The sequence below is a fragment of the Flintibacter sp. genome, from assembly GCF_046973065.1.
On sequence record NZ_JBKVXZ010000002.1, the window covers coordinates 18,593 to 75,420 of the forward strand.

A 56,828-nucleotide genomic window follows, 5' to 3' on the forward strand; every position below is an offset into this window, starting at 1 on the left:
TGAAGTCCTTGGCGCCGGCGCTGACGGTGACCAGAGACATGGTCATCACCAGAGCAAGCACCAGAGAAAGGAACTTCTTCATTTGGGATTTCTCCTCCTTTAAAATATTTGCGGTCCGCCGGTATGCCTGCCGCCGGGTCTGAGATTCGTGTGGGGGCTAGCCAACCAACTTGTGTCGGCCTACACCAACCACAGAGCCGGCCGCCAGTGACACTCCCGCCGTCCGCAACGCCAATGTAAGGGAAATTTTGGCCGCTGTCCAGCGTTTGGCGACTCTTTTAACTTAATTGAAAAACGGGGTGCCACTTGCCGGGAGATGTTTGTTTCCCTGCTGTAACATATCCAGAGTTTGTAAGTTTTGGTGAAAACGAAGGTGGGCCGACAGACCCACCTCTCGCCACTTATAAAACCTCCTCCTGCTCGGGGAGATAGTACTGTTGCCCCACACGCACCAGACGGCCGTCCTCTACCATGTGCCGCAGAATCAGGGCGCATTGGCGGTTCCCGATGTGCAGCAGGGCAGCCAGGTCCTGACGGTAGGCACTGCCGCATCGCTCCAGAAATACTCGGATTACATCGTATTGCCGGTCCGGCGGCACCACCTGGCCGGCAGGGTAGTACTTCCGCCCCACACGCACCAGACGGCCTTGGACTGTTAGCTGCCGCAGCCGCTCATAGGCCGCCGCCTCAGAGAGATTCAACAGGCTCATAGCGTCCCGCCGGGTGATGGCGTCCTGGCTTTCGGCCAGTTCCAGCAGACGGGCATTGTCGACTTCCCGGCGTTCCTGGCGGCACAGATCCCCCAGGCCCACGTGCTCAATGCCGCCTCGAATCAGGGCCGTCCGGACCAGCTTGGAAAGGCGCGGCTGGTCTACCGGGCGCCTGGAGTTGGGAGAAAGCAACACATGGGGATCGTCGTCGAGACAACGCCGGTTCCATGTCTCTCGCAGCAGCCGCCGCAGGGTTACGCCCAGAGACAGGTCCCGATCCGGCAGATGGATGACACCCTGGTCCAGGTCCACCTGGGACCATGTAAGAGCTAAGATCTCCCGGGCTTGCATCCCCAGTTTCCAGCCCAGCCACAGGGCCAGTCCCACCAGGGAGCTCCCCTGGGACTGGAGAACCTTCCACAGGAGAAAGGCATAGGCCTCCGGCGGATCCTCTGCAGGAGCGGGCTGTGTCCGGGGCAGATAATCGGAAAAGGTGGCATAGAGGGTATGTACAGCGATGCCGCTGATCCGGGCCACGTATGGCCAATCGTGCGCCTCCAGCTGGCGGATGATGAAATCGTGGCGAAGATCCATCAGGCTGATGCTGGCGATGCCCGCCCGGTCCAGAGCCTGCCGAGCCAGCCGGGAAATGGACTCTCGCGGCATCTGTTGCCGACGGCGGTCCGATACCACTACATACGGGGTGACACCATCCAGGAAGGCGTATCGATCCAGCAGGCAGGACGCAGTTTCCTCCTCCAGCGGGACAGTCCGATCCGGCAGGTGAATCCCGCCCTCATCCGGGGCGATATCCGCCCAGGTTAAGCGTTGCATCTCCTCTCTGGTCAGCCCTTGCTTCCAGGCCAAGCGGAGGATGATGCCTGCCGCCGTGTGCCGCTCGTCTGCCAGAAGGCGAACCATGGCCGGTTCGTCCGGCCGATTGAAAGTTATCTTTCCCATATGCGTCTCCTCACGGCCGGGCTCAGAAAGTGTTATCATCGTGATACATATGAACGAGTCCTCTTTTCTCCGGCACTCCCCGACAGGAGCGCCACCCGGTCAGATGCGGCGGTGCCCCGCCGCAGACGCGCCTGTTGTTTTCGACTTTTCCAGCGCTTCTCTATGCGCTGTTTGCCGCCATTTTGTGTGTTATGTATTGGCTGCGGACCTTCACTGGACTGTTGTCGAGCCATCCTCATGCATAGGTCCATCAGGCCCTGAAGCACAGCGCTGTACCAGTATTTTCTCTAGACTTCCCCACATAGCGCCTGCCGGTCGGGGTCCTGGACATTCCCCCGTATGCCGCTGGTCTTGAATGGATCTCAACAGGTGGCTCATTCCATTTCGTCACAGAATCAACATTCCATCCCGTGCCCAACTGACTCAGATCGAGAAACCCGGTGGAAAAAGCGCAAAAAAAGAGCCCGTGCGGGGAGCACGGGCATGAAAAATGGCACAAGGATTCAAGCCGGATAAAATTTGACGTTTTTCCGGCTCTGTTCTGCTGCCCAAAGGGGCGAATCCCTCTTGCAGGCAGGTGTCCTTTGTGGTAAAATTTATTTATAAATATGTAGAACAGGTTATTTTTTTGCGATCATCTTGTCGGAATGTTGATTCTGAGATTATGACACAAGCCCCAGCCGGTCCAGTGCTCTCTGGTGCTCCGAGCCGGAGGTCACCAGGTAGATGCGGGTAGTCTCAATGCTGCTGTGCCCCAGCAGGTCCGCCAACTTGACGATGTCCCGACAGACCCGGTAAAAGACTGTGGCGAACAGGTGTCGCAGGTTATGGGGAAACACCTTGCTTGGCTCCACACAAGCGTGCTTGCACAGCCCTTTCAGTTCTGCCCAGATCTGACGGCGGCTCAGCTCTCTTCCGCTTCTGGTGCGAAAGATCGCGCCAGAGGCGATCTTTTGTTTCTGCGCGTATTTCAATAGCTTGCGGCGGAGCTTTCCCGGCAACAGGATGGTGCGGATCTTGCCCTTGAGGGATATCTCCGCCTTGCCCTGACGAATGGCTTCCACTGTGACATATTTTACTTCGCTGACCCGGATACCCGTGGCTCCGATGGTCTCCACCAGCAGCCCCAGTCGGTCCCGCCCAAGCTGATAGGCCGTGTTCAAAAGCCGCTGGTAATCGTCTTTAGTCAGTTCCCGGTCAGCGTCCCGGAATAGCCGACGCTGAACCTTCAGGAATTTTACCCGGCAGTCGTTGAGGCCAAGGAATTCCAGCAGACTGTTTAAAGCGGAGAGCATGGCGTTGATAGAGGTGGGCGCGTAGTGTTGCTCTACCAGGTGGTTTTTCCACTCCGCGGTCAGCTCCTTGCTGATCTTCTGCCCGTTCGCCCAAGCAGCGAACGCCCGAATGTCCCGGAGATACTTTTCCAGGGTGGCTTCGCTCTTCTCCTCCAGCTTGAGGTGCTGGGCATATCCCTGAATCTGATACCCTGTGAGTCTTTGTTCTGACATAACAATGAATCCCCCTCGATTTTGCATATTGATATTGTACAGGAAAGGCGGAAACAACGAAGCCCACAGCGGCTATTACCGCTGTGGGCTTCGTTCCCATTGCGCCGTAAAGATAGGATTGCCACCGGTGCCTAGGAGATATGCGAGCTTTTAGCTTTTCTTTTCATAATTATTCGGTGCGCCCTTGTGTCAGCGCGACTTCGCCTGCGGGAAACGGTGGGGTTCCGCCACGCACTGATCCAGCACCGCCCCGCAGCGCCGACAGATCAGGTATTTCAGCCGGATCTCCAACACTCTATGATATTTGAAGGTCACCAGGGCCTCTCCATGCTGCCAGCCATCTCCGATATCCTGTGACCACCAGTACTGACATCTTGTAACAGGAACTTATGCCATGAATATCTGCTCCTCTCGGCTTCTTATGGCAAACACACAATATCGGAAGCTACCTCATAAGCCGAGTGAACTCTTGTAAAGCGCCGGATGCGGCGTGTAGAAAACCTTTTGCCCGAATTATTTATTATCAACAGGTACTTGGAAAATTTTACCTGCAACACTTTGGTAGCCAAGTTGTGCCGCGATTATAATGACGCAAAATAGAGTGAGAGATGATAGAGATGCTGGAGGAAAAGAATCTGCAGGCGATTTCCCATCTGATGGCCCAGTAGAAGTAGAAAATGGTTCTGGAGATGGCGCAACAGAAAAGAGCTATCAGTGAGACAATGGTACTCATGGAGGCCTATCTTGATCCAAAGTTCAATGCGCTTTCCGAACGGCTGGACAGTATTGAGCGCAAGAGGATGCCATGGACATTATGGAAGATCGCATGGATGATTTGGAAAAGACAGTTGATCCCCACACCTGGCAAATCAGCGAACTGAAGAAACCCAGTAATAGCTTCTGCTCGAAAGCTCTCTCTTGTCTTTGATATAGCGCATATCAACATTTGATTGCCCCCTGTTTGGATAGGGGGACAACAGCATCAGAAAAGCATCAGAATGGCAAAAAGTGAACCGATGCAAACTAGCAAGCGTTTGGGACACTAAGGAGAAGTTTATATAAAGTGCAGATATCCACAGCCACCCAAAACTGCGTGCCGGGGGTTCGAATCCTTCTGCCCCTGCCATTGATTATCCTGAAAACCCCGAGAAATCGGGGGGGGTGTTGTTTTTCCGTAGAAATGATTGCAAACGTCAAGCAAAAAGGCGTAATAAAGGAGCGTGGGCGTGGCCAAGCCACACCCACGCTGGGAGAAGGTGTCAGGACAGTGCATCCAACACCGCATCAAGCAGGTGCAGAAGATTCTCTGCCCAACAACCGCCTTGGCTGCCAGCCCGGGGGCTTCCGTCAGCACATGAATGAAATAGCGGTAGGGAGCAAGGCCGTTTTCCTTTGCGGTTTCAATCAAGCTGTAAATCATTGCGCTGCTCTGGGCCCCACCTTCCGTATTTGCAAACAGCCAGTTTTTCCGTCCCATTACAAAGGGTTTTACACTGCGTTCCACACCGTTATTGGAGATCTCCAGCCGCCCATCTTCCAGAAATCGGATCAGGTATGGCCACTGTTCCCGCAGATAATACAGTGCCCTACCCAGCGCGGACTTCGGCGCAGCAGCGCTCTTCATCTCAGCCCATACCAATAAAGCGTCCATCACCGGCTTGGACGGGGCCAGGGGCTGTTCATATCGTTCTTCCGGCGACTGTCCCGCCAATTCCTGTTCAATTCCAAAGAGGGGGTTGCAGTACTCCGGCTCCTCCAGTGCCGCACAACCTGCGCGTTGGTCCTTCGGCAGGACATTCACCATGCAGATACGCCCAGCAGCCAACTGCCCGGATGTTTTCAGGCAACCGGTGGTAATCAGCGCAGCCATCCGAGTCACCCGGAGAAACCCTCCAGAAAGGCAGCCGCGTTCTCCGCCTTCTGGGTAGGTACAGCACAATGGGGTACTTCGCGTCCCCCGCTGATGTGGTACAGCCACATATAGCATTTGCTCCGGGCTGTTCGGCCCTCCAGCTTCAGCACCTGCAGCGTGGTTTCATCCGCGTGGAGCACCTGCCGTTGGATGAGCCGCCTGTGCAGTTCCTCATATACCAGTTTCAGAGCCAGTCCTCCGCCACCCGCAGCACTCAGTTGCTCATGGTCTGCCGGCTCAACTGCACGCCTGCCCGGTTCCACTCCTGCTCCTGCCGGTACAACGGTGCATACATCACAAATTTCTGCACCATGATGTGGGCGACCGCCTCCGGGGAGGTATAGCTGCCGGGAATCAGGGCGGGGAACCTTTCCGCCTTGTGGATCGGTGTCTCTGTCCCTTCCTACTTGCATTTGGGGCAGGCGTAGGTAAAATAAATGTCTTCCCGGAGCCTTACCTGGGCCGGGATCATCACCAATGTGCGTCGGACGTCCCTTCCAATCTCCATCATGGCTGTGCCACGGACGGGACAGTTCAGTTCGTTTCCCGGGATGCGGTGTTCCACTACCTCCACAGGCACATTGTCCGGCAGACGCTCCTCCAGCCAGGAGGAGCGCCTGGTATGGGCGGCTACCCGCGTCTCTATTAACCCATCAGCTCTTCTTCCAGCCGCTCTGAGGACACCCCATAGAGTTTCTTCCTGTTCAGGAGAGCCCGTTTCAGAAGCCAGTCCAGTTTCTGGTTCAGTTCGTCTCTTTCCGCTTTCGGAGACTCATATTCCGCCCGTGAAATAGTTACCATCTCTGGGGCGCTTGTCCCATAATTTCTTTCATTTTTCACGGGTTAATCATACTATACTTGAACCCAAAATTGAATTTCCAGTGATTCCAGATGTTTTTCTGACTAAATTATATGCAGGTCATCCCCCGGCGGTGGGCCTTTGGCTGCTCTACCTTCAGCCCCTCCATCAGCCAGCGGTACTGCTGCGGCATCAACTGCCGTGCCTCGTTTGTAGAACCCCTTGATCCGATTCCGCCGTCTGTCGCAGAACAGAAACAGCATATTGGTGAACGGGTCCAGTTTAAACTGCCCCCTGCACCATAGCCGCCGACCCATCGATTCCTTTCCGCAGATCCGTATAACCGCAGGCAATACATACCTTGTCTGCTCCGGTGAAGTTACTCAGCATGATTTCAGCACCTGGAAAATCTCCCTCACTACAGCCGTGTCCGCACCTCCTCACCTGAATAGATGTCTGATTTCACTTTTCCAATCTGGATACTGACAACCACTCCACCCATCGTCTGCCGCTCAAGCGGCGATGGGAGTTCTGCAAAGGCTACCGGTGGCTGTGGTACTGAAGTTGCGGACATAAGTTCCGTGGCTGCCGACGAAAGGCTCTTCCTTTTCCCAGCGGTAGTAGGTCCCTGTCGAAATATTGTGTTCCGCATGCCATCCCCTTACGCTCATGCCGCTGCTATGGCAGTCTATGAGCTGTGTCCTCTTTCAAGGCACCTCCCAAAATGAGAATTAGTATCTCACATCTTCTTCAGCTTTTTAATCCGCCCTCAGCCCTTGCCTCAGAGGCCTCAGAGAGCGAATCCTGCCAGGATCCCTGCCAGGCGGGAGGTATCCTTTTTCACGTAGTAGAGTTCTGCGATCTCCGAGGTAGAGCGGCCGAAGAGGTCAGCGACCTGCCGGGGGAGAGCACGCGGATCGTCCCATCCGGTTGTCTGATGCCGTCGACCAGATTGGTGGCGAAGGTGCGGCGGAGGGTATGGAGCCTCCTCTGCTTTAGATTAGCCGCTTCCAGGATGTGGTAGTACCGCTTCCGGAAGTTTACAGGACGGGTATGGCCTCCGTCTTCATCAGAGATGAGTGGATTGTCTTGACCGAAGTACCATTCTGCTCTCAGAGCCGGGATGGCATACTGCTGCCTGGTCGAGAGGTATATCCAGCTTGCTGGAAGAGCTCTTCAGTTTGCCGATTTTGACCTCCCGACCGTTGGTGGATTCGCCCCCCTCCCGCCGGGAGATCTCCTTCACGCCCCGCTGGAGGTGGATGACCTGGTTCTCCAAGTCGATGTCGCTGTTCAGCGGGCCAAGGGCTTCCCCTGTGCGGAGGCCGGTGTTCAGCATCAGCGTGTAGGCGGCCGCCTGCTGGTAAATGCGTGTTCCGTTGCCCCAGATGCGGAGCGCCTCGGCTTTAAACTTTACGATTTCATCTGGGGTGGAGATAGAAACAGTTTCGAAGATTGGCAGATCCTCTTTGCCTTGACTGGCTATGAAGTTTAACTTCTTGATTATGAGAGCCGCAGCCATAGGGCCTTCGGGATGTATTCCTGCTGGGTCAGATAGCGGAAGTAGTCGGTGAGGATGTTGTAGACCTTCTTGACCGTGGTGTAGGCGTAGCCCTCGTTCATCCAGTGGTTCAGCAAGGCTTTGATGTCCGCCGAGGTGATGTCGCCAACCACCTTACCGCCGATGATCGGGTAGATCTGATGTATGGCGGTACACGCCAGCCAGTCGTAGGTACCGCGTTCCGCGAAGGGAAATATTAAATCCTTCATATGCCCAAGAAGCTCTCCTGCGGCGCATTATACCAGCAACTTCCTTTGCGCGATATAGAGCGGCGAATCTCGTTGTATTCAACGAGTTCAATAAATTTGCAGCTGGTATAATGGCAGCCTTGGTCGCTGCGGATCACAGTCTCTGCGCGGAATGAGACGCCATGCTCCCGCATCAAAACATTGACTGCGTCCAACACAAAGTCAACCTCCAGGGATGGACTGAGGGCGTAGGAAAGCACCTACTTTGTGTAGGTGTCCATGATTAGGCAGTAAAGGAAAGATCCGCCCCAGGGGATATAGGTAATGTCTGTGAGGAGTACAAGCCGTGGGCCATAGCTCTCAAATTCACGATCCAGAAGATTGGGCGCGTAGTTGTTCGTTTTCATCGCGTTCTTCATTTTTCGGTAAGGGTTTGCCCTCCGGATCGGACAGCACAGGCCATATTTTTTCATTAGCCGGCGTATCTTTTTAGGTTCATAACCACTGGCGGAGCATTGTGGATTAGGCACATATAGATACCCCACTCCCCTTTGGAATATCCTCGCCGGTTGTATGCCTCCAAAACCAGCTCAAAATCAGCACGATCCTATGTTTCCCGCGTCTTCCTGATCGAAGCGGCTTTTAACCACGCGTAGTAGCCAGTCTGGAAACCCCGGCTGCCCGGCACATCATGGATACGGAAAGTTCATTTTCACTGCTGGATAGTGTCTGGTGAATTAGGGAAAAGATGGTTGAAGCTTCGTTCATGGCCACGGCCCTTGCTTTCGCGTACCTCTGGCAGAGGGTATTTTTTGTAAAATTCTATCTCCTGCTCTAGATATTTCAGCCGGTGCTGCATTTGCCGCAGCTGGGCCTGAGTCGTGTCTCCACATTCAGCTACCCCCTCTCCGCGCTTGCGCTATGGACGCTCTTGGAAACCTTTTGCTGAAACCACCTGATTGCAAACTACATTCTGGATGCCGCTGAGACGGTTCCTTCCGAGCACCTCCGGGTCATAGCCCAAATCGCACATGATTGTTCTGGGCGTATCCCCTTCCTGGTATCTCCGCCAGAATTCTTCCTTGAATGCGTTTGTGAAAGTAATCTGCGTAGTGGACACATGAAGCATGTATGGATTTTCTGCCATAACCCGCACCTGCTCCTGGGCAAACATTTTCCGTGCCATGTGTGATGCCTCTTTCTATTGGCTTCATTTTATCACACAGCCTTGCCCCCAGAACATACCCTTGTGATCTCATCCCCATATTTTCGCCCCACTTCGCAGCCCTATGAAAACCCTTGAAACAGCCCGCACTGCGGACTGCTGTGATCCGACCGGAGGCCGCTTGCGCTCCCCCGGTCTTTATCCTGTTTTTTCTTTCGTCCTCCGCAGAGCCTCAAAACTACCTTGTTTCCGCTCCCAATGGTTCGGTGGGGCTGGGACTATTCCCTGCTTCCGTGGCGGGCACACAGGCCACACACTGTTCGTAGCCGCTTCAGCCGTCCTGGTGCTGCCCTCTCTGCCAAAGCCTCAGACAAACCACTCACAGGCGGCAACGTGTGACTCTCCCGTTCAGGGCCCCAGTTCTCGGTCTTGTCTCTTTGCATTATTCATCGAGAGCCTTCTATATTCTTTAGTGCGGTGCAAATTTTGATAGATCTGTCCCTCAAAATCCTGCACCAGAATATCAAAAGCCACCGCAGAGCGGAATGAATCGCCCTTTGGCTCTTGGGGATTTCAGGAAGCAAAAGGTCCGAAAAGCACTGCGGCACAGCAGTTTGACGGACGGAATGCAGCCGGGGAACCGAAAGTCCTCATGCCTTCAAACCAGCGGTTTCCGTCCGAATACTGTCAGGATCCAAACAGGCCGGACCGTTGCTTATTAATTATTTTTCGAGATATTGGTTAATTTTGCTGCCCAGAATGGGGATGTACTGGACGATCTTCTCCTTGCTGACCGTGTAGAAAAACCTGCCGGGAATGTAGGCGATATTTTAGTATTAAAAACAAAGTCAAATATCCCTATGGTATCCATGCTCTCAGGCAGGTCCGCCCAGAGGAAGATGCCTCTGCCGGAGGACGCGATCCGGGCCATTTTTACCCAGCTGTAATTTTAAGCCGATCAATACATCTCCGTGAGCTTTTGATAGGTTTCCACCCGGCGATCCTGCAGATAGGGAACATCCGTTGCCCGGTGATAGGCCACATCGTCCAGATCCACGGTTTGTACCAACAAAAACTCGTCATCCACAGGCGCTTCTGCCAGAAGATGTCCACGATAGTTATAAATCTTGTTATTGCCAAACATATAACAGTCATCCTCAGTTCCAACGCGGTTGATTCCTGCCACAAAGCAGCAATTTTCTAGGGAGCGGGAGCCGAAATAGGTGTCCCACATATCCTTATCACGGATAGGGAACGCACTGGGGCAGAGAATCAGCTCTGCCCCGGACAGTGCCAGGATCCGGGAGACCTCTGGAAACCCGCCGTCATAACAGATCATGAGACCCACCGTGCCGAAATCCATGTGGAACACAGGGTACCGGTCACCAGCCCTGAACCAAAAGCGCTCTCCCGCCCACAGGTGGGTCTTGTTATAGGTCCCCATAAGCTGACCATTTCTGGAAATCACAATCAGGCCATTGTAGAGCAATCCCGGGATCTCGCTCTTGAGTACAATAGGGGCAACAATATACATGCTGTATTTTTTCGCAAGTTCCGCTAGAAAGCAGAAGGTGGGGCCATCCGGCTCCTCCGCCACATCGATGTATTTGGGCCCGATCAAAGCAGGACTGTAACCGGTTGAGAACATCTCCGGAAAGCAGATCAGGTCGGCATGTTGCTGGGCAGCCTGCTCAATAAAGGTCTTTGCCTTCTGCAGGTTTGCCTCCTTGTCCAGCATGACGCAGTCCATCTGCACCAGTGCGATTGTCGCGTTTCTACTCATAGCATTCACCTTGTATTATAGAGTAGTAGTTATTAGAGCCCCTCTCCAAGGGCTGTGCTACACTATAAGGGATGCTGTGGATTGGTTGCGTTCTCCTACCGCATGACGGTTCACGAAAGGCTCCAACCACAGCCCTTTACCAGTTTGTTAATCAGTTAGATACCGCCAGACGGTTTATGTGAAACAAGGTTACAAGCGTAAAGAGCCCTGTGGAACCAGCATCAAGTAAACATACTGGGGGTATTTTCATGATTTGTGTGGGTATTGACGTTGCTAAGGACAAGCACGACTGCTTCATCCTCAGCTCGGAAGGCGAAGTCCTGGCAGATGTATTCACCATTTCAAACAATGCAGAGGGATTTGACACCCTTCTGCAGACCATTCATCGCTGTGCCCGTCCGGAAGATAAAATAAAAGTAGGACTTGAGGCAACTGGACATTACAGCTACAACATTCTCGGATTTCTGCTTGACAAAGGTCTGCACACCTTTGTTATCAATCCTCTGCACACCAACCTTTACCGAAAGAGCCTCAGCCTCCGCAAAACGAAGACAGACCGTGTCGATGCGCGAACCATTGCAGCTATGCTCATGTCTGATGTGGACCTCAAGTCCTACACAGACACAGCATACCACAACGAAGAACTAAAATCACTCACAAGATACAGGTTCGACAAAGTAAAGGAGCGAGCAAAGCTGAAGCAGTCAGTTTCCCGATTGGTCACCATTCTGTTTCCTGAGTTGGAAAAGCTGGTTCCAACACTTCATATGGCTTCCGTGTATGCCCTTCTCAGCGAGTTTCCTGGGGCCAAACAGATTGCCAGAGCTCATCTAACTCACCTAAAGGCACTCTTAAACGATGCATCCAAAGGCCGCTACGGACGAGATATGGCCACGGAACTTCGGGATGCCGCCAGATGTTCTGTTGGCTCTGTTATGCCTGCCAAGTCTCTTGAATTGCAGCATACGATCCGCCTGATCCGGGAACTGAATACCGAGATCGAGGACATTGAATCCGCCATCCAGACCATAATGGAAGAAATGCAGTCTCCCATTACAACTATCCCCGGAATTGGTTTCCGCATGGGCGCTATGATCCTGGCTGAGATTGGCGATTTCTCGCGTTTCGATTCACCGGATAAGATTCTTGCTTATGCCGGCATGTCGCCGTCTACTTATCAATCTGGGCAGCTTTCGCTGTCTGGCACGTACTCACACATGGAGAAGCGAGGCTCCAAATACTTGCGCTACGCTCTTTACAACGCAACTAAATATGTCTGCCTTTGGGATTCAACCTTCGAGGCCTACCTGGCTAAAAAACGGGCAGAAGGCAAGCATTACAACGTCGCACTTTCCCACGCCGCCAAAAAGTTGGTTCGGTTGATCTATGCCATGGAGAAATCCCGGCAACCGTACAACAGCGTCGCTTAATCTTTTCTCTTGCATAAGTTTAAGCAGGCGTCCAAACGGACGTCAGCTTTGCTATACTCTTTTTGAACCGTCTAAAATTTTTTGCTAATCCATTCATTTCAGGCTTGACTTTTAATAGTTAGTCTTTCTTTCCATTTTCCAAGGGCGCAGAGCCCTCCCCGGTCCCGCCGCAGCGTTCAGAACATACCTCCGCCCAGTCGGGAGACAGGTTTTTCACACGATTGTATAATCCCCATCACCGTTTTCTGCCAGAGAAGACGAAAACAGTTTTCGGGCCAATCCAATCAGCTCCGCTGTATCACCAGTGCCGCAGGTCTCATAGGGCGAGTGCATAGCCAGCTGCGCAATTCCCACATCCGCTGTCTTGACAGGGACATGCTGAACAGAGATGTTCCCCAAAGTGGTCCCGCCGGGAATATCCGAGTGGTTGGTAAACACCTGGAGCTTCACCCCTGCCTTTTTCGCCAAGACACGGACGATTGCCGCAGAGACCGCGTCCGTGGCATACTTCTGATTTCCGCTATATTTTACCACTACGCCGCCGCCTAGTCTGGGTCGGTTGACCGGATCGCACTTGTCTGCATAATTGGGATGCATCCCGTGGGCGTTGTCGGCCGAAAGCAGGAAACTCTGGGGTAGCTTTTCCAGATATTCTCCAAAGGTCAGGCCAAGCGCCTCCGTAATCCGCCGGAGGGTGTCTTCCAGGAAGGGGGAAGCAGCTCCCTGCCTGGTGGACGAGCCGATCTCCTCGTTGTCAAACACCACATGGACCGGAAGGCTTTCCTCCGGGGCGCTCTCCAGAAAGCCGCACAGGGAGGAGAAGGCACACTGCAGATCGTCCAGTCTCGGGCTGGACATAAACTCCCGGTCCGCCCCCCAGATGCTGGGGGCTTGCCGGTTGTATACGAACAGGTCATGTCCAATCACAGACTCCGGGGAAATCCCAGCTGTTTCGGCGACAAGAGCCGTTAGATCCGGGGCCTCTGCCGCTCCATACAATGGGAGCAGATCCCGCTGCACCTTATACGCATAGCCGTCATTGACGCTCCTGTTCATATGGATGGCCAGGCTCGGGATCAGAAGCAGGTCCCTGTCCACATTGACCAACTGCATCCGCACTCCCTCAGATGTCCTCACCAGAAGGCGCCCTGCCACAGACAGCGGGCGATCCAGCCAAGGCGCCAGAAGCGCACCGCCATACAACTCTACATTCAGCTTCTTATACAGTCCCCCTACCGTGATCTCGGGGTTCTCCTTGACCTTCAGAGCGGGGGAATCGCTGTGGCTGGCCATCAACATAAAACCGCGGAAACGCTTTTTGGGGACCTGAAATGCGATGAGCGCCGAGTGGTTTCTGGTGAGGAAATACTTTCCTCCCTCCCGGAGCGTCCAGTGCTGACTCTCCAGCAACTGTTCGTATCCCGCCTCCAGCAAGATCCGCCGCTGGCCTTCGATCACATGGTAGACGCTGGGGTGCTCCTGAATAAAGCGCAGCAGTTTGCCGCTGTAATCTCGTTCCATTTTCTCAATCCTCCTTTAAGCCATATTGATCGGCTGCCCGAAGCCTCCCGGCTGATAACCGGGAGGCTTCGGGCCCACAGAAAAATGTTTATACAATCTCCAACAGGACACGAGCCGCCATCGTGCGGGAGAGAATCACCGGCTTGCCGAGGGCCTGCGCAGCAAAATCACGCATCTTCCTGCTGTATCCGAAGCAATCCATCACCGCCAGATCCACCTGCTCATCTCTCAGCCGAGAAACCGCACTTTCAGACTCGCTTTCGAGATAGGGATTCCACTGAACGGGGATCACTGTCTCCACAATGGGCCTCCACTTTTTTTGAATGTCCTCTATCTGAGCCTCTTCTGGCGTGATGATTCCAATGCGTGAGAGGTTGCCCAGAGCTGCCACGACGTTGCAAATAACCTTGCTGGGATAGATCAAGGGCACCCTCGACACAAAGGTCTCCGGAAACTCTCCCGTGCACATAATCAGGATCGCGCTGACACCCTGCTCCTCCAGATCATGGATCCGCTGTTGTAGCAGAGGAAGAATTTTCTGCTCTTGCAGCATGACGCCTGTACCATCTCGCATTCTGCTGACCAAGGTGTTTCCCGTACCATCGGGCCGCAGCGTTTCCACTTCCTCCAGTGTCAATAAATCCAGTGCACCGGCCTGTATCAGTTCAACATCTCCCCGTAGGATATCGTCAAGATCCTCCATCACATCGGTTCTGGGGGCCTGACCGATGGTAATCGCACCGATCTTTTTCACTGTTCATCCGCCCCCATAGTCTGAAGGCGGCACATGCTTCCGTATCGGGTTACCAGGGCTTGGAATTCCCGCTCATCGTAAAAGCTGCACTTACCGGCACCGTATGCCTTGGCCACTTCCACCGCAAAACGTGCGGTCTCCTCCACATCTACAAAGTGAGACGCTCCCGTGGCACATCCGGCCACAGGCTGCTCGGTGGTGACTGCCACGCCGATCACTGGGGCGGCAGTCGCTGTGGCGGGCTGCAAAATGCTGTTGAGATGGAAAAGTCCGTTGCCGTAAGGGGTGATATCCTGCATGGAAACGCCAAAAGTGTGGGGGGTCTTTCCGGTGGTGCGCTGCATGATATCCAGAATATCGCTGCTGTACCGCAGGATATAGCCTTCCTTGACGGTCTGAGACACTGCAAAACCGTTGACATTGATGACGCTGTTGCCCTTTGTAGTGTCGATGGACAAAACCGCTTCCATTTTGTCGTTCACTTCCTCCCGGTTCATGGTGGCCATGTCTACGGGAGAGCCCATGAACGGAACCGGCTCGTGAGGCTGCGTCGGCGCATGGGGACAGATTTGGGTGCAGATGATTACATCTCCCTCCAGCGCATCACCCCTGTGCTTCATTTCCATTAACTTTGACGCGGTGGCCAGAGCACACAACGCGCCGTCGCCGTCAGAGACGTATCCAGTCACTTCCGGTCTGGCGCCAATCGCACCCAGCCGCCCCACAATGCCCATAGTGGGAGCAGTTCCCCCGGTAAGCCTTCCATTCTTTCCGGCGATGACGATTTTGATAAAATCCGTGGCGTATTTTCCGTCCCGGATAGTCTTGACTGTGATATCGTCCTCCCCCTTGCTCTGTAAATAAGCTTTAACCTCTTCCCCGCAGGCATGGGGGCTGTCCAGCAGATCAAATACTTCTATGATCTGTTTAATTAACATATGCGTTCCTTCTTCCGTTTATCGTTCGCTTTGCAAGCAAGCATAATAGGCAAAGAGTCCCTCTGCCATCACTGGGTCCACCGCTGGAATGCCGCAGCTGTTCTCAATCTCCCGGGCAATCCGAATCGTGCTCATTCCCGTACATGCCAGAGCAATACAGTTCGCGCCCTGGGCTTTCAACTCCCGCGCCTTGCGCAGCACGCTCTCCCGGCCCGCGCCTATCATCAAATCCAGTGTGCACGTCACGCCCTCAGGTCTGCCAAGGTCAATCAGATCATCTCCCAAAATTCTCCGATAGGGCTCAGGCACATATTCTGTAATTCCAATAATTCCCACCCGTTTGCCCAAGCTGCGGGCCACCGCACTCACAGCCGTTCCGGCACCGATGACCGGAACAGAGAGCATCTCCCTCAGTTCTTCTACTGCCGGGTCATCACAGCAGCTGATCACGATGGCGTCTGCGTCCTGATGCTTCTTTGCCAACGCAATGATCTTTGGAACTGCCAGGGTTTTGGTCTTCAGATCGCAGACTCCCCGCGGTTGCTCCCCGATACAGTACGAATCCGTTCGGAGTGCAGGATAATACGCCTCGATCAGGTCTCCGTGCATCCGCAGCAGGGTCTGGTCCTCCAGCGTGACGACACGAATGACGACAATGTTCTTCCTGACCATGGTTCTATCAGGCCGCCTTCTTGGCAGTAAACTGATTGGCGATAAGCACCATCACCACGGAGCAGGCCATCGCCACCAGGGCGGAGGGAACGATCGTAGACAGCCGCACCATAAATGGCACGCCGAATCCTACGGGGGGCTCGTTCATGCACAGGCCCACCAGACAGCCCACAATGGCTCCAATGCTGGTGTCAGGCCGCACGTTGGGGATCTTATCCATCAGTTCAAATCTGTAATTGTCCGCATTTTTCAGGATATAGAAATCTGCTAGCATTGCGCCGGTAATCGGAGGCACTACTACGCAGAGAATATTCAGGAAAGGAACCAGCCAGTCGATCATGCCGATGGCGCCCAAGATGGTGGCAATCACGCCGCAGATGGCTGTGGTGACCCAGCGGGGCAGCTTGATGATGCCGTGGCAGGCATTGGTGAGGCCCAGAACGGACTGATAGAGGTTATTATCATTGGTGGTCCAGGTGGCTATCACGATGATAAAGGCCGCAATGTATCCAAAACCCAGCACATTGATCAGCGTATTGGTCAGATCATTGGACTGGAAGGCGCAGGCAAAGATTGCACCGCAGATCACTACTGCGGGATAACCAATGGTAAAGCCCAAAACGATGCCGATGGAGGAGTCCTTCACAGTCTTGGAGTATCTGGTGAAATCCTGCACAATAGACACGCCTACAATAAAGCTGCCCACCATCAAAGACACGGCGGTAGCGAAGGAGATCGGCTCAACTGGGGGTGCAGAAACGATCTCGCCGGCAGGGACTACTGTAAACGTCTTTATCACACCGCCGATCACCAGCAGGAACAACAGCGGTACACCGAACTGGGACAGAACCTTGATGCCCTTATAACCCACAATGGCCGTTATCATCATAAGTAGGCCGCCGATGACAATGCACGCCGTCAGATTTACCTCGATACCCGCCGCCAGCTTGAACATGCTGGTAATGCTGCTGCCGAAAAATGTGCACTGATAGCCGAACCAGCCGAAGTTGCACAGGGCGTTGATCAGTCCGAAAATAATCGCACCATAAGTACCGAAGGTAAATCTAGAGGAAACAGTCGAGGAAAGTCCGCTCCGGACACCGATGGCACCCACCAGGGCACCCACCACTGTCAAAATGATGCCGCCCACAAGCACTGCCGCGACAGTGGGCCAAAAGCCAAGTCCCAGGGCAATCTGGCCGCCCAGAGTGAATGCCGTCAGGCAGAAGCCAACGCCCAGCCAGACAAAGACCTGGGCCTTCCAGGTGTTTTTCTTCTCGTCGGGCACTGGGGAAAATTCATAGTCGTTGAAGGTCTCCTCTGATTCCACGCTTCTCACAGCTCTGCTTTTCTCTTCCATGTTTCGTCTCCTTTCTCAGTACACACGTTTCAGTTCCTGGAGTTTTCGAAGAACCACCTCTCACAGGAAAACATTTGTTTTCCCATAAAGTACGCCAACGGATTATTGTTTATTATAGAGCTGCCCTTTATTGATGTAAATAGCAAAAATAGCCACCATAAATTGAACAATAATTCAATTAATAGTGGCTGTTTTTATGAGACTTCTTTGTCACATCTATTGCCATCCAACGTTTTTTGAGTTTTTTCACAGTTTTTCAGCCGCAATTGCGTAATTATCGTTGACAATCTTTGGCGTTTTTTTGTAGTATTATTGAAGTGAAATTCAACGGAGGTTGCCATGTCACTCTATTCATGGAACGTTATCGCCACCGTAGCAGAACACCACAGTATTAGTCAGGCCGCAAATATCCTCAATTTGACCCCTTCTGCTGTAAGCCACATGGTAAAAAAGGTTGAAGACGGCGTGGGATACGCCCTTTTTATCCGCGAGCGCAACCACTTTGAGCTGACCAGCAGCGGTAAAGCGCTCCTCCCCTATATACAGAATTATTTGAAATCCGGCAACGCTTTGGTGGAGGAGGCACTACGGCTGAAAAACTCCGTGACGGGTTCCGTCCATATCGCCGCATACAACAATGTGATCCGGGACTGGCTCCCCTCCATTTTGCAGCAGTTCCATCAAAAGTATCCCAACATCAAAGTTTCCATCCGCCAGGCCAATGACATGCAGATCAAACATTGGATGGAGAGTGGAGAGATCGATCTGGCCATTGTGTTCAACTCCTACTACAACGCAGCATCTTTTATTCCCCTCCACAGGACTCCTATGGTCTGCTTTACTCCCAAGGACTATGCCCCTAGGAACGGCGTTAGTATGACTTCCGAAGACCTCCGGGACATGCCCATTATTTTGCGGACTGGGAATTTTGACAAAGAAAGCGACTCCATCCTGTCCGCAGCGGGGATCCCCTTTGATTCTGTTTTTCGAATCGACAATGATGAATCCTGTTACGAGTATATCCGGCAGGGGTTTGGCTTTCGGATCACCGCCTCCATTACCTATCCACCAGACAGTTGTATCAATGTCTATCCGATTGAAAACGCACCTATCCGAACCATCGGACTAGTTACCGTTTTTCCGCAGTACATCTCGCCTACGGTAAACCTTTTTCGAAAAGAAGTGGTCACCTTTTTTTCAGACAACAATCTCATGAATATTTGAAGCGCACTCTCAAAAGAATTGTCAAATTAAGCACGGCGGGAAATAAGTCTGAACTGCTGCAATCTCTAGGGGGAAACAGAACGTCTAACCCTTGCGAAACCCACCCTTACTCAGCAGCTGATCTTATTTTAGGGTGGTAGAGGAAGTCTGAAGTAGTGTTCTGTTAAAAAAGGAGGCTCGCCGCTGAAAGCGGCGGGCCTCTGTTCTATCAGCGGGCCGGGATAGTCCGAAAACTCCGACGGGGCTACCTCCAGCAAAGCGCACACGGTTTCCTGGGAGACGCTTTTCCAGTAGTCCGACCAGCCACACCAGGTCAAAAATCTAGGTCCAGCTCACGGACCGGGTATCGTGCTCGATTGGCTTGGCCTGGGGAGGGCTTTTTTCCGCCTCGCACAGCTGTTCACAGCGGGACTCCGCCGCATTGGTCGCGGAGGCAGAGAGGTTTTCCTTCAACTTTGTCAGGACTGCGTACACCTCCGTGTCCCGGTCCAGGAACGACCAGACCCGGCAGCTGTCCTCCGTTCCTCGCCAGTTTCCGCAGAGCCAAAAGACGAAGCCATTAAGTTTCAAACCTGCGTCCCCTAAATGGACAGATACCGCTCCATGTCCCGCCGGAGCTCCTGATTCAGCCGGATCAGGTCGTTGCAGTCCTTGTCTGTGCAGGCCGGGAACTCCTCATTCATCTCCTTGCTGCAGTAGCACTGGACTAGCCGCCGCTTCTCCTCTTCCAGTCGGGTGACATAGTCCCAGAAGACCACGCCGTTAGTGAGGTCCCCCCAGGGCGGGGCTATGAACTCCGCCGGCCGCTGGGGCTCACACTAGGGTTGGCCCAGGGAGACGCTCTCCACGCGGCTCCGTCCGCTGACTGCACATCTCCCGGATCACCCCTTGGATCCCCACCCTGCGGTAGGACGTTCAGCTGCAGCAGACCTCGTAGGCAGGATAGGTGCATGGCGCCTCCCAGCAGGCTGGACCGACGTTTCTCGCAAATTCCTCCCGGACCAGCCGGACGCCGTTGCGCTGCAGGCCCTCCCGGCTGAATGCCAAGAACACGTGAAAAACGCGCACCCAATTCTCGTGTCGCTCCCTGCTCCTCATCAGTCCCCACGCCTTCCGTCTCTCTTTTTCCGGGCACTCAGATTGCCGGACTTCGCCGGTCCGGCGTCGGGCCGGACTAGCGTATCCAACACGCCCACCTATCTGCTGTGTGCGGGATTCCGCGCCGCCGTGTAGCGGGCCGGCAGGGCGAACCCGCCTCTACTGGGCTGCGGGAGAAAGCGATGTCCTTGATGCGCCCGCTTTTGGGGAACTTGTACACGCCGCTCTCCGATGGACACAGGAGAATGCAGGTAAAGTCCTTATAAGCCGAGAACACCACCCGCAGAGAGGGACTTTTCCCCATGACCGCCTCCAGCAGATGCTGGTTCAGCATCACATGGCTGCTGAGGCTGGCGGTGACGGCCATGCCACTCAGAGGTGGGGCAGGCAGATGGGTTCCAGCAGCGTCACCTCCAGATTGATCTGCATGGGGGCCGAAAAAGTCAGGCAGAGCAATGTGGCCTGTTTTTCATATAAGGTCTTTCCTTTCTCAAAGATTGTGCACATTACAGCAACTCTTTCCGCTACCCGACAGGCTCAAATTCCACAGATTTTCGGGTGAAGGTCCGTCGTTTTCTCTGCTGGTTTTCCGTAGATTTTCCGTCCCAGTTTCTGATATGTCTAGATTTTATGCCTGCTTTTTCTTTCACCCTCCGTAGAGTATCACAACCGGCCCACCTTTGTTCCCAATGGTTCGGTGGAGCTGAGATCACCCTCTGCTCGTAAGGCGGGCATACAGGCCGCACACTCCTCAGTGTCCCCGGCCCCTTCCGGCAAAACCCCACACATCCCCTTACAGATGATAACAATTGGCCGTTTCGCTCGGGTCCCCAGTGCGCAGGCCCCTCTCTCTATAATCTTCTCCGAGGGGTCTATATTCTTTACTGCGACGCAAATTTTGATAATCTATTTCATCCCCTAAATTATTTTTGTGAAACACAGTCTATCTCAAGCTATACCATCCATCTCAAATTGTTAAAACAAAATTCAGGAAGTCACATAAAAACAGCGCCTCCCAATTATGAGCGTGCCGTTTACATCAATACGCTTTTTTAATTTCAATATTCAGGCACCCAGACTCAATTTAACCCGTTTAGTGTAAGCCACTCTCCGTCAAGACGTTCGAAATATCTATTTCCATTTCCTCGCTTCCACCTCCCTCCTCCGCTCTCCTACTCCATGCAGAAAACCAATCCGCCGGGTAATCCTGCCGATCTGGTTTTCTGCTCGCCTTGCTTCACTACGCGCCCTCACCGATCTGCTCATCTATATATTTAATCGCAGAAGAAAACGCTATTGCTTGTTTCCGGTGTAACGCATGCAAGGAAAGAAGCTCAAGTGTGTCTTTCAAAATACGCCCACTGAGAGGTGGCAGCAGGCTCAATTTTTCCCTGCGTAGGAACGGTGGTCCGCGTTCTTGGACGTTGCCGTCCGCTCCTTTGAGTCACTTAGGTCATACAGAGATTTTAGCTCCACCGGCACAAAATGAAACGTCCGCCGCTGAAAAGCGGCGGACGTTCGACCAGGTCTCACCGCCTGGTCATCTGCCCCAAATGCACCTCATCTAATCCCCACTGCTCTGGGTGCCGTCCTGGCAGTGCTGCCCCGCCGGCACGGTCTAGCCCGCGGAAGACATTTCAGGGAAGCGCGCACAGCGCCCAAACAGCGTTGTAATCCGCCAGTTCCGGACGACTAAAACGGCGCAGCACAGACTCTCGGGGCATCTAGATCCAGTCCCACACTTCCGTGGACACAGTACCCCGGTCCAGGCAGGTCAGTCCCCGCAGAAAAATCCACTCCAGATGCATCTACAGTACGCCGTCAGGCAAGGGTTTCCTGCGGGTCCTGGCAACTAGGTCGTTGCAGTCCCAGTAGGAAAAACCCGCCTCTTCCGCCACGGGCAGCAGTAGCTCGCAGGCGGCCACATCCCGGGGCGGCATGCCCAGATGCTGTTCCCTGATGGAATGTCCTGCAGCCTCCAGGCCGACACCGTCATAGGTGTTGGTGTTGAAGTCCCCCATGAATACCGGTATCCCCGGCGGCAAACGGTCCACTGCGTCCAGCAGGGCCCGCATCTGCAATGTCTGGGCAGCTGCATAGGTCTTGTTCTCCAGGTGGACGCAGACAGCGCCCACCTCCCGACCTGCCACATCCAGCACTGCCAGAATGGCCACGCGCTCACCGATGCGCTTTTGCGAGTCGAAATACCAGTTATACCCCTGGGGCACATGCAGCACAGAGACCCGTTTGATGGGCCAGCGGCTGAACAGCGTGTTGTCACTCTAGCCCTTGGGATCCTGCGGCCCCGCCAAGCCGATGAACTCCAGAGCGAAGGCGTAGTTCATCCCGATGGCCCTGGCGATTTCGGCGGGGGGTTCCGGCAGCCGCTGTGACAGCAACCGTCATCCGACTCATTGCTGAAGGTGATGTCCATATCCCGGGCCTGAGGGCATTCCCGAAGGAAAGCCGCCGTTTCCGCAGGGAAACGCCCCAGCGCCATATTGAGCACCATGCCCCGCAGTGTCTTTCCGCCGCCGGTGAGAGGGAAAAAAGAGTTGTCAATCTCCGGTGCGTCGAAGGCGGGGATGCGGGCCATGACCCGGCGCTGCCCCTCCTGAGGGATCTCGTCGCTGAGCTGGAGACGCAGCTTGTAAGGAATCGCTTCCATGGCACGCCCTCAGTGATAATACTTGTCTGCGAACGACGCCACATCCGCCCGGTCGCCCTTAAAGGGCCCCGGTGTCTGCATCTTCAGCGACACCAGCTGGGAGGCGTAGGCCAGGGCCTGGGGGATGTCTGCCCGCTCCCGCTCGGTGATGTAAGCGGAGAAGGTTGTGTCGCCCCGGCCGGTACGGCCGGCCAGCCCCAGAGGTTTCAGGGGGCAGGTGTAGTACTCCTTGCCGTCATAGACCAGAACCTCGGTATTGTGGGTGATGAGCGCTTCCTTGACGCCCCACTCCACCATCAGGCGGGCAGCCTCCCGCCGGTCCGATGTGCCGGTGAGGATCTCCGCCTCGGCGGCATCGGTTTTCAGATAGGTGATGTGGGGAAAATACTCCTGTTTCCGGTCCCAGTCGTGGTACACCATCTCTTTAGTGGAGGGATCTGGAACCCTGAGATAGCCCTGCATATCCAGCGCAACCTTGCCCCGTTGCGCCAGGACCTTGATAATGTCGTCCTCATAGTCGCCCTTCATCAGTCCCGCCAACTGATAGATCTTCGCAGAGATGCCTTCCGGCAGCTCCGCCACAGTGATGGTACTGCCCTGTGCCAGCGCAGTGGTGATCCGGCGCTCGTGCTTGTCATCCAGGAACTGATTGCGGATGGAGGTGGTCTCGGAATCGGATCTCAGCCAATAAATGTCCTCTGTGTGGACAGGCAGGATATATGGGATCATTTTCTCGCGGGGCGCGGATTTGATCAAAATGCCTACGTGGTTGCCGCCGGCCAGGGCGGCATAGGAGGAATAGACCACAGCGCCGCCGATGGAGAATTCTCCTTCCCCGGCGGAGTTCAGGATCTCGTCGATGCACAGATGCCCAATGATAAAGGTATCATACTGTTTCATGAAACTGCCTCCTCTCAGAATTGCCGAACGACTTAGCGCCCCGGAGGTCCGCAGGTATCCCGCCGGACTAAAACGGGCTGAATGGTCTTGCAACTGACCGGAGCAGGCTCGGCTGCATGGATTAGCTCCTCCAGCGTCCGCACGGCGGCGTCGCAGATCTCCTCCTTGGGCTGGGAAATGGTGGTCAGCTGGATCTTGGGAAGCGAAGCGAAGGAGACGTCGTCAAACCCGATCAGGGAGACCTGTCCCGGGATGTCCACACCGGTCTCCACCGCCGCCTGCATGACGCCCAGTGCAAAATGATCGTTGATACACAGGATGCCGGTAGCAATAGGCTGTTTATTCTCAATACAATGGGTGAAATATGCAAGCCCTGTGCGGTATCCATCTTCAATCTTGCTGCCAGACAAAATGGTAAAAATGTCATAGCAGACATTTGCAGCAGCGGCCGCTGCATCCAGAAACCCCTGGTGCCGGCGGCGGTGGGTCACAGAGAAATCCCGCCCGCCCAGAAACATCAGTTCTCGATGGCCCAAGGAGATCAGATACCGAGTGGCCATACGGGTTCCCTCATAATTGTTGACAGTGATTTGGGATACCATCCCCTCCGGGATGTTGTCGCCCAGAAACACAATGGGGACCTTTCCAAGGTGGTTTCGCAGGTGCAGATACGTCTGGTCCCCCACTCCGGACAGGATGATCCCCGACACCCGGTTTTCCATTAGGGCCCGGATGTTTTCATCCTCGATCTCATAGTCATAGAAGGAACTAGAAATAAAGACATTGCGTCCTTTCTGCCGGGTCATCCATTCCAGATGGCGGGTGAGTTCGCAGAAAAAGGCGTTAGAGATATCCGGCACGATAATCCCGATGGCCCCCGAATCGCTGCGTTTGAGCTGCCTAGCCGCCGCATTAGGCGTGTAGCCGGTCGTCCGGCAGAGCTCCATGATCTTGGCATAGGTCTCTGGTCGGATGTTCTGCGCCCCATTCAGCGCCCGGGACACAGTGGTGTGGGATACCCCCGCCATTTTCGCAATGTCCTTGATGGTCAGCCTCTCCATAGCGTTCCCTCTCCGCAGGTTCACAGGGAGATACTCACATCCCCCTGGAAGGTATAATAGCATTGGGAACCGCCCGCGGCGCATAGCGCGTCGACCTGAGCTCCCATCTCTTTAGTATAATGGATTTTGTCAACGCTGACCACTAAAATTTCAGGTTCCACGATCTTTTGTACATATTCCGAGAAATATCGGGCGCAGATCCCATGGTGGGACAGTTTTTGCAGCCGGGGCCGGACCGTTCGGCCGCACAAAGCCGCCCGCATGGTCTCATCGGTACTATCCCCGGCCAGCAGCGCCAGATCAGCACCACCCTTCCGCAGCAGCCAAATGCTGCTGTCCTCATTGCAGGTCTGCTTGTGGGCCTCCAGATTCCACGCCATGGCCTCTTCCGTCAGTTCAGGCGCACACAGGGCCTCCGCATAGGTCACCGACCGCTGCGTACTGTCCCGCATGGGGTAGAGGCAGTCCAGCGCGAAGTCTCCGAAGGTAAAGGTCCTTCCGGCGCACTCTTTCGACCGGATCAGTTCTGTCCCGCTGCGGTTCAGATATTGGAAAAACGTGTGATACTCCCGGTAAAACTCCTGATCTCCAAATACCGGATACACCCGGTCGGCAAACTGAAGATCTCTGCAGGGCGCCACAGCCCGCCGCACCTGCACCTGGTCGACCAGGTGCACAAAGCCGCCGAAGTGATCTTGGTGCAGATGGGTCAGGATGAGCAAGTCGATATCGGAGATATTTCTCTGGGTGAGGAACTCTAACAAGGGGCGGCGGGCCCCGTAATATTTTCCGCCCCCGTCCACTACCACCGTCTGCCGCCCCTGGGGAGTATCCAGAAGAAGCACTGTGCAGTCCGCGCGTCCCGCATCCAGAATGTGCAGCTCGCTCATAGGGTCAGCGTCACCTCATCTCCCACCCGATAGGTCTCGTCGCCTCGGTAGCGGACCTCCAGGATCTCGTTATCCGCCTGATTGTGCAGCATCATACGGACCTCCACGCCCTGGTACTCGATCTCATAAACAGACGCACGGACGCCGTCCCGGCCATCCCGCTTCACTTGCAGGTGCTCCGGCTTGACAGGATAGTGGCCGCTCTCGCGGAACACCGGAGCCACCTGGCTCCCCTCCCAGCAGGCTGTAGAGCCGGCAGGGGTGAATGTATCTGCAGACCAAGTGCCGGCGATCAGGTTGGACCGCCCCACGAATTTGGCTACAAAGGGAGTGGCCGGGTGGCTGTAGATCTCCTGTGGCGTACCCACCTGCTCGATCTGCCCCTGGTTCATCACCACGATCCGATCCGCCAGGGCCAGTGCCTCAGACTGGTCGTGTGTCACATAGACCACGGTCACCTTGGTCTTCTGGTGGAGTTCCTTGATCTCCCGGCGCATCTCCACGCGTAGTTCCGTATCCAGATTGGATAACGGCTCGTCCATCAGCAGCAGATCCGGGTTCACTGCCAGGGCCCGGGCCAGGGCCACTCTCTGCCGCTGGCCACCGGACAACTGGGCAGGCAGCCGCTTTTCCATGCCGGTGAGACCCACCATACCGATCAGCTCCTGGACGCGGCTGTCGCAGTTGGAGCGGATCTCTGGGGACACAAACTTGTTGTTTTTAATGGGAAATTCCACATTTTTACGCACACTCATATGGGGCCACAGCGCATAGGACTGGAACACCATGCTGATAAAGCGCTCATTGGGCGGCAGCACATAGTCCCGGTTGGCCACCACCTGCTCGCCGATACGGATCTCACCGGAGGAGGGGGGGGTGAAGCCGGCCAGCAGCCGTAACAGCGTGGTTTTGCCGCAACCGGACGGCCCCAGGACCGCGATAAACTCTCCGTCCTGAATCTTGAGGCTGATGCCGTTGAGAGCCTTAAAGCCATTGAAGTCCATGACGATGTTTCGAATTTCCGTACTCATTATCCATTCCTCCCCATTTTATGACGCAGGATGGCAGAGACACCCCGGTACAGCAGTACCAGCGTCAGAATCGTGATGCAAACAACTGTGGACAGGGCGCAGGCGTAAGTGGTGTATCCCGCAGAGGTATAGTTGTAGATGACGACGCCCAGCGTCTCGGAGCCGGCGGACCACAGCAGGGAAGAGGTAGTCAGCTCCGTCAGTGCATTCAGAAACACCAGGCCCATGCCGGAGATGGTAGCAGGGAAAATCAGCGGAATAATGACAGAGCTCCACTTTTTGAACCCGCTGGCACCGCAGATCTCCGCGGCCTCCTCCATGGACACGTCTGTTTGCAGCACACCGGTGGTGCTGTTTCGGATTTGTAAAGAGGTGAAACGGACTACATAGGATACCAGCAGCATGAACACCGTGGCGTAGATCGTCCGATTGATGATGGGCAGCGGTCTGGCCCAGGTCAGGATCAGGGCCAGTCCCAGAATGATTCCCGGGATCGAATACGGGACGGAGATGATGCCCTCCACCACCCGGATCAGCACAGAGGGACGGCGGACCATCAGATAGGCCACGATGGTGCCCAGCACCACGCAGATCAGCGCAGTGGTGATTCCAAGGAAGATACTATTCTTGATGGCGTTAAAGCTCTTGGCGTTGCTGAACACAAAGGCGAAGTTCTCCAGAGTCATGTTGTCCAGGCCGTAGCCTCCGCCGATGCCTTTCATGAAGGCGGTCACGATCAGGGTCAGCATGGGCACGAAGTTGATGATGAAAATGACCAGCCACATCAGGCTCTCCACCAGCAGCTTTTTACGCCGCAGGAAAAACCGAGGCGACATGTCCTCCAGGTCCGTTTGCATGGTCTGGAACATCTTGGCTACCTGCCACAGGATCAGGGATGAGAGCACGCCGATCACACCCAGGATAACGGATTCCGCAGCAGCCTCGCCGAAGCTGTTTCCGGAGAAGGAGATGATGGCCTGATAAATATCAGTGGACAGCACGGTGATCCTGGCTGGGATTCCCAGGAAGGCCACAGTGCCGAAATTATCCAGGCAGGAGATAAATACCAGCAGCAGCCCATTGGCCACGCCGGACAGGGACATAGGCAGCGTAACCTTGAAAAAGGTCTTCACCTTATTGCAGCCGGAAATGGCGGCAGCCAGTTCCATATCCGTGGATATCTTGCGGAAGGTACTGAGGGTCAGTGTGTAGATCAAGGGGTACTTCGTCACGGAAAACACAAAGATAATGCCCCAGTAGGAGTAGATATTGGGCATGGCCGCCCCTGGCATGACGCTCTGGACCAGTGAAGCCACAAAGCCGCTCTTGGCAAAAAACTGCATCCAGGCCAGGGTGATGATGTAGCCCGGAATGACCAGGGGCAGCAGCAGCGCGTAATGGATGAACTTCTTGCCGCGGATATCCGCATAAGCTACAAAATAGGCCATGATAACGCCGATGACTGTTGCGAAAAAGGAGGAGAGGATGTTGATGTAGATGGTGTCCCAAATGACCTTGAGGGTCTTGGGGTCCGTTAGCAGCCCCCAGAAGATCCCCAGACTCAGCTGCCCCTCCTCTTGAAAGGCGACCTCCGCCAGTTTCCACAGGGGCAGGAAGAACAGGCCGAAAACCGCCAGCAGGCCGAATATAATGAAAATGTACAGCACCAGAGACCGGAGGGAAAAGCCCCTCCTGCCGAAGGGCATAGGTCCTTTTGCCATATATGCTCCCCACTTTCATGTTGGACTGTTGTTTTGCCGCCGACAGGGCGGATAACGGCGAGACCGCCTCTCTGAAAAGGGTGAAGAGAGGCGGCCCCTGTACAAAAAGGAGAAACTTAGAAGCCGAACATCTCGGAGAACTGCTCCTTCTCCTGCTCACGGGCCTCAAACAGCACCTTAGCATCGGTAACTAGATTCACCCGGTCCTCCACAGCCAGGCTGCCCTCTGGATTTTCCATTCCCTTGCGGATGGGCGCCTTTCCGATGAGTTCACGGCCCAGGGTTTGCACATCCTCGGACAGCATGAAGTCCAGAAATGCCTGTGCGGTGGTCAGGTTGTCCGTGGCGGTGGTAATTCCAATGGGATCGGCCGTGGCGGGCACGCCTTCCTCGGGATACACAAAGGCCAGGGGAGAACCACTGGCAGCTGCCGCCAGCGCGTTGGAGTCACAGACAATGCCGTAAGCGTTTTCGCCGGCAGCCACGGAGTTGATAACACCACCGTTTCCATTGACTACCATAACCTCATTGTCATACAGCCCCTGATAGTAGTCCCAGCCAAGGCCCCCGGCTCTGGTCAACTCCATCAGGGCGTTTGCGGCGGTGCCGGAATAAAGGGGATTGGGCATCACTGTATTAGCCTTGGCATCTTCACTCAGCAAATCCAGCCAGCTGGTCGGCGCTTCCGTTACCAGATTGGTGTTGTATACGATACCCATGGCAGCAGGGAAAGTTCCATAATAATAGTGTTCGGGATCTACGAACTCGGTATAAATATTATCCAGTTCTGGGGAGTCATAGGGCTGCAGGAGGTCGTTGGCCTTCAAGCTCTCAAAGGTGGGAGCATCAGAGACCATGATCAGGTCCGCCTGCAGGCTGTTGGTCATTTTCTCCGCCATGATCTTACTGATCACTTCTTCGGTGCCAGAGCGATAGTATTGGGCATTCGCCTCGGGATATTTCTCGTTGAACATGGCGCACACTTCGGAGATAAAGGCATCCTCAGCGGAGGTATAGATCATGATATCACCGGAAATCTCCGCAGCACCAGACTCCGCAGTCTCCTCTCCGCTCGTCGTGGTATCATCAGCATCGGCAGCAGTATCATCACTGCTGCAGCCAGACAGCATGCTGGCCGCCAGCAGCAGGGCAAACAAGATCGAAAACAATTTTTTCATTTGAAAACTCTCCTTTACAAAAAATCTGCTGAATGAGACGCGGGTCCAGTGTAAGCTTCACATGTAAAATCCGTTATCCAAACTCTGTTAAACCTTTGGGAACTCCCGTGTCCCTGCACGGTTTCTCCTGATTCCTATCCGCCCCCCCACTTTCGTTTGCCAATTATACTCCCTGCTTTTGTTTGATATGAATGTGAATATTTCGATTTATTGCAAATGTTCACGTTCATATATTACATCAATTAAATCTTTTTGTAAATGCAACATATTTTTACAAATGTTACGTCAATTTATTGTGTATTGTTTACAATGATGCTGAATATTTGAATATTTTCATATTTCGAAAAATATGAACGTGCATTTTTAGACTTGGTTCTGCCCTGTATCCGGACCGGCGTAGAATTGAGGCCGCGTCTCTGAAGCATTGGAGGTCGGAGACGCGCCATCGGGATCAGCCGTGATGCTCCGAAGGAACAGAATGGCCCTCAGTTTTTCAGGGGCGGGCCCTAAAATGCCAGGAAAGCACTGGGGCGCAACGGCTTGACAACCGGGACATAGCCCATAACCCGGAGGTTGTTGGTTCAAGTCTGGCCCCACAACCTCAAAACAGTCTGATTTCTTTACTTTTTACATTTAAAGGTCCTGGGAGAATTACGCAATTTTCTAAAATTTGCAGTTGGCCCATACCGCGACCCATGTGGGGCAAAAAATGTGCCCTGGCGTAGCTCTTCCATTCCAAGGCCTTTCTGCTGTTTAGTATGATTTTTTCCCGTTCAGATTGCCGCCGTCAGCACCTTCTCTATGGTTCTGGCCGCCTCCTTCGGGGCCGCTGTCATGATGTGGGCATAGGTGTCCAGGGTGAACCCTGCCGAGAAGGGTCCCAACATCCCGGACACTGCTTTGATGTCACCCCCGTTTTGAAGAACCTGGGTTGCAAAGGCGTGCCGCAGATCGTGGAAGCGGAACTTTGCTAGTCCCGCCCGCTCCAGCACCCGGTGGAGCGTATGCAGGACACTGTCCGGGGAGATGGGCCCGCCAGTGGGAGTGTTCGGTAGGCATTTTTTGTTTTCAGCGGGGCCTCTGCCACCTCTCCGTTGACGCGGGCAATCTGCCGTTTCACCCGAAGGTTGCTCCGCTCCAAATCGATGTCCTCCCATTTAAGACCAAGCAACTTACCTCTTCTCAATCCTGTTACAAGCTTCACGTAGTACATCTCGAAGACGCGGCTGTCCTTTGCTTCCCGCAGGAAGAATGTCTGCTGTTTAACGGGCAGTGTTTTCATTTTCTTGTGTTCCGGCTTCGGCAAGGCACAGCCCTCAGCCTGCTTCTTGCTCTCGAACTTGTCGATCCTCCCACTGGTCAGCAGCTTCTTATAGAGCTTTTGAAACTCCAGAGAGGTAGGCTTTTCCAGCGAAACTTTGCCGATATTTGGCTTGATGTGGTTGTTGATGTACCCCGGTAGGTCTGGTGGGAGGATGGGCGGGCCTTGATCTTTGCATAGTTTTTGAACCACTCGTCCTTTCAGGCCCCCACAGTGTACGTTCTTGTTTTAATCACGTACAAGCTCTTGGTTTCCGCGATGGCCGCTTTCAGCTTAGCCTTAGCTTCCGCCGGTGTTCTGCCCAACACGTTCTTGTAGATGGCCCTGCTGGTCTCCGGATCGTGTCCGGCAGTGTACCGGCCTTCCCATCTGCCATCTTTTCTTTTTCTGATGTGGCTGCCCCGTTGGTTCATTTCTTTGCCATGGCATTGCTTCCTTTTATGACTTACCAGTGTCTCGCTTCGCTCGGTTACTCGCATGCATGGAGCCTGTGGGCTCTCATCAACAACACAACATACCACAGGAAAAGAAAAAGCCAGAGCTTGCGGCCACAATTATCAGAAGGGCTCGATTTCCCCGGTGATCCCCATGCCCAGCGGAAACCCGGTAATGAAGGATGTCAGGGAGGTCTCCTCCCGTAGTTCGTTCTCCAGATCCGCCAGTTGCAACAGAATTTCCTGGTTTTGCTGATCCGATTTCCCTTTAATCACTCTGTGGGCCTGGTCCAGTTCCACCCGGGTACTCCGAAGCTCTGGCTCCCGGCAGGCCCCGCGTGCAGAGCCCTGATGTAGTCGTACATTGTACCGCCTCCCTGTCAGTGACACACCATACCACAACGCTGGCTCAATAGCCAGTGGACCGGGAGGGGATTTTCAGAAAAGTAACAACTTGGCTGTCTGGTTGGGACCCTTAGCTTCATTTTCGGTGCCACAATTCTTGAAGAGGCATATCTGTGCCCACATAACCAGCAATGCCCCTGAGGACCCTTGTTGCTCTATGGAATAAGGGTAATTCAGTGTTAAAAAGGCATCTCCTCTATTTCATATCCAGAACAACACCCTTTCAAAATCCCGCAACTGCCCGCACTGCGGACAGTCGTGAACGAACCGGCGCAGCAAAAGCACCGGTTTGTTCTCCTGCTATACTCTCAATCGATAGGTTCGCCCTCAATTCTGGGGGAAAACGTGTTCCAACAGCCGCCAATGACTTGCGTCACACGGTGCCGGCAAGGGTTGCAAGGTTGCTTTGGCGGGCAAAGGATACCACCTCAGCCCCATTCACCCCGCACAGCGGCCCGCATGGCCAAACAGAGGAGTGCTGTCTTCGTTCTGTTCTTCTGCCCCTCCGGCCGCGCAAAGTGGGTCCGGGCTTCCGCATGGAACTGCCCCCGGCTATAGCCGGGGACGATGCTTTCCCTGCCGAAAGGCGGGGGGCTTTTGGGATCGTCCGCCCCAAATCCTGTAAAAATTCTTTTTATTCCCCTGAAACGATGGTACTCTGAAACACGAATATACCTGTGAAAGGCGGTGAGGCGATGGAGCGGGAACAGACATGGATCAGGGCTATCCAGCGGCGAAACTCCCGGGAGGCGGCGGAGCAGCTGATCCAGACCTACTATGACGAAATCTACCGCTTCGTCTACCGTCAGACCGGCAGCAAGGAGGACGCCATGGACCTGACCCAGTCCGTCTTCATCGCAGTCCTGCGGGCATTGCCCGGCTACCGGGCGGAGCGGGCGTCCTTCCGCACCTGGCTGTACCGCATCGCCGCCAACAAGGTCATCGACACCCGCCGGAAGGCCCGGCCGGTCTCTATTCCTATTCAGGAAATGGAGCTCCCTACAGCAGAGGACTTTGTGGCCCGCGTCCATGACCGGGCCCTGCTGGAGACCATCGAAGGCTATGTCTCCGGCCTGGACCCCGGGGAGCAGGCGGTGTTCCGCCTGCGGATCTACGGGGAAAAGACCTTCCCGGAGATCGCTGCCGCCATGGGAGAGCCGGAGGCGGCAGTGAAATCCAGATACTACCGCCTGATCGGGCGGCTGCGAAAGGAGTTTGGAGCAGATGGATAATCAAAAAATTTCCATGCCCACAGAGGCGGAAAAACAGCGGGCCATTGCCCGGATTCTAGATGCAGGCCTGCCCCGCCGGGTCGCCTTTGGCCGGGAGCTGCGGGAGGTTTTGCAGCGCATCGGCCCCCGCGCGCTGCTGTTTGGCGTGGGGGACTGTTTGGCCTTGTCCCTGCTGATCTGGGCCCTGTGCCTGCTGTCGGCGCTTTTTGTGGCCGGTTCCACCGGCTCTTTGGCACCGGCCCTGTTCCTGTTTTCTCCCCTGCTCTATGCCGCCCTCTCCCTGCTGACTGCCTGGAAGAACCTGCAGACCGGCATTTGGGAGTGGACCTGGACCTTCCAGGTCTCCGCCCGGATGGTGGCGGCCCTGCAGATGCTGTGCTTCGGCGGGGTGTCCGTACTGGTGTGTGTCCCGGCAAATATGCTGTTGTGGACTTTCACCGGGCAGGAGATGCCCCTGGGCTGGATGCTGGCACTGTCTCTGGCCAGCCTGTTTCTGTATGGCGCTCTCTCCCTGCTGTGCCAGCGGCTGCGGGGACCTGCCGGGTGGCTGGCGGCGCCGACCGGCTGGGTTCTGATGGGCCTGATTCCCCTGATCTGGCCCCGGACGGCGGAGTGGCTGACGGCCATCCCCACCGTAGTGTTCTGCCTGCTGGCCGCGGCCGGGATTACTCTGTACCTTTTGGAACTGCGCTGCTTCTGCCGGCGCCCGATGGAAGGAGGCGTCTCCTATGCTCTCCGTTGAGCACGTCACGAAAACCTATGGGAAGTTCACCGCTTTGGAGGACATTTCCCTGACCTTCATTCCCGGCGTCTACGGTCTGCTGGCACCCAACGGGGCGGGCAAGACCACCCTCATCAAGATGCTCACCACCCTGCTGTTCCCCACCAAGGGACAGATCCTGTGGGAGGGAGAAGACATCCGGGCCTTGGGGGCGGAATACCGGGGCCTGCTGGGGTATCTCCCCCAGCAGTTCGGGTACTATCCCAGCTACACGCCCCGGCAATTCCTCCGGTATGCCGCCGCCCTCCAGTGCATCCCGAAGCGGGAGGCGGACGGCCGCATTGACCACCTGCTGGAGACAGTGGGACTTGGGGATGCTGCGGACAAAAAAATGAAGAAGTTCTCCGGCGGGATGCTCCAGCGGGTGGGCATCGCCGTAGCCATGCTGAACGACCCGAAGCTGCTGATCCTGGACGAGCCCACCGCTGGGCTGGACCCCCGGGAGCGGGTGCGGTTCCGCAATTTGATCCACACGCTGGCTGAGGATCGGATCGTGATTCTCTCCACCCACATCGTCTCAGACATTGAGACCATCGCCGGGCAAATCGTCATGTTCAAGGATCACCGCCTCTACTGCTGCGACAGCCCTGCCCGCATCTGCGCCCGGTTCCAGGGCAGGGTATTCCAGCTTCCTGCCGGGATGCCACTGGCCCCGGGACAGTTCCTGCTCAGCGAAGGACAGGGGGCGGATGGCCCGGTGCTCCGGGTGCTCTGCGAGACGCCCCCTGTCAATGGAACGCCGGTAACGCCGGGGTTGGAGGATGCGTTTCTCGCCATCTACCGGGAGGAACAGACATGAATCTGGCGGTCTATGAGTGGCGGAAGCTCTTCCGCCTGCCCGCCCTGTGGGCCTTTCTGGCCCTGTGTCTGGCCTTTAACGGGCTGCTGATCGCCACGCTCTCCCCCTATGACCGGGCGTTCTTCAACGAGACTTCCCAAACGGCAAAGGCCTTGGGCCAGCGGGTTGATGAAGACTTTTTTGCCGGGCTGGACGCTATACCCGCCACAGAGAACCGGGATTTGCTGCGTCAATCTGTCACCGGGATGGAGGACATTTTCGAGACGTATGACACCGGGGAACTCTCGGATTTCTATGCCGGTGTGGTGGAGAAATCCCCTCTGGCAGTTACCTGGATGACCTGGAAATATGATCTGTTGGCGAGCCGGGTGGAGCACCTGGCCCAGACTGACGCGGCGCTGGATTTGTACGCCGGCCCAGCCACCTACGGCAGCCACCAGTTCCTCTTCGGCGCGCTGTTCCGGGCCATTCTCTGTGAGAGCGCCATTCTGGCCATGCTGGGGACGCTGTATCTGCTGGGCTACGAGGGGATGCACCGCGCAGAGGGCCTGGCCTGCGCCTCCCGAACGGGACGGAAACTACGGCGGGTGAAGGTCCTGGCGGCTCTCCAGGCGTCGGCGGCGCTGTACGGCCTGCTGGCGTTCTGCACCCTGGTGCCCTACTTCCTGCTGTACGACTACAGCGGAATCTGGAATGCCAGCGTGTCCAGCCAGTTCAACTATTTCTCGGACATGCTGGTGGTCCGGCCCTTCCTCACCTGGGGGGACTTCACGGTGGGTCAGTACCTGGCCGCTGCCCTAGCCCTGGGCGCGGTGCTGACGGCGGGATTCTCCCTGCTGGCGTCGGTGTGCGGCACGCTGGTGCGAAGCCCCTATCTGGCGGCCCTGGCGCTGTGCCTGGTGTGCTTCGGCGGACTGGGACTGGTCTCCGTTCTGGGGGAGCTGGGCTGGTGGGCGGCCTATTTGATTGCCTGTTTCCAGCCGGTAACGGTCTGGCTCTCCTGCAGCGCCTGGTTCACGGAGCTGGGACTGAACGCCGTCCTCCCCTGGCAGGAGACCATCGCAAGCGGGCTGAACCTGCTGCTTTTGGGCGGCGGAGTCCTGTTGGCTCTCGGTTGGTTTGACAGAAAGGACGTGTCCTGATGGAACTTTTGAAATGGGAGCTGCGGAAGATCTGGCGGCCCGGCATCCTGGCGGCCATCCTGCTGCTGGGGGCGGTATACTACTGGATGTTCCCACAGTTCTATATCGAGCACTTTTGCAACGGTCCCCAGTCGGAGGCCCAGTTCGATCTGGCCTCCGACTGGGTGGAGCGGTATGGCCCCACCCTGGAACCGGAAGAACGGGCAGAACTGGACGAGCAGATGGCAGAGGAGATCACGGCCTTTGACACACAGATCACCGCCATCCCGGAAGCTGCGGCAGCGGGGCTGACGGACTATAAATCTTTTCTCTCCTTTCGGGGGGACTACCTGAACGGCATACGCAACACTGATGGACAGGCAGATATGGATGTGGAGGCCCTGCTCTACCGGGTGTACGGCGGCACCAACTGGTACCGGATCGAGGCGCTGGCGGATACTCTGGAGACCTATGATACCCAGGAGGATCACCGCGCTCTGATTGTCTCCAACCGACAGCAATTGGCCCAGCCGGAGGCCATGGTCCGGCGGGAGGCGGAGCTGGCAAGCTCGGATATGATCCATTCCCTGCTGCCGTCCTCTGTGAAATACTCTACTCAGGAGTACGGCAAGGATCTGGCGGTATGGTGCGTACTCAGCATCGTGCTCCTGCTCTCCCCCACCCTGGTGCGGGACCGGCTGCGGAACACCCGGCCCATGCAGTGGGCCTCCCGGCGGGGGCGGCCCGTTTTGAACGTCCAGATGGGAGCTGCCCTGCTCTCTGCGCTGGTGCTGGCGGTGGTGAATATAACAGTCTATGTCATTCCGTTCCTGGCCCAGGGGCCCCTGCAATTTGCCGCCTGCGGCCTGGACGGCATCTGGGAGTGGGGCACTCCCTGGTTCGACTGGACCTACGGCACCTATCTGCTGGTGCTGGCGGGGCTGATTTTGGCCCTGTCCCTGGGGGCCGCCGGGCTGACGGCTTTTCTCTCCCAGTACAGCGGCAACTACATCGCCATGCTGCTGAAGGCCGTTCCCCTGTTCGTGGCGGTGGGGGTCGTGCTGGGCTCCTGGCTTCTGGATCGGCCCTTCACGTTCCGCCCCCTCTGGGACGGCTACGGCCCCTGGGTGCCCAAGGGTGCGGAGGCGGTGGCCGCTGCAGTCCTGCTGGCTTTGGGACTTGGCCTGTGTGCCCTGGCCTGCCGGCGGCAGCGAAAGAGGGAACTGCTGTGAATATGACACAAATTAATTTTTAACTATGTTCTGATTTTCAGTGAGGCCCTCCAGAAAATGAACCGGTCCCGTAAAAGCGGACAATAGACAAAAGGCCTCCTAATATAGGAGAATAAAACTACATTAGGGGGCCCTACTATGTCTGGGAAAAACGAGCTGTTACGGGATTTTCTGTGCTCCACAGGAAGGGAGTGAGGCCAAGGGCAAAATACGCGGTGTTCTACTGACACCGAAACGAATATCCGATATCCCTTATGTATCGCTTTTTTCAAGTATCTCGAAGCGGATCCTGTGATTTCGTCCATCGTCTGGGCAGACCGAAGAAAGACGCGGCCCTTACAGAAATCATCGCGGAACAGAGGGCGCGCAGCTTTCGTACATATGGCTGCCGCAGGATGTGGCTGGAGCTGAAAAAGCGAGGCAACTACGTCAAGACGTGGAAACTGTTATGACAATGCTGTGGCGGAGAATTTCTTTTCCATCCTCAAAACAGAGTGTATTTACCGCCATAAACCGGCCGCATTCCGCAAGGTCAATGGGATGAATAATCGCTATATCGATTTTTACAACCACAAGCGCATTCAGCTAAAAACTGGAGTGGCGCCGCTCACGCTGCACCACTCCGCTTAAAACTTTTGATTTTCCTACATGGACACCTCTTGGTGCTGTCCGCACAGTTTGGGGCGGCTTTGATGTGGATGTAGGCCTTTTTTGGTGTCCTTGCTGGTCAGCAGCTTTACTCACGCCGGCGGAGCTGAACAGAGCGCCTCCCACCAAGCAGGCCGGTCTGACGTAATACTTCATCATAGGTTCCTTGGCCCCCCCAGAACACTGAGGGAGGAGTCCCGCAGAGCTCTGCCGCCCGTTCCATCCGCCGCTGCCGCAGCCAGGCGTGGACCGGCAGGCCGTACAGACGGCGGCAGAATCTCTTGGTCCTGCCGGGTTGACGTCTCTTCCAGAACTGATAAATTCGTCCTCGACTATCTGTCTCTTGCAGTTTGGCCTCTTTACCATGGCTGAAAATAGCGATTGCAGTCCTCTTGGGCCTGCTTCAGCGCTTCTTCTGGGGAACATACCCCCAAAACTGCCTGCTGGACATGGGCCGCCAGAATGGTCTCTAGTTGCAGCTCGCTGAAGTTCTGGTAGTAAGTGCTGTTGCTGCGGCGCTGCGCTGTGGGAAAGCTCTTTCGCGCAGTGGAGAGCCAGGGGTATTGCTCGCTGATATCGCGGTTGCTGTATGCGGAACGGCAGGGAGACAGGCCGCCCAACATCGTGAAGACCGGTGCCACCAAGTCCGCATACAGCCACTCCAAAAACTTGCAGGCGGCCGCAGGGCAGGTGCAGCTCTGGGTGATCCCGATCACGCCGCCGCCCAAAAGCGGCTTTCCGCCAGGGACGGGGGCAAAGCCCAGCTTACCAGCAATTCGGGACATCTGAGAGTTCAGAATGTGGGAGGCATAGTTGATAAACACCACCGTCATGGCGGCCGTTCCATCGGCAAAGCCCTCCAGAGCATTCTTCCAGAAATCATAGATCGTCCGGTCCGAATAAGAATATGTCTCCCGGTAGTTTTCCAGCGCACGCAGCGCCTCCGGCGTATCCAGGGTGATCCGGCCCTGACTATCCAGGAGACGTCCGTTCTCCGCAAAAAGGCGGGGCATGAATTCGCTGGGGCTTACGACAACATTGCCGATGGCTACCGTTGAACCGTACTGTGTGGGGGAGGCGGCATTGCAGCCTCTGGTAAAGAAAGACGCGACGCGGTTATAGTCGCGGAAGGTCTTGGGGACAGCAAGCTCTTCCCGGAAGTCCTCATAATACATCCGCTTATATGTGGGGTCGGTGAACAGATCCCGCCGGTAAAACAGCAGCTGGATGCTGGGATCATAGGGAACACAGCAGCGGTTGCCGTGGGCGGTGGTAAAATGCTGCCCCAGCTCCGGAATGGCTTTAGCCAGCAGCCCGTCCCAATCAAAGGGGATCTGGGCAAGGGGACGGTATACCTCCTCTCCAAGCTCATCCAGCCAGGCTACATCCATGCGGATCAAATCATACTGGCTGCGGGCGGGAGACTGGACCACCCGGTAGACATCCCGCAGAGAGGGCAGGACCGTCAGCTCCAGGTGGATGCCGGCGGTTTTCTCGAGATGCGGCGCCAGCCTGGCCAAAGCGGTGGTCGAGGGGGAGGCCATGGTCAGTATTCGTAAAGTTTGAGAATGCAGATGGCCCGGCACCATCTGCGCAGTGCGGAATCCGTCATTTTCCATACGGAGCTTTCCGGGCAGGGCTTTTCCCTGCTCCAGGCGGGCCAGCAGCTGTTTCACAATCCGGTGGGCAAGTTGCTTGTAGTCCAGTTCATAAACTGAGGTCTCCGGATCCGTCACAGCGGCCTTTGTGGCCAGCGTAACAAAACGAGGCAGCGGCGCCTGACTGGAGTAGGCGCAGGCTGCCCGGACGGCATCCTCTCTGCGGCGATCCGAGCATATCATATAATCATACGCCTGGCCGCCGTCAAAAAACGCAAAGGCCCGCAGGCCGATCTGATAATTGCGGCAGTCCAGAAAGTTGACGGCTTCCTTATCCTGGCAGTGCGTACGGACACCCCTGATAAACAGAGCAGCATCTGGCAGCTCCGCGGCCTCTGTAAAGACGCCGATTCGGGCAGCACCTTGAGAGCAGACATAGTCCGCAATCTCCCGGCCAGCCCGCTCAGGATCAAAACCTGCGTACATCACATCCGGCTGTTCCGGACCTTCCCGCTGCAAAAAAACCAGCGGCAGGTCCGGAGCTTCGGCCCGGTAGTGGGACAATGCATCCGTCAGGCAGGTACTGGTAATGATCGCGCTGAAACGGGCGTTCAATGCTTCCGTCAGCAGGGACAGTTCTCTGCTCTCCATAGAGCGGGTGGAATAGAGCTGTACAGAATATCCTCTCTGTGAAAACTCGCTTTGAAAGACCTCATACATAGCCGCCCAGTGGGCGTACTCGATCCCCGGAAGCATAACCGCGATTGCCCGGTCCTTTCCCAGCCGCAGACTTTGGGCCTTGGCATTGACCTTATAGCCCAGCTTTTCCGCCGCCTGCCAGACCAAACGAATCTTTTCCACACTGACATTTCCGCGGCCGTTGATGACATTGGATACGGTTCCGTGGGAGACACCGGCCTCCCTTGCAATATCTTTGATAGTAGGCATCCCGGCGCCTCCTTCCGCTGATCTGTTTTTATTGTACTATGTGAGTTTGTTCCTGGCAAGAGCAGTTCTCGCCAAAAAGAAATAGTAAAATTGAACAGAATAAGGACTTATATTCTATATGTTTTGTAAAAAAAACATGTAAATAGTACTGAAAAGATCCAAAAAAGAAATTGACACGTTCCAATTTTAGCGGTACGGTAACAATAGAAACTCGCAATTCTCAGCTTCGATTTTTCAATTTTGGATGAAAAGGAGATGTCATTGATGAAGAAGTTTCTCAGCCTAGCACTTTCTGTTTTGATGCTTCTGTCGCTGCTGGCCGGGTGCGGCGGTGGTTCCTCCACAGACGACGGCGCCCAGCAGGACGGAGGCAGCGAGACGGCGGAGACCGGTGGAAAACTGGTCGTGTACTCCGCGCTGAACGAGGACAACACCATTGCGATGGCGGAGCAGTTTGAAAAGGACACCGGCATTGAGGTTGAGTACATCTCCCTGGGCGGCGGCGACGCTGTGGCCCGCGTCCAGGCGGAAATGAGCAACCCACAGGCGGATTTCCTGGTGGGCGGCTCCGTGGACCTGTACGGCTCCCTGGCGGAGGCTGGGGCGCTGCTGGAATACGACTCCCCCAACAACGATGACCTGGATGCGCGCTTCAATGACCCCAATCATCTCTGGCAGGGCTGGTACATGGGCGTTTTGAGCATCATCATCAACGAGGAGCGATTCCAGGAGGAACTGGCCTCTCAGGGCTTGGCCGAGCCCGCCACCTGGGACGATCTGCTGGATCCGGCCTATGACGATGTGTTTGTCTGGGCCAATCCAACCACTGCCGGCGGCGCCTACATCGCCACCGCCTGCCAGATTTTCCGCCTGGGTGAAGACGCCGCCTGGGATTACCTGAAGGCGCTGGACCAGAACGTCCACCACTATTATCAGGGCGCCGGGGACGTCATCAGCCCCGTGGCAACCGGCGAGTTCATCGCCTCCATCGCCTGGGCCCACGACAGCTTCAAGACCCAGCAGGAGGGCTACCCCCTCAAGCTCATCATTCCGGAGCAGACTGCCTATGAGATTGGCGGCGCGGCCATCATCAACGGCGGCCCCAACACAGAGAATGCCAAGATCTTCATGGACTGGCTGCTGACCAAGGAGGCCCAGGAGCTGAACGTGGAGTCCTCTTATCGCTATCCCGTCCGCACAGACGTGGCTGCACCCGAGGGCCTGCCGGCGCTGGAGGATGTGGATCTGGTGGACTACGACCGGGACCAGGCCACCGCGATGCGGGAGTCCGTCCTGGAAAAGTTTGAGGCGGAAATCATGGCAAACCGCACCTAACTGGTAGCAGGAAAGTGCCTGCCTGCAAGAGCAGGCAGGCACTTTTGCAATTTACAATTACGGAGCTGGAAGGAGGAGTCCCTATGGTCGCGGGCACGTCCGCACGGGAATCCGTCAAAGAAATGAAGCGGTTGAAAAATGAACCGCTCCTGCTGCTGGTCATCATCGCCATTATCCTGTTTGTGGGAATATTTGTGATCTATCCAGTGGTCAAGGTCATCCTGTTCCCCGATGGGGGGACCTATCTGGAGCTGTTCAACCGGCCCCGCTGGCTCACCGCCATCAAAAACAGCCTGTTCATGACCCTGGTCTCCACCATCTCCTGCACGGCGGTGGCATTTCTGTTCGCCTATGTCATCGCCCGCCTGGATGTGCCCTGCAAAGGGCTGTTCCGATTTATTACACTGCTGCCCATTGTCTCTCCGCCCTTTATCGTGGCGCTGAGCTATATCCTGCTCTTCGGCGTCCAGGGGATCATCACAAAAGGCCTGCTGGGACTCCATGTGGATATCTATGGCCGCCTGGGACTGTGGATCGTCCAGACTGTCACTTTCTTCCCCTACGCCTACTCGGTGATCTACGGCGTGATGAAGGGCATCTCCACCAATCTGGAGTATGCAGCCTACAACATGGGTGCGACCCGGTGGCAGGTGTTCCGGGATGTGTTCTGGCCCCTGTGCCGTCCTGGCGTGGCCGGCGGCGCCCTCATCGCGGCCATCAACGTCCTGACGGATTTCGGCAACCCCATCATGATCGGCGGCGATCTGGCCCTGCTGCCCACGGAGGCGTATATGCAGATTAACGGCTGGTACGACATGAGTACGGCCTCTGTCCTGGCGGTGGCGCTGCTGATCCCGGCCGTGGCGCTGTTCCTGGTGAACCGCTTCTGGGTAGGCAGGCGGTCCTATGTTACCATTACCGGCAAGGAGATTTCGCTAAATCCCTTTCCGGTCCCCAAGTGGGTGAAGTGGACCCTGTTCACGCTGACCATGCTGATCTCCCTGTTCGTCCTTCTGGTGTACGGTACCCTTTTCTACGGGGCCTTCACCAAGACCTGGGGATATGACTGGTCCTTCACCTGGGAGAACCTGCAGTACGTGTTCCTGAAGGGGGAACAGATCTGGAACTCCATCAAATACGGCCTCCTGGCGTCTTTAGGCGCTGCGCTGCTGGCCATGGTCCTGGCCTACATCGTACAGAAGAAGCAGGTGGGCCTCAACAAGTTTCTGGACTTCCTGGCCATCCTGCCCGGTGCCATTCCCGGTATGTTTCTGGGCATCGGATTTGTGCTGGCGTTCAACGGCGGCTGGCTGTCCCTGACGGGGACGGGCGCCATCATGGTGCTGGCGCTGCTGTTCTGGAATCTGCCCACCTGTTACAGTGCGGCAACAGCAGGCCTGCAGCAGATCGGCGCCTCGGTGGAGGACACGGCCCTGAATCTGGGGGCCAACAGCTTCCGCTCTTTCAAGGATGTCATCATTCCGCTGCTGAAGGCGCCGTTTCTCTCGGGCTTCGTGCTGTCCTTCCTGCGGTCGGTTACCTGCCTCAGCGTGGTGATCTTCCTCTACGCGCCCTCCACCACCGTGGGCACCATCTCTGTGATGGTCCTCGTGCAGAGCGGACAGTGGGGCGAGGCGGCGGCGTTTACTGTGGTGCTCATCACCATCGCGTTTACCGTGCTGCGGCTGGCTCAGTGGCTCCTGGGCCGCCAGGGCATCAAGCTGGAACTGTAAAGGGAGGCGGAACGTATGGATGCTTATATTGAATTTCGGAACGTCGTCAAGAAGTTCGACGACTTTGTGGCCCTGGACCATGTGTCCTTACAGATCCCAAAGGGGGCGTTCGTGACGCTGCTGGGCCCCTCCGGCTGCGGCAAGACCACCCTGATGCGCCAGCTGGCGGGGTTTTCCGAGCCGGAGGAGGGCGACGTCCTGGTGGACGGCAAGCGGATGAACGGGTTGCCGCCCTTCAAGCGCAATACGCCGCTGGTGTTCCAGGAGTATGCGCTGTTTCCCCACATGACGGTGTATGAGAACATCTCCTACGGCCTGAAGCTGAAAAAGGCGCCCAAGGAGGAAAAGGACCGCAAGGTGGCGGAGATGCTGGAGATGTTCAACCTCCAGGGACTGGATGGGCGGTTCCCGAAGCAGCTCTCCGGCGGCCAGCAGCAGCGGGTGGCCTTTGCCCGGGCGCTGGTGATGGGGCAGGAGATCCTGCTGCTGGATGAGCCCCTCAGCAACCTGGACGCCAAACTCCGGGTGGAGGTGCGGACGGAGCTGCGGCAGATCCAGCAGAAGTTCGGGATCACCACCATGTACGTCACCCACGATCAGGACGAAGCCTTGTCCATGTCAGATATCATCGCCGTGATGCGCAGGGGCCGCATCGAGCAGATCGGCAGCCCCTGGGAAATCTACTTCCGCCCCGCCACCCGCTTTGTGGCGGACTTCGTCGGCACGGTGAACTTCCTGGAGGGTACGGCCCATCGGGAGGCAGACGGCAGCCTGTCCGTGGACCACAGGGGTATGCGCCTCCGGGTGGACGAGGACACGGACCTTCAGGGCGGCGAGCCGGTGACTCTGGTGGTCCGCCCGGAGGGTATCAGCCTGATGGGGCTGGAAGAGACTGTCCCGGAGGGCACGGCGCTGCGCGGCACCATTGAAAATTACAGCTTCCTGGGTCGTATGATCCGCTACTGGGTGCGGGTAGGGGAGGAGGTCTTTGTCATCGATGACGCCAATGTGGACCTCACCGGCGCCCGGACAGGGGATGTGCAGTTTCGTTTGGATACTCGCAAGCTCCACGTGCTGAAAGGCGGTGGTGCGGATGCTGCTGGTTGACTTTATCAATGTGGGCTATGGCGACGCGATCCTGCTGCGGGAGACGGAGACACCCTTCGCCATGCTGGTGGACTGCGGGGACGCTCGCATCGGGCGCTCCCGACCGGACGGACGGCGGATCACTGCGGCGGACTACCTGCGCCGGGAGGGGATCCGGGAGCTGGACCTGCTGGTGCTGACCCACCTCCACCTGGACCACGCCGGCGGACTGACTCATTTGCTGCCGGGGGTCCGGGTGCGGGAATTCTGGACCAACTACCTCCCGCCGGAGGAGATGTGGGGTCACACACTCCCGGCAGTGCCGGGAGCTCCAGCCGGCGCCCGGTGTCTGATGACCTCTATGGGGATTTATGTAAAAGCCCTGGCCCATCTGCGAAGCCAGAAGACGGAGATCCGGCTGATCCGGACGCCCTGTGATTGCCGGCGGCTGACGGAGACATTGTCTGCCGGTGTTTTTCTGGAGGATGAAGAACTCCGGCTGCGGCAGGCTTCCATCTGGGACGCCGTCCTTTCTGGCGCGGGCAGCAGCGGGGACCTGGAGGCGCTTGACGGCTTTATCAACAACACCAGTATCCGCCTGCGGCTATCCTATGCCGGGCAGGAGATTGAGCTGCCGGGGGATGTGTATGCCTCCTGCTGGGAGCGGCACCAGCTCCCGCCCTGCACCCTCATAAAGCTGCCCCACCATGGGCACGGGGACGCCTTGACATCCCGACTTCTGGAGATGCTGCGGCCACGGTACGCCGTTATCTCGGTCTCGGATGATCGGACAGATGACTGCCCCAGCAAAAAAATTATTCAGCTTTTGTCGCAGTTTGGCGTTGAATGCTTTTTTACGGATGCAGTACCGTGTCAGTATGCTCCGGATCAGCCTCATGTTGCCATACGTTTTCGGATTGAAAAGGGAGTTCTTATGGTATCGGACGTGTAAAAAGATGTGGGGGGAGGGAACCGCTCTGAACACTGGACCCCAACGATTTATCAGGATGTGAACGACTCCTGCCTGACGCACGCCGATATTCCCGCCAGGTTGGATTACAATGGGGACTGGCGCGGAGACAACAAGTGAGAGAATCTCAAAAATTATTCCCGGATTCCTTCTGCATATTGTTCTATATGAGAGACTTTGTTCCACTATTTTATGGAATACGACGTTTATTACCCGCGGGGCATACCGAGGGCATCTTGACAGCATTTCCCGTATCCAAAGCGGTTGTAACCTGGACGGATCAGCCCATCTCCACCGATGGGGTACAGGTTTCCGCCATCATCGCGTGTCAATGCATGAGCCGGAAGCGGCTTACGTGCAGACTGCAGGGCATTCGGGCAGAAATGCGATTGCGGCTTCGAGAAAAGGGCAGGCGCTTCGGCGCCTGTCACTTTCCTAAAATTAGGAATGCGCACAAAAAATCAGGATATGTACGTGGAAGGAGTCCCGTTCTGCCCGTCGTGGAGGGATAGAATGCTGCTTCCGGCCTGACGTCTGCTGTCATACGCTTTCTGCTTTTTTGCGTCACAGTTGGCCGACGCGATACCGCCCGGAGGAGACTCTGCGCTCTTGTACCGGGACGTTTTTTGCCTTTTACGGGGCCATGAAAAACAAGCCCAAATTGGTCTGGCAGACCCAACCTGGCTTTATAGCTGTTTGAAACAGCATCGGCTCATAGATGGAAATCTCAGGCTTATCTCTGCCGCACCTTGAGCAGTGGGCATTTTCTTGGGCAATAGTCCTGCGGCTTCGCCCACAGGCATTGCCCCTGTTTCTCTGCTTTTTCAAAGTGGACACAGGCTACCGCCTGGTATTGCATTCCGCTTCTCTCCCGGCTGATTTCCAAAGAAATCAGCCGGGTTTCCTGCGCCTTCAAAGAATTAGATGGTATCTGGAAGAATTTTTGCGTGGTTTTGCCGTATTCTGAGCTGCTGTGATAAGCATTTGTTGGCTTCATAGCCGAGACGATGATCTGGTGAATGCTTCGCGCTGTCTTAGGGCTCAAGCCCTTGAATGGTCTCTTGCTCCGGTTCCAGTCCACCCGGCCCTTTTCCGTGTCGCTTACACCTTTTACAGCAACATAACAGATGGCACCGCGGTGTCATTCTCAAACTACTTGTTTTAATGTGACAGAAAAATATTATGTTAAGAAGTATAACGGCTGAGGAGCGGGTTTATCACTCCGCGGCCTGAGTAGGCGTATAAGTCTCCCCATATACAATAGCATTGTTTTACCGGACGGTTCATCATGCCCTTGGGCACTTTTTTAAGTGTGATTTACGAAAGAAGCTTGTATTCTGGTGCGTTTGCAAGGTACCGTCTGATAAGTGCGGTATATATGCACATGGGCATGGACATCCGGCGTGAGCCCGGCAGAGAAGTGCTCCCGGCATCTTGAGCGTCGCCCCGATAGCTCTCTCCCCACGAACCGGGACGATGGAGGGGCCTGTCCGTGCGGCGGTTTGCATATACGCCGACAGCCGGAAAATCCGCAAAAATGATTCAGCACCTTTTCTTTTCGACAAAATACGATATAATAAAGAAAAACGCCTGTTCCACAGCCGGGACGCTGCCTCTCCGATTGCATGGAATGGATTCGGTGGGATTTGCCGGCGGGAGCTGTTTGAAATTCAGAACACTGCGTATGGGGAGGAGACTCATGATTTCGCTGTTTCTTGTTGAGGATGAGCGGATTGCCCGGGAGAGTATCCGAGACAATGTTCCTTGGCAGGAACACGATATCCTGTTCCTGGGGGATGCGCCGGATGGAGAAGTCGCTCTGCCGCAGCTCCTGGAAAAACGGCCGGATATTCTGCTGACGGACATCAAGATGCCGTTTATGGACGGCCTGGAGCTGGCCCGGATCGTGCGGAAGGAGCTGCCGGATACCCGCATCATCATCCTCAGCGGACACAATGAATTTGAATATGCCAGAAAGGCCATCACCCTGGGCGTAAATGACTATCTGCTCAAGCCTGTCTCCAGCAGGGATATTCTGGAAGCCGTGGACCGCAGCAAGGCGCAGATTTTGGAATGCCGCGCACGGCGGATTGAGCGGCAGAGCCATAGCATCACACAGCGGGAGCTCTTTTTCAGCAATCTGTACAGCGGCATCCTGATGGGACCGGCGCAGATGCTCCAGCGTGCGGCGCAGCTCGGGATCTCTTTGGCTGCAGGAGCCTACCAGATCATCCTGACGGAGCTGGACGGTGTGATACCGGATCGGGAGGCGCTGCGGGACAAGCTGTATGCCGCGCCAATGGCATACGGCTCCGGCTTTGATGGGGAGCGGGCCACGTTCCTGCTGCTGGCGGAAGACGCAGCCGGACTTCCCCCAAAATTGCGGGAGTTCTCTGCGTGGCTGGAGGCGCTGGCCGGGCAGGAGGGACTGAGCGTGCATCTGCTGCCTGGAAAACAGGCGGCCCGGCTCAGCGACGCGAAAGCATACCATCTGCTGACGATTCAGAAAAAGCGGCGGGAGTCCGCAGACAGCAAGACGCTGTCCCACTCCACCTCCTTCCAGCGGGACACCCTGCTGGACTTTTTGCGGACTGGGAAGCCGTCTGCACTTCCGTCATTTTGGGCCCACTACCGGCCGACCATCGAGTCCGGATATTCCTCCTTTGTCTATCGCTGCTATCTCTATACAGAGCTTTTCTTTGTGGTCCATGAGTTCTGCCAGGAAAACCGGATCCCCCTTCCGGAATCCCTGCGCCAGGAGGATCTGCTGGAAAAGCGTATTCTGCTGACGAATTCCGTAGATGATTTCCTGACGCTGGCTTGCCAGCTCTGCGAAGAGGTGATGGAGGTCCGCCCCGGGGGCAGCCGGCACACGCCCTCCGCGGAGCAAGCCAGAGCGTATATCGACCGCCACTATATGGACCCGGAGCTGTCCCTCTCCTCGGTTGCGAATGCAGTGTCTGTAAGCCCCAACCACCTCAGCACGCTTTTCAAATCCAAAATTGGCGTCGGGTTCAGTGAATATCTGACGGAGGTCCGAATTCGCCAGGCCAAACGCCTGCTGATTACCAGCGATCTGCGGGTCAGTGAGGTCGGAGAACGGGTGGGGTATCAGAATATGGAGTATTTCAGCATGCTGTTCAAGAAAAACACCGGGCAGACGCCCAGCCAGTACCGCCGCTCCCACACGCTATGAGACGGATGAGTCGTGCAGCCGGCGCCCTGAAAACCGCCCTGGGCCGCCGTGGGAGCATACGGAGCAAGATCCTGGCGGGGTTTACGGTCATCCTGGTGGGGATGTTGAGTATCAACCTGCTGGTTATCGGCCTGTCCCACCACTTTTTGGGAGAATACCATATCCTGGCGGAGCGGGTCATTTCCGCAAACAAGCTGATCCCCACTGTCCGGGATGACGTGAGCCTGGACGCCTATTATCTGGTGGCGGGGCGCCGCACCCTGGAGACGACCCAGCTCTTCCACCACATGGAGGAAATTCGCCAGGGGCTGTATCTGCTGAAGCAGGAGAACAATTCTGAAAACGGCCGGATCCAGCTGCAGATTGCCACGCGCACCTTCGGCACCCTGCAGCGGTACTGTCAGAAGCTGGGGCAGGAGATTGATGCGGACGTGTCCCTAGAACTGCAGAATGTGACGCTGGAGCAGATTCGGGATGTCTCCGCCCTGGTGTACAACCAGATTGAGGAATACATTTACCTGGAGCTGCTCTGGGGGGAGTCCATTGATCAGATGCTCCAGACCGGATTTCAGCTGCTGCTGCTGGGGGATCTGGCGGCGGTGGTGCTGATGGTGGCGGTTCTGGCATTTTTGCTGATGCGCATCAACCGGACCATCAACGACCCCATCCAGGCGCTGGTGGAAAACACCCGGCGGCTGGCGGAGGGCGACTTTGATGCCCTGATGGAAGATGCCGGGGAGAATGAGGTCACCATCCTCAACAAGAGCTTCAACCGCATGGCGGCAAAACTCCAGCGCCTGATGGAAAAAGTGGAGGAGGACACCCGCACCCAGGAGCAGCTGGAGCTGCGGCTGCTTCAGGAACAGATCAATCCCCACTTTCTCTACAACACGCTGGAGATCATCGTCTGGCTGGCGGAGTCCGGGGACAAGGAGCAGGTCATTCAGGTGGTCCAGTCCCTCTCCCGGTTTTTCCGGGTGGTCCTCAGCAAAGGCCGCGCAGTGGTGTCCCTTCAGGAGGAGCTGTCCTGCATCCAAAGCTATCTCTATATTCAGAAAGTGCGCTATGCCGATATCCTGAACTATGAGATCCAGGCGGAGCCCGAAGCCTTGGACTGCCGGATCCAAAAGCTGAGCCTGCAGCCCCTTGTGGAAAACGCGCTGTACCACGGCATTGAAAAGAAGCGGGGGGGCGGCACCATCCGCGTCTGCGCCGATGTGAAGGACGGCTGCCTGGTGGTTCAGGTGGCGGACGACGGCTGCGGCATGACGCCTGAGAAATTGGAGGAAGTGCAACGGGAGGTGGCCGGAGATCTCGGCCAGATTTCCGAGGGCGGGTTTGGGCTGCCCAATATTCAAAAGCGCATTCAGCTGGCCTATGGAGCGGATTACGGCATTCACGTGAGTTCTCGGCTGGGCTGCGGGACTCGGGTCACACTGCAGATTCCGGCAAAATCGTAAAAAAGCTGAGAAGCAGCAGAAAAAAGCAAAAGTCCGGCTTTCCGGCCGGACTTTTTTCTGTAAAATTCAAATAAAAACCCGTTGGAGCGCCTCTTTTCAAAGGTGGAGGCGTCTTGTATATTATTTAACACAGGGCGCGAGACCGCCCATTCGGAAGATGAAGAAAGCGAGAAAGGATTGAAAGGTATGAAACTGAAGAAATGGTTGACCGGCGTTTTGGCCGCTGCGATGGCCCTGTCTCTGGCCGCCTGCAGTGATGGAGGCGCGGAAAGCGCCGATGCCGGCAGTGAGGACAGCATCACCCTTGGATTTGCCCAGGTCGGTTCTGAGAGCGAGTGGCGCACTGCCAACACCGACAACATCAAGGCTGCCGCGGAGGCCGCCGGCGTGACCCTCCAGTTCTCCGACGCACAGCAGAAGCAGGAGAACCAGATCAAGGCCATCCGCTCCTTCATCGCATCTGACGTGGATGTGATCTCCTTCTGCCCCATCGTGGAGACCGGCTGGGATACGGTCCTGCAGGAGGCCAAGGACGCCGGGATCCCGGTGGTCCTGGTGGACCGCGGCGTGACTGCGGACCCCTCTCTGTATGTGACCCACATCTTTGCCGACGCCCTGAAGGAGGGTGCCAATGCCTTCAATTGGGTTGACGAGTATATGACTGCTGAGGGCAAGACTCCACGTGCCGGCGGCGATCAGTTCCAGGTGGCGATTCTGGAGGGCACGGTCGGCTCCTCCGTGGCCGCCGACCGCCTGCAGGGCTTCAACGATGCCATGGCCGAATCCCCCAACAGCGGCAAGTACAACGTCATCTGTTCCCAGACCGGTGAGTACACCCGTGCCAAGGGCATGGAGGTCATGGAGTCCTTCCTGAAGTCCGACGGGGACAAGATCGATATTCTCTTCTCCTGCAACGGCGATATGGCTCTGGGCGCTATTCAGGCCATTGAGGCTGCCGGACTGAAGCCCGGTGAGGACATCGTCATCGTCTCCATCGACGCCGCCAAGGGCGAGTTCAACGCTATGATCGAGGGCAAGATGAACTGCGCCGTGGAGCACACCCCCAACTTCGGCGAGACCCTGATGGAAACCGCCAAGAAGATTGCGGCCGGCGAAGAAGTACCCGCCACCATTGAGCTGGAAGAGGGGATCTTCCCCGCTGACATTGCCGAGCAGGAGCTGCCCAACCGCACCTATTGACCGGCTTTCGCCAACCGTTCCATGATCCCGCGGGCGGGGGATGTCCTCCCCGCCCGCGGACTGTTTTGCCCTGGCTCCCCAGGGCCTCCGGCGGGATGCCAGACCCGCCGAATCCAAGACAAAGGATGTGATGACCTGTGGCAGAAGAAGCCCTGTTGACAATGCGGGGAATCTGTAAATACTTCCCCGGCGTCCGCGCGCTGGAGAATGTGGATTTCACCCTGCACTCCGGTGAAGTCCACGCGCTGGTCGGCGAAAACGGCGCGGGAAAATCCACCCTGATTAAGGTCCTGACCGGCGTCCACGCAAAGGACGGCGGCAAGATCGCCATGGAGGGCAGGCCCATTTCCCCCTCCAGCCCGCTGGAGGCCATGAAGTGCGGCATTTCCACCGTGTATCAGGAGGTCAACCTGTGCCCCAATCTGAGCGTGGCGGAGAACATCTTTATCGGCCGTGAGCCCAAAAAGGCGGGCGGCATCGACTGGAAGACCATCAACCGCCGGGCCGCGGAGCTGCTGACTACGCTGAATCTGAACATTGACGTGACAAAGACGCTGGGGAGCTACTCGGTGGCCGTCCAGCAGATGATTGCCATTGCCCGTGCGGTGGATGTGGACGCAAAGGTGCTGATCCTGGACGAGCCCACCTCCTCCCTGGATGAGGAGGAGACCCAGCGCCTGTTCGCAGTGGTGCGCAAGCTGAAGGCCCAGGGCCTGGGGGTCATCTTTGTCTCCCACTTCCTGGATCAGATCTATGAGCTCTGCGACCGGATCACGGTGCTGCGCAACGGTGAGCTGGTGGGCGCCTATGCCGTGGCAGAGCTGCCCCGGGTGGAGCTGATCTCCAAGATGATCGGCAAGGAGCTGGGGGATATTCAGAGCATGGGCAAAAACACCGCCCTGTGCGGGGACGAGGTGCTGATCGAGGCCGACGGACTCTCCGCGTTCGGCCGTATCCAGGATTTTGACCTGCAGATCCACAGGGGCGAAGTCGTGGGCTTTGCCGGCCTGTTGGGCTCAGGCCGCACGGAAACGGCAGAGCTTCTGGCCGGCGTGGCCAAGCCCGAACAGGGCGCACTGCGGATGAACGGCCGGGAAGTCCATTTCAACTCCCCCCTGGACGCCATGCACCACAAGATCGCCTTTTGCCCGGAGGACCGGAAGATCCAGGGCATCATCGGGGACCTCTCCGTCCGGGAGAACATCATCATCGGCCTTCAGGCCAAAAAGGGCATGTGGAACCACATTCCCCTGAAGGAGCAGGAGCGGATCGCCGACGAGTACATCAAGCTGCTGCAGATCAAGGTCTCCTCTCCGGAGCAGCTGATCCGCAACCTCTCCGGCGGCAACCAGCAGAAGGCCATCATCGCCCGCTGGCTGGTGACGCAGCCGGATCTGCTGATCCTGGATGAGCCCACCCGCGGCATCGACATCGGCACCAAGACGGAGATCCAGAAAATGGTGATCCGGCTGGCCCGGGAGCAGCACATGTCCATCATCTTCATCTCCAGCGAGATTGACGAGATGACCCGCACCTGCACACGCCTGGCAGTCCTGCGGGACCGGCGGAAGGTGGCGGAACTGACCGGCGACGACATCAACTCCGACCGGGTGATGGCAGCCATTGCAGGAGGTGCCTAAATGATGGGAAGAGTGAAAAAGGTGACGTCCAACCACCTGTTTCTGCCGCTGTTTGCCCTGGCTCTGCTGCTGGTGTTCAACGCGTTTGCCACCCCCGGCTTTTTTGCCATTGAGTTCCAGAACGGCCAGTTTTACGGGCGCATTATTGACATTCTCAACCGGGCTTCGATCCTGGTGATCTTGTCCATGGGCATGACCTTCGTCATCGCCACCGGGGGCATCGACATCTCCCAGGGCTCTGTCATCGCCATCTCCGGCGCCATCTGCTGCTCTCTGATCGGCGGAGCAGGGGACGGCACCGCCAATATGCCGCTGCTGCCGGCCTGTCTGATCGCCGTGCTGGTCTGCGCCCTGTGCGGCGTGTGGAACGGCTTCCTGGTCTCCAAGCTGAAGATCCAGCCCATGGTGGCCACACTGATCCTGCTGACCGCCGGACGAGGCATCGCCATGCTGATTACCAAGGGGCAGAATGTCACCGTGTACTATGAGCCCTTCACCTACATCGGCACCACCATTCCCGGCAGCCCCCTGCCTACCACCATCTTCATTGCCGCCCTCATGGTGCTGTTTGTGGTTCTGATCCAGAAAAAGACGTCTGTGGGACTGTTCGTCCAGGCGGTGGGCATCAATGCCAACGCCGCCCGGCGCACGGGCCTCAAGGTCTCCTCCATCATCTTTATGGTGTACGTCTTCTCCGGCATCTGCGCCGGCATTGCCGGACTGATGGAATCCTCCATGATCGCGGCGGCGGACCCCAACAACGCCGGCCTCAACATGGAGATGGACGCCATCTTGTCCGTGGCCCTGGGCGGAATGCTTCTCAGCGGCGGCAAATTCTACATCGGCGGCTCCATCATCGGCGCCATCACCATCCAGACGATGACCACCACGCTGTACGCGCTGGGCGTCTCCTCGGAGCAGCTGCCGGTATACAAGGCCCTTGTGGTCATTTTGATCTGCCTCCTCCAGTCCGAAAAATTCAAGGGTGTTCTGGAGAAGCGCACAGCAGAAAAGGCGGTGAAGCAGAGATGAAGCAGAAGAGCAGCCTGAAAGACCGCCTGGTCGGTTCCCGGTATTTTTCCTTCGGCATCACCCTGAGCCTGTTCGTGCTGCTGTATGTGGTCGGCATGATGAACTACCGGGGCTTCATGAAGCCCCAGGTGTTCTGCAACCTGCTGATCGACAACGCGGCCCTGATTATTGCCACCATCGGCATCACCTTTGTCCTGCTGATCGGCGGGATTGACATCTCCATCGGCTCTGTGGTGGCGCTGACCTGTATGTCGTCGGCGCAGATGCTGCAGAACACGGGCCTGCCCGCGCCCGCCGTCATCCTGATCGTGCTGGCCATGGGGGCTGTGTTCGGCCTGGTCCAGGGCTGGCTGATTACGGAATTCAACATGCAGCCCTTCATTGTCACGCTGGCGGGGCAGTTCTTCGCCCGCGGCATGACGGCGATCATCTCCCGGGAGACGATTGTTATTGACAATCCCGTGTACACCTCGCTGGCGTCTGCGCGGATCTATGTCCTGCCCGGCGGATTCATCTCCGTGGGCGTGGTGATCGCGCTGGTGACGCTGGTTGCGGCCACATTGGTGCTGAAGTTCACCCGGTTCGGCCGGAACATCTACGCGCTGGGCGGAAATGAGATGTCTGCGCAGCTGATGGGCCTTCCCACCAAACGGACGAAAATCCTCGCCTACGTGGTGTGCGGCTTCTGCTCGGCGCTGGCCGGTGTGGTCTACTCCCTCATCATGCTCTCCGGGTATCCCCTCCACGCCGTCAGCATGGAGATGGACGCCATCGCCTCCTCCGTGATCGGCGGCACGCTGATGTCCGGCGGCGTGGCCTTCCTGCCAGGCACCCTTCTCGGCGTGCTGATCCAGGGTGTGATCCAAACCTTCATCACCTTCCAGGGGACGCTCTCCGCCTGGTGGACGCGCATCATCATCGCCCTGCTGCTGTGCCTGTTCATTGTGATCCAGGCGGTGGTCAGCCGCAGCCGGCAGCGCCTCAACTCTGAGCACTGATTTTTCCCAATCTTCTTTTCTTCTTTTTTCCGGCACAGTCACCAGGCACGTCCTGGTGGCTGTGTCCATTTCAGGAGGTTTCGGCATGGACGCTTTACTCATCAAAACCGGCGGGCTGCTGCTGATCGTGGCGCTGGGATACCTTCTCAAGAGACGGGGCGTCTTTCAGCAGGGCGATGCCCGTCTGCTGTCCAGGATCATCGTCAACCTGACGCTGCCGGGGGCTCTCCTCTCCAGCTTCAGCGAATTCAGGCTGGTGCCGTCCCTGCTGGCGGTTCTCGCCGCGGCAGCAGCCGCCAATGTCCTGCTGCTGGCTGTCTCCGCCCTGGTGACCCGGGGGCGGCCGGGGCCCGTCCGGGCGCTCTACCTGCTCAACGCCCCCAGCTACAACATCGGCACCTTTGTCCTGCCCTTTGTGCAGAGCTTTCTGCCGCCGGACATGCTGCTGGCCGTCTCCATGTTTGACGCGGGCAACAGCCCCTTCAACTGCGGCGGCGCCTATGCGCTGACGGCCGCCCTCACCGGCGGGGAGCGCCTGACGCTCCGCTCCGTTCTGGGAGTGCTCCGCCCGCGCCCTTTGACACCTTTTTGGTCATCCTGCTCCTGGGGCTGCTCGGCCTGCGCCTGCCGCAGCCGGTTTACACCGTGGCGGGGATGTTCGGTCAGGCCAACGCCTTTCTGGCGATGCTGATGATCGGATTGCTGCTGGAGCCGCGGATCCCGCAGGAGAGCCGGTCCGATGTTCTGCGGGTGGTCCTGCTGCGCTATGGATTCGGCCTGGCGGCCTCCGCCGTCTGCTGGATGCTGCCGCTGCCCGCCGGGGTCCGGCAGGTGCTGGTGCTGAGCCTTCTGGCGCCGGTGCCCTCTGTCTCCCTGGCCTACTGTGAGCGGTGCGGCTGTGATTCCGGCGCCGTGGGGGCGATCCACTCCCTCTGCATCCCCATCAGCCTGGCCTTTACGCTGCTGGTGTGCCTGATGTGATGGCGCCCGCTGCTTATGCTCCGGGGCAGCCCACCTCAGGAAAATCTGGAGGCCGCGGCTGTTGGGAAGATGGACGCTTGCGCGTCTGGATTTATGGGCTGTTTCTGCCTAAAAGGTCCCCGGGCCAATGCCCGGGGACCTTTTAGAAACTTAGAAGATTAGAACTTAAGGCCGGAGATATCAATCACAGCGCCTTTGTAATCCTTCTCAGTTGTGCCCTGCTTAGCAAAGACAACCGTTCCATCTTCCAGACCAACAACTGCGGCGAAGTTGTTATGACCACCGTCCGCATCGTAAACCTTCACCATAATAAAAGCGATGTTTTCGATTTCGTCGGTTTCGATGGAAGGATCGCAAATTCTCTTGACAGCAGTTACGAACTCATCATAGCTCGTAAAGTCTGTGCTTCCGCCGAACCACTGTTCAGCACCAGCCTCGTAATCACTCCAGTTATCCGCGGTAATGGCAGTCAGCTTACCAGACAGGGTGATCTTGCCATTTTCGAGGCTCTGATCCAAGCCTGTGGAGGGCAGGGTGTGCCACTGATCCTTGGACGGATCAGAGTCATTCATAATGTCCTCCACATCCTCAGGAGTCGCCGGCTGTTCACCGACACCAGGGACCGTCTTGCTCGCATCGTACTTGAACTCAGTCGTGAATCCGGTCCGATCGTTTTCTGCGGTGAAAGTATACACTTTTCCACTGACCGTCTTATCGGTCACGGTGTAACCAGCATCTTCCAGAGCGGCCTCGATAGCGACCAGGATATCTTCGGTAGAAGGCTCATCTCCGGTGTAAACAACCTTCACATCGGAAGGATCATCCAGATTGGCGGAGATGTCGTTATCAACGCTGGGCTTAGAGGGCTTCTTGTCGTCCACTTCCTCGATCACCAGGTACTCGACCAGGTACTCATCCACAACAGCGTAGACCTTGTCGTTGCTGTCCTTGGAGACAGAGCGGTAAGAGCTGGACTCAATGTTGCCGTCCTCGTCCACATAGAAGAACTTGGCGTCATCGGCCACAGAGATGGTCTCGTTCTTGCCCTTGGTATCCAGGATAACGGTGTAGTCAGCAGAGACCTTATCCACGCCGGAGCCGGTCAGATACTGCTTGGTAGAGCCATCGGTATAAGTGGTATAAGCATTCAGCTTGGTGATAACGCCGTACTTGTCGACAGAATAGCTCTTGAACATGCCGTTCTGGGTCTTGCCGAGGCTCTCGTCGACCTTCACGGTCTTGACCTCACCGTTGACAACGGCCTGATACTCGTAGTAGTCGCCATCCTTGTCATGAATCAGGTTGGAGACGGACTCCTTGGCCAGGAACAGGGTATCCTTGCTGCTGTCCTCAATGATGGAGCTATCCTGCACGAAGATAAACATGACAGTAGCCATCTTGCCGGACTTGCAGTAAGCAAATGCTTCGACTTTGGCGCTGGAAGAAGCGCTGATGGTGGGAGCGTTCTTGATGCCGGTATAGACGCTGTAATCGTCGTTGCTATCGTCATACACCACGAACACCGTACTGCTGTTGGAAGTCACAGTCGTACCACGGGTCAGGGTGATGCCGGCCTTGTCGTTGATCATGGAGAAGTCGGTCACGCCGTCAGTATACGCACTACTACCATCGCCGAAGTTGACCTC

The 56,828-nt window shown here is 56.4% G+C and carries 56 protein-coding genes and 1 pseudogene (1 of these 57 cut by a window edge); 22 read left to right on the forward strand and 35 right to left on the reverse strand.

Annotation, left to right across the window (positions count from 1 at the left end):
• Positions 1-401: 401 nt before the first annotated feature.
• Positions 402-1,670, reverse strand: a complete 1,269-nt coding sequence (locus ACLTXB_RS00895) for a type IV toxin-antitoxin system AbiEi family antitoxin domain-containing protein (protein ID WP_309468952.1) — start codon at positions 1,668-1,670, stop codon at positions 402-404.
• A gap of 662 nt (positions 1,671-2,332) precedes the next feature.
• The gene (locus ACLTXB_RS00900; RefSeq protein ID WP_317336154.1) at positions 2,333-3,178 is read right to left on the reverse strand and encodes a tyrosine-type recombinase/integrase; all 846 of its coding nucleotides are present in this window, start codon (positions 3,176-3,178) and stop codon (positions 2,333-2,335) included.
• Positions 3,179-3,900: 722 nt separating this feature from the next.
• Between ACLTXB_RS00900 and ACLTXB_RS00905 the strand changes: the two genes are divergently transcribed.
• Complete coding sequence (locus ACLTXB_RS00905; RefSeq protein ID WP_428226061.1) at positions 3,901-4,059, forward strand: hypothetical protein; 159 nt, start codon at positions 3,901-3,903, stop codon at positions 4,057-4,059.
• Between the two features lie 173 nt (positions 4,060-4,232).
• Here ACLTXB_RS00905 and ACLTXB_RS00910 read toward each other — a convergent pair whose 3' ends face one another.
• From ACLTXB_RS00910 to ACLTXB_RS00950, 9 genes are all read right to left on the reverse strand, one after another.
• Positions 4,233-5,048, reverse strand: coding sequence for an IS66 family transposase (locus tag ACLTXB_RS00910; protein WP_412260868.1), 816 nt, complete (start codon positions 5,046-5,048; stop codon positions 4,233-4,235).
• A gap of 5 nt (positions 5,049-5,053) precedes the next feature.
• The gene (locus tag ACLTXB_RS00915) at positions 5,054-5,353 is read right to left on the reverse strand and encodes an IS66 family transposase (protein ID WP_412260866.1); all 300 of its coding nucleotides are present in this window, start codon (positions 5,351-5,353) and stop codon (positions 5,054-5,056) included.
• Positions 5,354-5,493: 140 nt separating this feature from the next.
• A complete protein-coding gene (locus tag ACLTXB_RS00920; protein ID WP_317336168.1) occupies positions 5,494-5,601 on the reverse strand; it encodes an IS66 family transposase zinc-finger binding domain-containing protein in 108 nt (35 codons plus the stop codon).
• Positions 5,602-5,735: 134 nt separating this feature from the next.
• Positions 5,736-5,891 (reverse strand): hypothetical protein, encoded by a 156-nt coding sequence (locus tag ACLTXB_RS00925; protein WP_428226062.1) that lies wholly within the window; start codon positions 5,889-5,891, stop codon positions 5,736-5,738.
• Between the two features lie 1,067 nt (positions 5,892-6,958).
• On the reverse strand, positions 6,959-7,411 hold the full coding sequence (locus ACLTXB_RS00930; protein ID WP_317336162.1) for a hypothetical protein: 453 nt from the start codon (positions 7,409-7,411) through the stop codon (positions 6,959-6,961).
• Positions 7,393-7,659 (reverse strand): hypothetical protein, encoded by a 267-nt coding sequence (locus ACLTXB_RS00935; protein ID WP_317336164.1) that lies wholly within the window; start codon positions 7,657-7,659, stop codon positions 7,393-7,395. The genes ACLTXB_RS00930 and ACLTXB_RS00935 overlap by 19 nt, the downstream gene beginning before the upstream one ends.
• Entirely contained in the window at positions 7,656-7,856 is a 201-nt protein-coding gene (locus ACLTXB_RS00940) for a hypothetical protein (RefSeq protein WP_428226063.1), read from the reverse strand. The genes ACLTXB_RS00935 and ACLTXB_RS00940 overlap by 4 nt, the downstream gene beginning before the upstream one ends.
• A 701-nt stretch (positions 7,857-8,557) precedes the next feature.
• The gene (locus ACLTXB_RS00945; protein ID WP_287554451.1) at positions 8,558-8,824 is read right to left on the reverse strand and encodes an HTH domain-containing protein; all 267 of its coding nucleotides are present in this window, start codon (positions 8,822-8,824) and stop codon (positions 8,558-8,560) included.
• A 937-nt stretch (positions 8,825-9,761) separates the two neighbouring features.
• The gene (locus tag ACLTXB_RS00950) at positions 9,762-10,586 is read right to left on the reverse strand and encodes a nitrilase-related carbon-nitrogen hydrolase (protein WP_287554457.1); all 825 of its coding nucleotides are present in this window, start codon (positions 10,584-10,586) and stop codon (positions 9,762-9,764) included.
• Between the two features lie 248 nt (positions 10,587-10,834).
• On the opposite strand from ACLTXB_RS00950, the gene ACLTXB_RS00955 reads away from it, so the two are divergent.
• Positions 10,835-12,016, forward strand: coding sequence for an IS110 family transposase (locus tag ACLTXB_RS00955; protein ID WP_138309038.1), 1,182 nt, complete (start codon positions 10,835-10,837; stop codon positions 12,014-12,016).
• A gap of 213 nt (positions 12,017-12,229) precedes the next feature.
• Here ACLTXB_RS00955 and ACLTXB_RS00960 read toward each other — a convergent pair whose 3' ends face one another.
• The 5 genes from ACLTXB_RS00960 to ACLTXB_RS00980 all read right to left on the reverse strand — a co-directional run bounded on the left by ACLTXB_RS00960 (position 12,230) and on the right by ACLTXB_RS00980 (position 17,261).
• A complete protein-coding gene (locus ACLTXB_RS00960) occupies positions 12,230-13,537 on the reverse strand; it encodes a M18 family aminopeptidase (RefSeq protein ID WP_412260863.1) in 1,308 nt (435 codons plus the stop codon).
• Positions 13,538-13,625: 88 nt separating this feature from the next.
• Positions 13,626-14,291 (reverse strand): AroM family protein, encoded by a 666-nt coding sequence (locus tag ACLTXB_RS00965; protein WP_276896433.1) that lies wholly within the window; start codon positions 14,289-14,291, stop codon positions 13,626-13,628.
• Positions 14,288-15,229: a DUF1177 domain-containing protein gene (locus tag ACLTXB_RS00970; RefSeq protein ID WP_317335371.1), complete on the reverse strand. Its 942-nt coding sequence runs from the start codon at positions 15,227-15,229 to the stop codon at positions 14,288-14,290. The genes ACLTXB_RS00965 and ACLTXB_RS00970 overlap by 4 nt, the downstream gene beginning before the upstream one ends.
• Before the next feature lie 18 nt (positions 15,230-15,247).
• The gene (locus tag ACLTXB_RS00975; protein WP_021748056.1) at positions 15,248-15,901 is read right to left on the reverse strand and encodes an aspartate/glutamate racemase family protein; all 654 of its coding nucleotides are present in this window, start codon (positions 15,899-15,901) and stop codon (positions 15,248-15,250) included.
• Positions 15,902-15,908: 7 nt separating this feature from the next.
• Complete coding sequence (locus ACLTXB_RS00980) at positions 15,909-17,261, reverse strand: purine-cytosine permease family protein (protein WP_021748057.1); 1,353 nt, start codon at positions 17,259-17,261, stop codon at positions 15,909-15,911.
• A gap of 339 nt (positions 17,262-17,600) precedes the next feature.
• On the opposite strand from ACLTXB_RS00980, the gene ACLTXB_RS00985 reads away from it, so the two are divergent.
• On the forward strand, positions 17,601-18,485 hold the full coding sequence (locus tag ACLTXB_RS00985; RefSeq protein WP_036629650.1) for a LysR family transcriptional regulator: 885 nt from the start codon (positions 17,601-17,603) through the stop codon (positions 18,483-18,485).
• Positions 18,486-18,806: 321 nt separating this feature from the next.
• Here the strand turns inward: ACLTXB_RS00985 and ACLTXB_RS00990 are convergent, their stop codons facing one another.
• From ACLTXB_RS00990 to ACLTXB_RS01065, 16 genes are all read right to left on the reverse strand, one after another.
• A complete protein-coding gene (locus ACLTXB_RS00990) occupies positions 18,807-19,055 on the reverse strand; it encodes a hypothetical protein (protein ID WP_021748060.1) in 249 nt (82 codons plus the stop codon).
• Positions 19,056-19,066: 11 nt separating this feature from the next.
• A complete protein-coding gene (locus tag ACLTXB_RS00995; RefSeq protein WP_287554446.1) occupies positions 19,067-19,243 on the reverse strand; it encodes a hypothetical protein in 177 nt (58 codons plus the stop codon).
• Positions 19,244-19,659: 416 nt separating this feature from the next.
• Positions 19,660-19,950: a hypothetical protein gene (locus ACLTXB_RS01000; RefSeq protein ID WP_021748064.1), complete on the reverse strand. Its 291-nt coding sequence runs from the start codon at positions 19,948-19,950 to the stop codon at positions 19,660-19,662.
• Positions 19,951-19,955: 5 nt separating this feature from the next.
• Entirely contained in the window at positions 19,956-20,090 is a 135-nt protein-coding gene (locus ACLTXB_RS01005; RefSeq protein WP_021748065.1) for a hypothetical protein, read from the reverse strand.
• A 1,301-nt stretch (positions 20,091-21,391) separates the two neighbouring features.
• Positions 21,392-21,820, reverse strand: coding sequence for an endonuclease/exonuclease/phosphatase family protein (locus ACLTXB_RS01010; RefSeq protein WP_317335377.1), 429 nt, complete (start codon positions 21,818-21,820; stop codon positions 21,392-21,394).
• Positions 21,821-21,924: 104 nt separating this feature from the next.
• A complete protein-coding gene (locus ACLTXB_RS01015; protein WP_412260858.1) occupies positions 21,925-22,251 on the reverse strand; it encodes a hypothetical protein in 327 nt (108 codons plus the stop codon).
• A 9-nt stretch (positions 22,252-22,260) separates the two neighbouring features.
• Positions 22,261-23,151, reverse strand: a complete 891-nt coding sequence (locus ACLTXB_RS01020; protein ID WP_276896419.1) for a PfkB family carbohydrate kinase — start codon at positions 23,149-23,151, stop codon at positions 22,261-22,263.
• A gap of 32 nt (positions 23,152-23,183) precedes the next feature.
• Entirely contained in the window at positions 23,184-24,212 is a 1,029-nt protein-coding gene (locus ACLTXB_RS01025; protein WP_337601816.1) for a LacI family DNA-binding transcriptional regulator, read from the reverse strand.
• Positions 24,213-24,232: 20 nt separating this feature from the next.
• Entirely contained in the window at positions 24,233-25,102 is an 870-nt protein-coding gene (locus tag ACLTXB_RS01030) for a ComEC/Rec2 family competence protein (protein WP_337601814.1), read from the reverse strand.
• The gene (locus ACLTXB_RS01035; RefSeq protein WP_412260855.1) at positions 25,099-26,133 is read right to left on the reverse strand and encodes an ABC transporter ATP-binding protein; all 1,035 of its coding nucleotides are present in this window, start codon (positions 26,131-26,133) and stop codon (positions 25,099-25,101) included. Before ACLTXB_RS01035 ends, ACLTXB_RS01030 begins: the two co-directional genes overlap by 4 nt.
• On the reverse strand, positions 26,133-27,854 hold the full coding sequence (locus tag ACLTXB_RS01040) for an ABC transporter permease (protein WP_317335384.1): 1,722 nt from the start codon (positions 27,852-27,854) through the stop codon (positions 26,133-26,135). Before ACLTXB_RS01040 ends, ACLTXB_RS01035 begins: the two co-directional genes overlap by 1 nt.
• 116 nt (positions 27,855-27,970) lie before the next feature.
• Positions 27,971-29,032: an ABC transporter substrate-binding protein gene (locus ACLTXB_RS01045; RefSeq protein WP_317335386.1), complete on the reverse strand. Its 1,062-nt coding sequence runs from the start codon at positions 29,030-29,032 to the stop codon at positions 27,971-27,973.
• A gap of 773 nt (positions 29,033-29,805) precedes the next feature.
• Positions 29,806-30,060 carry a tyrosine-type recombinase/integrase gene (locus ACLTXB_RS01050; RefSeq protein WP_428226075.1) on the reverse strand — a complete coding sequence of 85 codons (255 nt, stop codon included), beginning with the start codon at positions 30,058-30,060 and terminating at the stop codon, positions 29,806-29,808.
• Positions 30,003-30,545, reverse strand: a complete 543-nt coding sequence (locus ACLTXB_RS01055) for a hypothetical protein (protein ID WP_276897298.1) — start codon at positions 30,543-30,545, stop codon at positions 30,003-30,005. The genes ACLTXB_RS01050 and ACLTXB_RS01055 overlap by 58 nt, the downstream gene beginning before the upstream one ends.
• Positions 30,546-30,553: 8 nt before the next feature.
• A complete protein-coding gene (locus ACLTXB_RS01060) occupies positions 30,554-30,766 on the reverse strand; it encodes a hypothetical protein (protein ID WP_428226064.1) in 213 nt (70 codons plus the stop codon).
• Positions 30,767-30,910: 144 nt separating this feature from the next.
• On the reverse strand, positions 30,911-31,177 hold the full coding sequence (locus tag ACLTXB_RS01065; RefSeq protein ID WP_337601810.1) for a DUF6809 family protein: 267 nt from the start codon (positions 31,175-31,177) through the stop codon (positions 30,911-30,913).
• 710 nt (positions 31,178-31,887) lie between these two features.
• Here ACLTXB_RS01065 and ACLTXB_RS01070 point away from each other — a divergent pair.
• From ACLTXB_RS01070 to ACLTXB_RS01100, 7 genes and pseudogenes are all read left to right on the forward strand, one after another.
• Positions 31,888-32,424, forward strand: coding sequence for an RNA polymerase sigma factor (locus ACLTXB_RS01070; RefSeq protein WP_287554443.1), 537 nt, complete (start codon positions 31,888-31,890; stop codon positions 32,422-32,424).
• A complete protein-coding gene (locus tag ACLTXB_RS01075; RefSeq protein ID WP_021749533.1) occupies positions 32,417-33,166 on the forward strand; it encodes a hypothetical protein in 750 nt (249 codons plus the stop codon). Before ACLTXB_RS01070 ends, ACLTXB_RS01075 begins: the two co-directional genes overlap by 8 nt.
• On the forward strand, positions 33,153-34,004 hold the full coding sequence (locus ACLTXB_RS01080) for an ABC transporter ATP-binding protein (RefSeq protein WP_412260851.1): 852 nt from the start codon (positions 33,153-33,155) through the stop codon (positions 34,002-34,004). Before ACLTXB_RS01075 ends, ACLTXB_RS01080 begins: the two co-directional genes overlap by 14 nt.
• Positions 34,001-35,146 (forward strand): hypothetical protein, encoded by a 1,146-nt coding sequence (locus tag ACLTXB_RS01085; protein ID WP_412260849.1) that lies wholly within the window; start codon positions 34,001-34,003, stop codon positions 35,144-35,146. Before ACLTXB_RS01080 ends, ACLTXB_RS01085 begins: the two co-directional genes overlap by 4 nt.
• Positions 35,146-36,357, forward strand: coding sequence for a hypothetical protein (locus ACLTXB_RS01090; protein ID WP_287554439.1), 1,212 nt, complete (start codon positions 35,146-35,148; stop codon positions 36,355-36,357). Before ACLTXB_RS01085 ends, ACLTXB_RS01090 begins: the two co-directional genes overlap by 1 nt.
• Before the next feature lie 254 nt (positions 36,358-36,611).
• Positions 36,612-36,809, forward strand: coding sequence for an IS3 family transposase (locus ACLTXB_RS01095; RefSeq protein ID WP_353734555.1), 198 nt, complete (start codon positions 36,612-36,614; stop codon positions 36,807-36,809).
• Positions 36,796-36,987 (forward strand): annotated as a pseudogene (locus tag ACLTXB_RS01100) (IS3 family transposase); the annotation flags it as partial. The gene ACLTXB_RS01095 and the pseudogene ACLTXB_RS01100, both read left to right, overlap by 14 nt.
• Before the next feature lie 377 nt (positions 36,988-37,364).
• Here ACLTXB_RS01100 and ACLTXB_RS01105 read toward each other — a convergent pair.
• Positions 37,365-39,551: an extracellular solute-binding protein gene (locus ACLTXB_RS01105; RefSeq protein ID WP_287554438.1), complete on the reverse strand. Its 2,187-nt coding sequence runs from the start codon at positions 39,549-39,551 to the stop codon at positions 37,365-37,367.
• Between the two features lie 264 nt (positions 39,552-39,815).
• On the opposite strand from ACLTXB_RS01105, the gene ACLTXB_RS01110 reads away from it, so the two are divergent.
• The 4 genes from ACLTXB_RS01110 (at position 39,816) to ACLTXB_RS01125 (ending at position 44,657) form a co-directional block, all read left to right on the forward strand.
• A complete protein-coding gene (locus ACLTXB_RS01110) occupies positions 39,816-40,886 on the forward strand; it encodes an ABC transporter substrate-binding protein (protein WP_276894789.1) in 1,071 nt (356 codons plus the stop codon).
• An 83-nt stretch (positions 40,887-40,969) separates the two neighbouring features.
• Positions 40,970-42,619 (forward strand): ABC transporter permease, encoded by a 1,650-nt coding sequence (locus tag ACLTXB_RS01115; RefSeq protein ID WP_412260846.1) that lies wholly within the window; start codon positions 40,970-40,972, stop codon positions 42,617-42,619.
• 15 nt (positions 42,620-42,634) lie between these two features.
• Positions 42,635-43,726: an ABC transporter ATP-binding protein gene (locus ACLTXB_RS01120; protein WP_412260844.1), complete on the forward strand. Its 1,092-nt coding sequence runs from the start codon at positions 42,635-42,637 to the stop codon at positions 43,724-43,726.
• Positions 43,713-44,657: a ComEC/Rec2 family competence protein gene (locus ACLTXB_RS01125; protein ID WP_119310428.1), complete on the forward strand. Its 945-nt coding sequence runs from the start codon at positions 43,713-43,715 to the stop codon at positions 44,655-44,657. The genes ACLTXB_RS01120 and ACLTXB_RS01125 overlap by 14 nt, the downstream gene beginning before the upstream one ends.
• A gap of 751 nt (positions 44,658-45,408) precedes the next feature.
• Here ACLTXB_RS01125 and ACLTXB_RS01130 read toward each other — a convergent pair.
• Positions 45,409-45,720 (reverse strand): hypothetical protein, encoded by a 312-nt coding sequence (locus ACLTXB_RS01130; protein ID WP_412260842.1) that lies wholly within the window; start codon positions 45,718-45,720, stop codon positions 45,409-45,411.
• A gap of 654 nt (positions 45,721-46,374) precedes the next feature.
• Between ACLTXB_RS01130 and ACLTXB_RS01135 the strand changes: the two genes are divergently transcribed.
• The 8 genes from ACLTXB_RS01135 (at position 46,375) to ACLTXB_RS01170 (ending at position 55,182) form a co-directional block, all read left to right on the forward strand.
• Entirely contained in the window at positions 46,375-47,871 is a 1,497-nt protein-coding gene (locus tag ACLTXB_RS01135; RefSeq protein ID WP_428226065.1) for a helix-turn-helix domain-containing protein, read from the forward strand.
• Positions 47,868-49,331, forward strand: a complete 1,464-nt coding sequence (locus ACLTXB_RS01140) for a sensor histidine kinase (RefSeq protein WP_119310436.1) — start codon at positions 47,868-47,870, stop codon at positions 49,329-49,331. Before ACLTXB_RS01135 ends, ACLTXB_RS01140 begins: the two co-directional genes overlap by 4 nt.
• A gap of 186 nt (positions 49,332-49,517) precedes the next feature.
• Complete coding sequence (locus ACLTXB_RS01145) at positions 49,518-50,531, forward strand: ABC transporter substrate-binding protein (RefSeq protein WP_412260840.1); 1,014 nt, start codon at positions 49,518-49,520, stop codon at positions 50,529-50,531.
• Positions 50,532-50,692: 161 nt separating this feature from the next.
• Positions 50,693-52,171 carry a sugar ABC transporter ATP-binding protein gene (locus ACLTXB_RS01150; RefSeq protein ID WP_412260888.1) on the forward strand — a complete coding sequence of 493 codons (1,479 nt, stop codon included), beginning with the start codon at positions 50,693-50,695 and terminating at the stop codon, positions 52,169-52,171.
• The gene (locus tag ACLTXB_RS01155; protein ID WP_428226066.1) at positions 52,172-53,203 is read left to right on the forward strand and encodes an ABC transporter permease; all 1,032 of its coding nucleotides are present in this window, start codon (positions 52,172-52,174) and stop codon (positions 53,201-53,203) included. It begins immediately after the preceding gene.
• Positions 53,200-54,201, forward strand: a complete 1,002-nt coding sequence (gene yjfF / locus ACLTXB_RS01160) for a galactofuranose ABC transporter, permease protein YjfF (protein WP_021748032.1) — start codon at positions 53,200-53,202, stop codon at positions 54,199-54,201. Before ACLTXB_RS01155 ends, yjfF begins: the two co-directional genes overlap by 4 nt.
• Before the next feature lie 85 nt (positions 54,202-54,286).
• Positions 54,287-54,892 carry an AEC family transporter gene (locus ACLTXB_RS01165; protein ID WP_428226067.1) on the forward strand — a complete coding sequence of 202 codons (606 nt, stop codon included), beginning with the start codon at positions 54,287-54,289 and terminating at the stop codon, positions 54,890-54,892.
• Entirely contained in the window at positions 54,892-55,182 is a 291-nt protein-coding gene (locus tag ACLTXB_RS01170; protein ID WP_428226068.1) for a hypothetical protein, read from the forward strand. The genes ACLTXB_RS01165 and ACLTXB_RS01170 overlap by 1 nt, the downstream gene beginning before the upstream one ends.
• 158 nt (positions 55,183-55,340) lie before the next feature.
• Here ACLTXB_RS01170 and ACLTXB_RS01175 read toward each other — a convergent pair whose 3' ends face one another.
• Positions 55,341-56,828 carry the 3' end of an S-layer homology domain-containing protein gene (locus ACLTXB_RS01175; protein WP_428226069.1) on the reverse strand. It continues 1,704 nt past the right edge of the window, so the window shows 1,488 of its 3,192 coding nt (coding positions 1,705-3,192); its start codon lies beyond the right edge, outside the window — the gene reads right to left on this strand; the stop codon is at positions 55,341-55,343.

Coding starts and splice junctions, on each gene's coding strand:
- ACLTXB_RS01165 (WP_428226067.1), top strand. CDS start 54,287: ATGGACGCTTTACTCATCAAAACCGGCGGGCTGCTGCTGATCGTGGCG.
- ACLTXB_RS01040 (WP_317335384.1), bottom strand. CDS start 27,854: ATGGCAAAAGGACCTATGCCCTTCGGCAGGAGGGGCTTTTCCCTCCGG.
- ACLTXB_RS00905 (WP_428226061.1), top strand. CDS start 3,901: ATGGTACTCATGGAGGCCTATCTTGATCCAAAGTTCAATGCGCTTTCC.
- yjfF (WP_021748032.1), top strand. CDS start 53,200: ATGAAGCAGAAGAGCAGCCTGAAAGACCGCCTGGTCGGTTCCCGGTAT.
- ACLTXB_RS00925 (WP_428226062.1), bottom strand. CDS start 5,891: ATGGTAACTATTTCACGGGCGGAATATGAGTCTCCGAAAGCGGAAAGA.
- ACLTXB_RS01075 (WP_021749533.1), top strand. CDS start 32,417: ATGGATAATCAAAAAATTTCCATGCCCACAGAGGCGGAAAAACAGCGG.
- ACLTXB_RS01170 (WP_428226068.1), top strand. CDS start 54,892: ATGATCGGATTGCTGCTGGAGCCGCGGATCCCGCAGGAGAGCCGGTCC.
- ACLTXB_RS00930 (WP_317336162.1), bottom strand. CDS start 7,411: ATGGCTGCGGCTCTCATAATCAAGAAGTTAAACTTCATAGCCAGTCAA.
- ACLTXB_RS01125 (WP_119310428.1), top strand. CDS start 43,713: ATGCTGCTGGTTGACTTTATCAATGTGGGCTATGGCGACGCGATCCTG.
- ACLTXB_RS00980 (WP_021748057.1), bottom strand. CDS start 17,261: ATGGAAGAGAAAAGCAGAGCTGTGAGAAGCGTGGAATCAGAGGAGACC.
- ACLTXB_RS01005 (WP_021748065.1), bottom strand. CDS start 20,090: ATGTGCACAATCTTTGAGAAAGGAAAGACCTTATATGAAAAACAGGCC.
- ACLTXB_RS01025 (WP_337601816.1), bottom strand. CDS start 24,212: ATGGAGAGGCTGACCATCAAGGACATTGCGAAAATGGCGGGGGTATCC.
- ACLTXB_RS00900 (WP_317336154.1), bottom strand. CDS start 3,178: ATGTCAGAACAAAGACTCACAGGGTATCAGATTCAGGGATATGCCCAG.
- ACLTXB_RS01060 (WP_428226064.1), bottom strand. CDS start 30,766: ATGAACCAACGGGGCAGCCACATCAGAAAAAGAAAAGATGGCAGATGG.
- ACLTXB_RS01095 (WP_353734555.1), top strand. CDS start 36,612: ATGTATCGCTTTTTTCAAGTATCTCGAAGCGGATCCTGTGATTTCGTC.
- ACLTXB_RS01135 (WP_428226065.1), top strand. CDS start 46,375: ATGATTTCGCTGTTTCTTGTTGAGGATGAGCGGATTGCCCGGGAGAGT.
- ACLTXB_RS00950 (WP_287554457.1), bottom strand. CDS start 10,586: ATGAGTAGAAACGCGACAATCGCACTGGTGCAGATGGACTGCGTCATG.
- ACLTXB_RS01070 (WP_287554443.1), top strand. CDS start 31,888: ATGGAGCGGGAACAGACATGGATCAGGGCTATCCAGCGGCGAAACTCC.
- ACLTXB_RS01015 (WP_412260858.1), bottom strand. CDS start 22,251: ATGGAAGCGATTCCTTACAAGCTGCGTCTCCAGCTCAGCGACGAGATC.
- ACLTXB_RS01035 (WP_412260855.1), bottom strand. CDS start 26,133: ATGAGTACGGAAATTCGAAACATCGTCATGGACTTCAATGGCTTTAAG.
- ACLTXB_RS00960 (WP_412260863.1), bottom strand. CDS start 13,537: ATGGAACGAGATTACAGCGGCAAACTGCTGCGCTTTATTCAGGAGCAC.
- ACLTXB_RS01090 (WP_287554439.1), top strand. CDS start 35,146: ATGGAACTTTTGAAATGGGAGCTGCGGAAGATCTGGCGGCCCGGCATC.
- ACLTXB_RS01120 (WP_412260844.1), top strand. CDS start 42,635: ATGGATGCTTATATTGAATTTCGGAACGTCGTCAAGAAGTTCGACGAC.
- ACLTXB_RS00945 (WP_287554451.1), bottom strand. CDS start 8,824: ATGGCACGGAAAATGTTTGCCCAGGAGCAGGTGCGGGTTATGGCAGAA.
- ACLTXB_RS01155 (WP_428226066.1), top strand. CDS start 52,172: ATGATGGGAAGAGTGAAAAAGGTGACGTCCAACCACCTGTTTCTGCCG.
- ACLTXB_RS01150 (WP_412260888.1), top strand. CDS start 50,693: ATGCGGGGAATCTGTAAATACTTCCCCGGCGTCCGCGCGCTGGAGAAT.
- ACLTXB_RS01085 (WP_412260849.1), top strand. CDS start 34,001: ATGAATCTGGCGGTCTATGAGTGGCGGAAGCTCTTCCGCCTGCCCGCC.
- ACLTXB_RS00920 (WP_317336168.1), bottom strand. CDS start 5,601: ATGATGGAGATTGGAAGGGACGTCCGACGCACATTGGTGATGATCCCG.
- ACLTXB_RS01115 (WP_412260846.1), top strand. CDS start 40,970: ATGGTCGCGGGCACGTCCGCACGGGAATCCGTCAAAGAAATGAAGCGG.
- ACLTXB_RS00895 (WP_309468952.1), bottom strand. CDS start 1,670: ATGGGAAAGATAACTTTCAATCGGCCGGACGAACCGGCCATGGTTCGC.
- ACLTXB_RS00910 (WP_412260868.1), bottom strand. CDS start 5,048: ATGGCTGCGCTGATTACCACCGGTTGCCTGAAAACATCCGGGCAGTTG.
- ACLTXB_RS00955 (WP_138309038.1), top strand. CDS start 10,835: ATGATTTGTGTGGGTATTGACGTTGCTAAGGACAAGCACGACTGCTTC.
- ACLTXB_RS01030 (WP_337601814.1), bottom strand. CDS start 25,102: ATGAGCGAGCTGCACATTCTGGATGCGGGACGCGCGGACTGCACAGTG.
- ACLTXB_RS01020 (WP_276896419.1), bottom strand. CDS start 23,151: ATGAAACAGTATGATACCTTTATCATTGGGCATCTGTGCATCGACGAG.
- ACLTXB_RS01000 (WP_021748064.1), bottom strand. CDS start 19,950: ATGGCCGTCACCGCCAGCCTCAGCAGCCATGTGATGCTGAACCAGCAT.
- ACLTXB_RS01140 (WP_119310436.1), top strand. CDS start 47,868: ATGAGACGGATGAGTCGTGCAGCCGGCGCCCTGAAAACCGCCCTGGGC.
- ACLTXB_RS01080 (WP_412260851.1), top strand. CDS start 33,153: ATGCTCTCCGTTGAGCACGTCACGAAAACCTATGGGAAGTTCACCGCT.
- ACLTXB_RS00975 (WP_021748056.1), bottom strand. CDS start 15,901: ATGGTCAGGAAGAACATTGTCGTCATTCGTGTCGTCACGCTGGAGGAC.
- ACLTXB_RS01145 (WP_412260840.1), top strand. CDS start 49,518: ATGAAACTGAAGAAATGGTTGACCGGCGTTTTGGCCGCTGCGATGGCC.
- ACLTXB_RS00970 (WP_317335371.1), bottom strand. CDS start 15,229: ATGTTAATTAAACAGATCATAGAAGTATTTGATCTGCTGGACAGCCCC.
- ACLTXB_RS01110 (WP_276894789.1), top strand. CDS start 39,816: ATGAAGAAGTTTCTCAGCCTAGCACTTTCTGTTTTGATGCTTCTGTCG.
- ACLTXB_RS00985 (WP_036629650.1), top strand. CDS start 17,601: ATGTCACTCTATTCATGGAACGTTATCGCCACCGTAGCAGAACACCAC.
- ACLTXB_RS00935 (WP_317336164.1), bottom strand. CDS start 7,659: ATGAAGGATTTAATATTTCCCTTCGCGGAACGCGGTACCTACGACTGG.
- ACLTXB_RS01105 (WP_287554438.1), bottom strand. CDS start 39,551: ATGCCTACTATCAAAGATATTGCAAGGGAGGCCGGTGTCTCCCACGGA.
- ACLTXB_RS01045 (WP_317335386.1), bottom strand. CDS start 29,032: ATGAAAAAATTGTTTTCGATCTTGTTTGCCCTGCTGCTGGCGGCCAGC.